The organism is Streptomyces sp. NPDC059255 (genome assembly GCF_042752355.1).
GTDB lineage: Bacteria > Actinomycetota > Actinomycetes > Streptomycetales > Streptomycetaceae > Streptomyces.
On the sequence record NZ_JBHYZP010000055.1, the window covers coordinates 1 to 45,320 of the forward strand.

44 protein-coding genes and 1 pseudogene are annotated in these 45,320 nt (G+C 72.8%); 20 read left to right on the top strand and 25 right to left on the bottom strand.

What is annotated here, in order from left to right; translation table 11 throughout:
- Nucleotides 1–78: 78 nt before the first annotated feature.
- From ACFXKG_RS38330 to ACFXKG_RS38380, 11 genes are all read right to left on the bottom strand, one after another.
- A complete protein-coding gene (locus tag ACFXKG_RS38330) occupies nucleotides 79–1,125 on the bottom strand; it encodes a phosphatidylinositol-specific phospholipase C domain-containing protein (protein WP_384849309.1) in 1,047 nt (348 codons plus the stop codon).
- A gap of 400 nt (nucleotides 1,126–1,525) precedes the next feature.
- A complete protein-coding gene (locus ACFXKG_RS38335) occupies nucleotides 1,526–1,738 on the bottom strand; it encodes a hypothetical protein (protein ID WP_365818849.1) in 213 nt (70 codons plus the stop codon).
- A gap of 83 nt (nucleotides 1,739–1,821) precedes the next feature.
- Nucleotides 1,822–3,774: an NAD-binding protein gene (locus ACFXKG_RS38340; protein ID WP_384849419.1), complete on the bottom strand. Its 1,953-nt coding sequence runs from the start codon at nucleotides 3,772–3,774 to the stop codon at nucleotides 1,822–1,824.
- A gap of 207 nt (nucleotides 3,775–3,981) precedes the next feature.
- Nucleotides 3,982–5,145 carry an NAD-dependent formate dehydrogenase gene (locus tag ACFXKG_RS38345; protein WP_384849312.1) on the bottom strand — a complete coding sequence of 388 codons (1,164 nt, stop codon included), beginning with the start codon at nucleotides 5,143–5,145 and terminating at the stop codon, nucleotides 3,982–3,984.
- 115 nt (nucleotides 5,146–5,260) lie between these two features.
- Entirely contained in the window at nucleotides 5,261–6,259 is a 999-nt protein-coding gene (locus ACFXKG_RS38350; RefSeq protein ID WP_384849315.1) for a LysR family transcriptional regulator, read from the bottom strand.
- A gap of 129 nt (nucleotides 6,260–6,388) precedes the next feature.
- Nucleotides 6,389–8,356: an ABC transporter permease gene (locus ACFXKG_RS38355; protein ID WP_384849318.1), complete on the bottom strand. Its 1,968-nt coding sequence runs from the start codon at nucleotides 8,354–8,356 to the stop codon at nucleotides 6,389–6,391.
- An 11-nt stretch (nucleotides 8,357–8,367) separates the two neighbouring features.
- Entirely contained in the window at nucleotides 8,368–9,180 is an 813-nt protein-coding gene (modA, locus tag ACFXKG_RS38360) for a molybdate ABC transporter substrate-binding protein (protein WP_384849321.1), read from the bottom strand.
- 54 nt (nucleotides 9,181–9,234) lie between these two features.
- The gene (locus ACFXKG_RS38365) at nucleotides 9,235–9,630 is read right to left on the bottom strand and encodes a molybdopterin-binding protein (RefSeq protein ID WP_384849324.1); all 396 of its coding nucleotides are present in this window, start codon (nucleotides 9,628–9,630) and stop codon (nucleotides 9,235–9,237) included.
- 154 nt (nucleotides 9,631–9,784) lie between these two features.
- A complete protein-coding gene (locus tag ACFXKG_RS38370) occupies nucleotides 9,785–10,951 on the bottom strand; it encodes a methyltransferase (protein ID WP_384849327.1) in 1,167 nt (388 codons plus the stop codon).
- 77 nt (nucleotides 10,952–11,028) lie between these two features.
- Nucleotides 11,029–11,283 carry a hypothetical protein gene (locus tag ACFXKG_RS38375; protein ID WP_384849330.1) on the bottom strand — a complete coding sequence of 85 codons (255 nt, stop codon included), beginning with the start codon at nucleotides 11,281–11,283 and terminating at the stop codon, nucleotides 11,029–11,031.
- Between the two features lie 4 nt (nucleotides 11,284–11,287).
- The gene (locus ACFXKG_RS38380; protein ID WP_384849333.1) at nucleotides 11,288–12,112 is read right to left on the bottom strand and encodes a TetR family transcriptional regulator; all 825 of its coding nucleotides are present in this window, start codon (nucleotides 12,110–12,112) and stop codon (nucleotides 11,288–11,290) included.
- 387 nt (nucleotides 12,113–12,499) lie between these two features.
- On the opposite strand from ACFXKG_RS38380, the gene ACFXKG_RS38385 reads away from it, so the two are divergent.
- Nucleotides 12,500–13,846, top strand: a complete 1,347-nt coding sequence (locus ACFXKG_RS38385) for a DUF2252 domain-containing protein (protein WP_384849336.1) — start codon at nucleotides 12,500–12,502, stop codon at nucleotides 13,844–13,846.
- A 5-nt stretch (nucleotides 13,847–13,851) separates the two neighbouring features.
- On the opposite strand, the gene ACFXKG_RS38390 is transcribed toward ACFXKG_RS38385, so the two are convergent.
- Entirely contained in the window at nucleotides 13,852–14,598 is a 747-nt protein-coding gene (locus ACFXKG_RS38390) for a DUF4118 domain-containing protein (RefSeq protein WP_384849339.1), read from the bottom strand.
- Between the two features lie 307 nt (nucleotides 14,599–14,905).
- Here ACFXKG_RS38390 and ACFXKG_RS38395 point away from each other — a divergent pair, with 307 nt between their 5' ends.
- The 4 genes from ACFXKG_RS38395 to ACFXKG_RS38410 all read left to right on the top strand — a co-directional run bounded on the left by ACFXKG_RS38395 (nucleotide 14,906) and on the right by ACFXKG_RS38410 (nucleotide 19,376).
- Nucleotides 14,906–15,454, top strand: coding sequence for a GNAT family N-acetyltransferase (locus ACFXKG_RS38395; RefSeq protein WP_384849342.1), 549 nt, complete (start codon nucleotides 14,906–14,908; stop codon nucleotides 15,452–15,454).
- Nucleotides 15,455–15,518: 64 nt separating this feature from the next.
- Entirely contained in the window at nucleotides 15,519–16,748 is a 1,230-nt protein-coding gene (locus ACFXKG_RS38400; RefSeq protein WP_384849345.1) for an aromatic acid exporter family protein, read from the top strand.
- A gap of 439 nt (nucleotides 16,749–17,187) precedes the next feature.
- A complete protein-coding gene (locus tag ACFXKG_RS38405) occupies nucleotides 17,188–17,853 on the top strand; it encodes an LAETG motif-containing sortase-dependent surface protein (protein ID WP_384849422.1) in 666 nt (221 codons plus the stop codon).
- A 467-nt stretch (nucleotides 17,854–18,320) separates the two neighbouring features.
- Nucleotides 18,321–19,376 carry a PHP domain-containing protein gene (locus tag ACFXKG_RS38410; protein WP_384849348.1) on the top strand — a complete coding sequence of 352 codons (1,056 nt, stop codon included), beginning with the start codon at nucleotides 18,321–18,323 and terminating at the stop codon, nucleotides 19,374–19,376.
- A 36-nt stretch (nucleotides 19,377–19,412) separates the two neighbouring features.
- Here ACFXKG_RS38410 and ACFXKG_RS38415 read toward each other — a convergent pair whose 3' ends face one another.
- The 4 genes from ACFXKG_RS38415 to ACFXKG_RS38430 form a co-directional block, all read right to left on the bottom strand.
- Nucleotides 19,413–20,141 (bottom strand): SRPBCC domain-containing protein, encoded by a 729-nt coding sequence (locus ACFXKG_RS38415; RefSeq protein WP_384849424.1) that lies wholly within the window; start codon nucleotides 20,139–20,141, stop codon nucleotides 19,413–19,415.
- Nucleotides 20,142–20,161: 20 nt separating this feature from the next.
- On the bottom strand, nucleotides 20,162–20,836 hold the full coding sequence (locus ACFXKG_RS38420) for an ArsR/SmtB family transcription factor (protein ID WP_384849350.1): 675 nt from the start codon (nucleotides 20,834–20,836) through the stop codon (nucleotides 20,162–20,164).
- Between the two features lie 96 nt (nucleotides 20,837–20,932).
- Nucleotides 20,933–21,187, bottom strand: coding sequence for a DUF4190 domain-containing protein (locus tag ACFXKG_RS38425; RefSeq protein WP_384849353.1), 255 nt, complete (start codon nucleotides 21,185–21,187; stop codon nucleotides 20,933–20,935).
- Entirely contained in the window at nucleotides 21,187–21,345 is a 159-nt protein-coding gene (locus ACFXKG_RS38430; RefSeq protein WP_384849356.1) for a hypothetical protein, read from the bottom strand. Before ACFXKG_RS38430 ends, ACFXKG_RS38425 begins: the two co-directional genes overlap by 1 nt.
- 134 nt (nucleotides 21,346–21,479) lie before the next feature.
- Between ACFXKG_RS38430 and ACFXKG_RS38435 the strand changes: the two genes are divergently transcribed.
- Entirely contained in the window at nucleotides 21,480–22,172 is a 693-nt protein-coding gene (locus ACFXKG_RS38435) for a TetR family transcriptional regulator (protein WP_384849359.1), read from the top strand.
- Between the two features lie 82 nt (nucleotides 22,173–22,254).
- On the opposite strand, the gene ACFXKG_RS38440 is transcribed toward ACFXKG_RS38435, so the two are convergent.
- Complete coding sequence (locus ACFXKG_RS38440) at nucleotides 22,255–23,331, bottom strand: NAD(+)/NADH kinase (RefSeq protein WP_384849362.1); 1,077 nt, start codon at nucleotides 23,329–23,331, stop codon at nucleotides 22,255–22,257.
- A 356-nt stretch (nucleotides 23,332–23,687) separates the two neighbouring features.
- On the opposite strand from ACFXKG_RS38440, the gene ACFXKG_RS38445 reads away from it, so the two are divergent.
- Complete coding sequence (locus ACFXKG_RS38445) at nucleotides 23,688–24,626, top strand: DUF2382 domain-containing protein (RefSeq protein WP_384849365.1); 939 nt, start codon at nucleotides 23,688–23,690, stop codon at nucleotides 24,624–24,626.
- Nucleotides 24,627–24,731: 105 nt separating this feature from the next.
- Here the strand turns inward: ACFXKG_RS38445 and ACFXKG_RS38450 are convergent, their stop codons facing one another.
- Both ACFXKG_RS38450 and ACFXKG_RS38455 read right to left on the bottom strand, forming a co-directional pair.
- Entirely contained in the window at nucleotides 24,732–25,139 is a 408-nt protein-coding gene (locus ACFXKG_RS38450; protein ID WP_384849368.1) for a cupredoxin domain-containing protein, read from the bottom strand.
- A gap of 59 nt (nucleotides 25,140–25,198) precedes the next feature.
- Complete coding sequence (locus ACFXKG_RS38455) at nucleotides 25,199–25,834, bottom strand: hypothetical protein (RefSeq protein ID WP_384849370.1); 636 nt, start codon at nucleotides 25,832–25,834, stop codon at nucleotides 25,199–25,201.
- Between the two features lie 474 nt (nucleotides 25,835–26,308).
- On the opposite strand from ACFXKG_RS38455, the gene ACFXKG_RS38460 reads away from it, so the two are divergent.
- The gene (locus tag ACFXKG_RS38460; RefSeq protein WP_365818893.1) at nucleotides 26,309–26,893 is read left to right on the top strand and encodes a TMEM165/GDT1 family protein; all 585 of its coding nucleotides are present in this window, start codon (nucleotides 26,309–26,311) and stop codon (nucleotides 26,891–26,893) included.
- 90 nt (nucleotides 26,894–26,983) lie between these two features.
- Here the strand turns inward: ACFXKG_RS38460 and ACFXKG_RS38465 are convergent, their stop codons facing one another.
- Nucleotides 26,984–28,027: an ABC transporter substrate-binding protein gene (locus ACFXKG_RS38465; RefSeq protein ID WP_384849374.1), complete on the bottom strand. Its 1,044-nt coding sequence runs from the start codon at nucleotides 28,025–28,027 to the stop codon at nucleotides 26,984–26,986.
- Between the two features lie 55 nt (nucleotides 28,028–28,082).
- Between ACFXKG_RS38465 and ACFXKG_RS38470 the strand changes: the two genes are divergently transcribed.
- The 3 genes from ACFXKG_RS38470 (at nucleotide 28,083) to ACFXKG_RS38480 (ending at nucleotide 31,063) form a co-directional block, all read left to right on the top strand.
- Nucleotides 28,083–29,189, top strand: a complete 1,107-nt coding sequence (locus ACFXKG_RS38470; RefSeq protein ID WP_384849377.1) for a FecCD family ABC transporter permease — start codon at nucleotides 28,083–28,085, stop codon at nucleotides 29,187–29,189.
- Nucleotides 29,186–30,235, top strand: coding sequence for a FecCD family ABC transporter permease (locus tag ACFXKG_RS38475; RefSeq protein ID WP_384849380.1), 1,050 nt, complete (start codon nucleotides 29,186–29,188; stop codon nucleotides 30,233–30,235). Before ACFXKG_RS38470 ends, ACFXKG_RS38475 begins: the two co-directional genes overlap by 4 nt.
- 180 nt (nucleotides 30,236–30,415) lie before the next feature.
- Complete coding sequence (locus ACFXKG_RS38480; RefSeq protein ID WP_384849383.1) at nucleotides 30,416–31,063, top strand: DUF305 domain-containing protein; 648 nt, start codon at nucleotides 30,416–30,418, stop codon at nucleotides 31,061–31,063.
- 9 nt (nucleotides 31,064–31,072) lie between these two features.
- Here the strand turns inward: ACFXKG_RS38480 and ACFXKG_RS38485 are convergent, their stop codons facing one another.
- From ACFXKG_RS38485 to ahcY, 3 genes are read right to left on the bottom strand one after another with little or no spacing between them, the layout of a single operon-like run.
- A complete protein-coding gene (locus tag ACFXKG_RS38485; protein ID WP_384849386.1) occupies nucleotides 31,073–31,864 on the bottom strand; it encodes an SDR family NAD(P)-dependent oxidoreductase in 792 nt (263 codons plus the stop codon).
- Complete coding sequence (locus ACFXKG_RS38490; RefSeq protein WP_384849389.1) at nucleotides 31,861–32,433, bottom strand: cupin domain-containing protein; 573 nt, start codon at nucleotides 32,431–32,433, stop codon at nucleotides 31,861–31,863. Before ACFXKG_RS38490 ends, ACFXKG_RS38485 begins: the two co-directional genes overlap by 4 nt.
- Before the next feature lie 12 nt (nucleotides 32,434–32,445).
- The gene (gene ahcY, locus ACFXKG_RS38495; protein ID WP_384849392.1) at nucleotides 32,446–33,882 is read right to left on the bottom strand and encodes an adenosylhomocysteinase; all 1,437 of its coding nucleotides are present in this window, start codon (nucleotides 33,880–33,882) and stop codon (nucleotides 32,446–32,448) included.
- A gap of 387 nt (nucleotides 33,883–34,269) precedes the next feature.
- On the opposite strand from ahcY, the gene queD reads away from it, so the two are divergent.
- The 8 genes from queD (at nucleotide 34,270) to ACFXKG_RS38535 (ending at nucleotide 40,874) form a co-directional block, all read left to right on the top strand.
- Nucleotides 34,270–34,635, top strand: coding sequence for a 6-carboxytetrahydropterin synthase QueD (queD, locus tag ACFXKG_RS38500; RefSeq protein ID WP_382888351.1), 366 nt, complete (start codon nucleotides 34,270–34,272; stop codon nucleotides 34,633–34,635).
- 97 nt (nucleotides 34,636–34,732) lie between these two features.
- On the top strand, nucleotides 34,733–35,404 hold the full coding sequence (locus ACFXKG_RS38505; RefSeq protein ID WP_384849427.1) for a 7-carboxy-7-deazaguanine synthase QueE: 672 nt from the start codon (nucleotides 34,733–34,735) through the stop codon (nucleotides 35,402–35,404).
- A gap of 5 nt (nucleotides 35,405–35,409) precedes the next feature.
- On the top strand, nucleotides 35,410–36,033 hold the full coding sequence (folE, locus tag ACFXKG_RS38510) for a GTP cyclohydrolase I (protein ID WP_384849395.1): 624 nt from the start codon (nucleotides 35,410–35,412) through the stop codon (nucleotides 36,031–36,033).
- 99 nt (nucleotides 36,034–36,132) lie between these two features.
- Nucleotides 36,133–37,278, top strand: coding sequence for an IMP dehydrogenase (locus ACFXKG_RS38515; RefSeq protein WP_384849398.1), 1,146 nt, complete (start codon nucleotides 36,133–36,135; stop codon nucleotides 37,276–37,278).
- Nucleotides 37,275–38,675, top strand: a complete 1,401-nt coding sequence (gene purB / locus ACFXKG_RS38520; protein WP_384849401.1) for an adenylosuccinate lyase — start codon at nucleotides 37,275–37,277, stop codon at nucleotides 38,673–38,675. Before ACFXKG_RS38515 ends, purB begins: the two co-directional genes overlap by 4 nt.
- Nucleotides 38,660–39,688, top strand: coding sequence for an adenylosuccinate synthetase (locus ACFXKG_RS38525; protein ID WP_384849404.1), 1,029 nt, complete (start codon nucleotides 38,660–38,662; stop codon nucleotides 39,686–39,688). Before purB ends, ACFXKG_RS38525 begins: the two co-directional genes overlap by 16 nt.
- Nucleotides 39,685–40,212, top strand: a complete 528-nt coding sequence (locus ACFXKG_RS38530) for a phosphoribosyltransferase (RefSeq protein ID WP_384849407.1) — start codon at nucleotides 39,685–39,687, stop codon at nucleotides 40,210–40,212. Before ACFXKG_RS38525 ends, ACFXKG_RS38530 begins: the two co-directional genes overlap by 4 nt.
- Nucleotides 40,209–40,874, top strand: a complete 666-nt coding sequence (locus tag ACFXKG_RS38535; protein ID WP_384849410.1) for an HAD family hydrolase — start codon at nucleotides 40,209–40,211, stop codon at nucleotides 40,872–40,874. Before ACFXKG_RS38530 ends, ACFXKG_RS38535 begins: the two co-directional genes overlap by 4 nt.
- Nucleotides 40,875–41,053: 179 nt before the next feature.
- Here the strand turns inward: ACFXKG_RS38535 and queC are convergent, their stop codons facing one another.
- Both queC and ACFXKG_RS38545 read right to left on the bottom strand, forming a co-directional pair.
- Nucleotides 41,054–41,791, bottom strand: a complete 738-nt coding sequence (gene queC / locus ACFXKG_RS38540; RefSeq protein ID WP_384849413.1) for a 7-cyano-7-deazaguanine synthase QueC — start codon at nucleotides 41,789–41,791, stop codon at nucleotides 41,054–41,056.
- Nucleotides 41,792–41,956: 165 nt separating this feature from the next.
- Nucleotides 41,957–44,908 (bottom strand): AAA family ATPase, encoded by a 2,952-nt coding sequence (locus tag ACFXKG_RS38545; RefSeq protein WP_384849416.1) that lies wholly within the window; start codon nucleotides 44,906–44,908, stop codon nucleotides 41,957–41,959.
- A gap of 258 nt (nucleotides 44,909–45,166) precedes the next feature.
- Between ACFXKG_RS38545 and ACFXKG_RS38550 the strand changes: the two are divergent.
- Nucleotides 45,167–45,320: pseudogene (locus ACFXKG_RS38550) on the top strand (lipoyl synthase); the annotation flags it as partial.

Sequence of the window (45,320 nt, forward strand, 5' to 3'; positions counted from 1 at the left end):
GGCCGGGCGGCCCGGTTCGCGCGGACGACCGCCCCGACGGCGTGCCTACCGAGCCGGACGACCGCCCCGACAGTGGGCCTACCGGTCCGCCGTGCCGCGCGGGACCACCGACGCGAGTACGGACGGCAGCGCGTGCCAGTCCGCCGAGATCAGGCTCGCGTCGCGCTGCGCCAGCAGCGCCAGCCGGTCGCGGGCCTGCTGCTCGGTGGGGTTGGTGCCGTCGATGGCGGGCGCCACGTTGTGCGCGTCCGTCATCAGCAGGAAGTAGTTGCGCCGGCTGTACCAGGAGGTGTCGATGGTGCCCGCCGCGTACGCGGCGGCGTCGCCGTCGAAGAAGACGAACCAGGGCCTGAGCGTCACGTCCGTGTACCGGGTACGGGGATCTCCCGCCGCGGCCTTGTGGACGGCGGGGAAGGCCGCGGCCTCGCCCAGCCGGCCGGCCGCCTTGAGGTCGCGCAGGTAGATCGCGTACTCCCGGTCGGTCCACAGGGTGTCCAGCGGGTTCTGCTCCTCCACGGTGCCCGGGATGAGCTCGACGATGAACTTCCCCGCGAGCTGTGCGCGCGTCGGCCAGGCACCGGCCTGGGCCGCCTGGTCGAGATCGGCGTGGCCGCCCGCCAGATCGCCGGGACGGTAGAGCGCGTCGCCGAGTTTGCTGGTCAGCAGCGCGTCGAGGGCGGCGGGGCCCCGGCCGCCCTGGCCCTGGAATCCGTCCTTCATCTCCAGCTTGAGCACGATGGGGCGGTGGCCCGGGTTGGCGTCGTGCCAGACCTTGATGTCGGCCAGGCAGCCCGGCAGGTCGCGGTTGCGTGTCTTGGTCCGCAGTTCGCCGGTGTCGGACGCGTTGACGCAGTTGTTGTCATTGCCGATCGGGTTGGAGTGCGACACGCGCCAGGAGGCGCCGTACACGTTGGTCCACACGTCGAGTTCGAGCATTCCGGCGCCGGAGTCCAGCGCGTCCGCGAAGTACGGGAACGTGGCCTTCTCGTAGGCGTTGTGGACACCGACCCCGGTGCCGGAGGGGTACGGCAGCTGGTCGGCGCCGGCGGCACCGGCCGGTGTGGCGACGAGGGCGAGCACGGCGGCGGCACCGGCCGCCAGGGTCGTACGGAGGAGCTTGGCCATATCCCTGGTTCCTCTCGGCATGCATGTCTTGGGCATGTCAACAGAGAGGGAGCGTAAGGGAGTTCGGTGACCAGCGGGAGGACATCGGGCCTACGGACACGATCGCCGGGACGACGGGCGGTGCGACGGGGGTGTGGCGGTGCTGCGACACGGGCCGCCGCCCCGGCGCGCGGCAGGGGTGAGCGCCGCCCTGTGCGGCTGCCGCACGGCACAGGGCCCCAGGGCCGGGGCCCACAGCTCAGCACTCAGAGCCCAGGGCTCAGGGCTCAGGGCTCAGGGCTCAGGGCTCAGGGCTCACCTGCGTACGGCCGGTCCGGGCGGTCCGGCCGGTCCCGTACGACCGCTCCTCGGCGGTCTGCGCACCGGAGCGGCCGGATGCGCGGGAGCGGCCGGCCCGTCGTTACGGAAGCTGCTCCTCGATGGCCGCACGTCCCCGCTCGGCGAGCTTGCGCCGGGCCCAGGCAAGGCTCTCCGGGGTGAGATCGCGGCCGGAGGCGAGCACGAGATCCTCGGCCGTCACCTCGTCACCGGCACCGGTGTGCAGCAGCCGGTCCGGGGTCGCGCTCTCGATCTCGAACGGGATCTCGGGCTGCGCAGCGGACTCTTCCTTCATGCCGCCTCCTCGTTCGTCCGGTGGGGCCATTGTCGTGCTCTCCGGGCCCGGTCGCATCCCCGGTCGCCCCCGGTCGCCCCCGGTCAGCCCGGCTGCCCGGGGTCCGGCTCGGGCCGGGCCTGTGCCGTGTGCCGGCGCCCGAGCAGTTCGGCGAGGCCGCGCCGGGTGGCGGCGAGGACCACCCGGTCCCTGGCGTGCAGCACGTAGCCGGGGTGCAGATCCCAGACGAGCCCGGGCGGCCGCCGCCCCTCGGGCCCCGGCCGGGTGGCCGCGAGGTCCGGCACCCGGTCGCCCGGGTCCGCCGTGTCGAGCGCGATGACCCGCCAGGCGCCGGGCCGGAACACCTCCGCGACCGTGCGCCCCTCCAGCCGGGGGTGGCCCGCGACATCGATGGCGGCCACCAGCAGCACCCGGCGCTCGACCGGGATCGCCCCGAGGATCTGGCGTCCCATCATCGCGATGGCGAAGGCCGGGGCGGCCAGGGTGGAGACGCTGCGGCTGCGGGTGAGCGCCCGGGGATGGGCCGCGCGCAGGGTGCGGTAGACGGCCGTGGCGAAGTCGTCGTCGTACAGCCGCAGGGCCACCCGCAGGTCGGGGGCGACGGAGCGGGCGTAGAGCGTGGCCTCCAGGTTGGTGGTGTCGACGCTGGTGAGGGCGAGCAGGGCGTGCGCGCGCTCGATCTTTGCGGCTTCCAGCACCCCTTCCTGGGTCACGTCGCCCAGGACGGTCGGGATCCGCAGACTGCGGGCGAGCGCGATGCCGCGCGCCTCGGGGTCCTCCTCCACACAGACCACGGGGATGCCCAGCTCGCGCAGGCCGACGAGGACACGGGTGCCGACCTTGCCGAGGCCGAGCAGGACGACATGGCCGGAGAGGCCGCGGGGCGGGCGGCGCAGCGACGACGCCGTACGGAACGTGCCGAGCGCCTCCAGGACCGCGGCGAGCACCACGGGCAGCAGCAGAATCCCGGTGACCATGGCGAGGAGCTGCATGACCTGCCGGTTCACCGGCTCGCCGACCGCGGGGTCACCGATGGCGAAGAGGTCGAGCAGCGTGAGGTAGAGGGCGCCCAGCGGGCGGACGCCGGTGGCGATCGACGAGGCGACGGCCAGCGCCAGCACGGCGGCGATGATCCCGGCGAACGACCAGCGCAGCCGGCGGGAGAAGAGCGAGGAGAGCGGGGCGCCCCGGCGGCCGAGCCGTCGGGACGGCAGATCGGGTCCGGCGTGGGACACCGCCTCCAGGACGACCGTTCCGCGCCCGGTGGCGGCGGCGGCACTCGCGTCGTCGGGCAGGAGCTGGGGCGCTTCCTGGCCGCTGTTCTCCGAGCCCTCCGTACCCGCCGGATCGTTGGTGGTGGCCGAGAGGAGGGCGAGGGTGCAGAGTCCGGGGTCGGCGACCTGGCCGGGACCCGGCGGGTTGCGCTCCACGGCACGCAGCAGCAGGCCGTCGGCGCGGATGACCTTGCTGGTGCCCGCGACCGCGGTGGCCGCCAGCGCGGGCGCGGCCGTGTCGGCGTCGGAGAGGACCGTGGTGGTCGCGTCGAGCGCCGCCTGGTCGAGGCCGGGGACCGCGACGGCGGCGGCCTGGTCGAGGAGTTCTTCGAGGTGCTGGCCGAGCTTGCGGTTGTAGAGCCGGATGACCAGGCGCAGTTGGGGGTTGAGACGGCGGGCGGCGAGTGCGGCCCGGATGTTGATCTCGTCGTCGTCATGGACCAGGGCGAGGGCCGCCGCGTCCGTCACCCCGGCCTCCTCCAGGGCGTCCTCGTCGAGTTCGGGGGTCTCCAGGACCCGCGGCCCGCTCGACGCCCGGCCGGGGCCGTCGTCCGCCGGGTCCGGCAGCGTCGCCGCCGTACGGGCCATGGCCGCCGACATCCGGCCGAAGAAGGCCGAGGCCCTGCCGAGCCCGGCGACCGGGGCGGGCGGCAGACGGGAGGCCCGTACGGGCGGCACGACCAGGGTGACCTGTTCGCCGTAGACATGGCGCAGCTCGCCCGCCAGCCGGTGGGCCAGTGTGTCGTCGCCGCAGACGATCATGTGGCCCGCCGCGGAGCCGTGGGGTACCTGGTGAGGAAGTGTGGGCACCGCACCAGTGTGCCGCGCCCGTGCCGCGCCCGTGTTCGGGAGAAGCACAGCCGTCCCGGCCGGGGGCGCGGCCGGGACGGCTGATTTCAGGTCAAAGCACTTCGTGCCGCGTATTGCTGAATGGGCGTCAGTTCAATTGGTCGTCAGGCTTCCCTGGCCTCAGGTTCCGGTGACGGAGTAGGAGTGTGCCCCCGTCCCGGCCAGCGCGCCCTGGTCGACGATCAGGTACTCGTCGCGCAGCGGTGTGCCCGCGAACCAGGACTCCAGGATCTCCCGGGTGCCCGCGGCGTAACGGGCCTGCGCCGAGAGCGAGGAGCCGGAGATGTGCGGGGTCATGCCGTGGTGCGGCATGGTCCGCCAGGGGTGGTCGGCGGGGGCGGGCTGCGGGTACCACACGTCTCCGGCGTACCCGGCGAGCTGTCCGCTGCGCAGCGCGCGGTCGACGGCGTCCCGGTCGGCGATCTTCGCGCGTGCGGTGTTGATGAGATAGGCGCCGCGCTTCATGGTGGCGATCATCTCGTCGCCGAACAGCCCCTTGGTCTCGGGGTGGAGGGGCGCGTTGATGGTGACGACGTCGCAGTGCGGGACCATGTCGGCCGCGCTCGCGTGCCAGGTGAGGCCCAGCTCCCGCTCGACGGACTCGGGCAGCCGGTGCCGGTCGGTGTAGTGGAGCCCCACGTCGAAGGGGGCGAGGCGGCGCAGGACGGCGAGTCCGATGCGGCCCGCGGCGACCGTGCCGACCTGCATGCCCTCCAGGTCGTACGAGCGGGCGACGCAGTCGGCGATGTTCCAGCCGCCGTCCAGGACCCACTGGTGGGAGGGGAGGTAGTTCCGTACGAGGGAGAGCGTCATCATCACCACGTGCTCGGCGACGCTGATGCTGTTGCAGTACGTGACCTCGGCGACGGTGATGCCCTTGGCGATGGCGGCGTCGAGGTCGACATGGTCGGAGCCGATGCCCGCGGTGACGGCGAGTTTCAGCTTCTCGGCCTTCGCGATGCGTTCGGCCGTCAGATAGGCGGGCCAGAAGGGCTGCGAGATGACCACGTCGGCGTCGACCAGTTCCCGGTCGAACACGGACCCGTCCCGGTCCTTGTCCGAGGTGACGACCAGGGTGTGGCCCTGGGACTCCAGATAGCCGCGCAGCCCCAGTTCGCCGGAGACGCTGCCGAGCAGTTCGCCCGGGGTGAAGTCGATGGACCGGGGGGTGGGGGTGGTCTGGCCGCCGGGGTAGTGGTCGATGCGGGGGAGGCCGTCCCGCGCGTAGGACTTCGGCGGGCCGTCCACCGGGTCGTCGTACAGCACACACAGCACCTTTGCCATGACTGCGGCTCCTCATCCGTTGCAGCGGGAAGGTGTCTTCACCTTCCCCGCCACGGTGAGCACGGTCAAAGCGAACTTTCCTATGCCCGGATAGCCGTGCCCTATCCCGGCACGGCTATCCGGGCGGGGTGTGGCGTGGGATCCGCGGCGAGGGGGTGTCCCCCGGTGACCGGGCCGGCCGGGCGGCCGGGTGCAGATGGGTGTCCAGCAGCCGGTCGAGCGCTTCCCGTACGCCCGCCTCCCTGGCGGTGTCCAGCAGGGCCCTGGCGAGGACGGGTTCGGGGGTGCGGTCGGCGATGACGAGGCCGACCCGGGGGCCGTGTGCCGGGTGCTCCAGCGGGATCACCCGCATCCCCTCGGGGACGCCGAACATGTGCAGCCAGGCGTGCGAGATGACGCTGGACCAGCGGCCGGCCGTGAGGTGCGCGTACAGCCCGGCGACGGAGTCGGTCTCGATGGCGGGCGCCACGGCGGGCACCCCGTCGGCGGCGAAGTACTCGTCCATGATGCGGCGGTTGCGCATCTGCGGGGAGAGCAGGCACAGCGGCTGTTCCGCGATGCTCGCCCAGCTGGCGAGCGGGTGGCCGGACAGGGGGCCGTCGTGCGGGGTGAGCAGCAGATAGCGCTCCTCGTACAGCGGGGTCCTGCGGACCTGTCCGAGGCTGTCGTCGTCCAGATAGGTGAGGGCGATGTCGAGTTCGAACGCGGCCAGTTTCCGGGCGATGTCACGCGAGGAGAGCGAGTCGAGCGAGACCCGGGCGCGCGGGTGGCGTTCGACGAAGGGGGTGGTGAGCAGGGAGGCGGCGGTGAGCGCGGTGGGGATGGCGCCCAGGCGCAGGGTGCCGGCGAGGCCGCCGCGCATCGCGGAGAGTTCATGGCGCAGGGCGTCGCGCTCGGCGAGGATGCGGTGCGCCCAGAGCAGTACCCGTTCGCCCTCGGGGGTGAGCCCTTCGAAGCGGCGGCCCCGGCGGACGATGGGCACGTCCAGCTCGTGTTCGAGCTTGCGGATGGCGGCGGAGAGCGAGGGCTGGGAGACGTAGCAGGCCGCCGCCGCGCGCGCGAAGTGGCGTTCCCTGGCGAGGGCGACCAGATACTCCAGTTGACGCAGCAACACCGCTCGCTCCCCTGCTCGTACGGCCCGTCCTCACCCTGCCAGGCCCCGGGCGCCGGAGGAACGGCGCGACGGACGCCGCGGGCCCGGCGCCGTACGGGGCACAGCGCGGCGACGGGCCCCGGCGCCGGGTCACAGCGGTACGAGGGTGACTTCCGTGGCCTTGACGCCGGTCCAGACGGAGGCACCGTCGGCCAGGCCGAGTTCGGCCGCCGCCTCGGGGGTGATCTCGGCGACCAGGTCGGGGGCCTCGTCCGAGGAGATCAGGACGCGCAGTCTGCTGCCGAGCGCGGTGATCTCCCGGACCGTGCCGGGCCAGACGTTGCGCGGGCTGCCGCCGGGCCGCTGCCGGTGCACGGAGACGGCCTCCGGGGCGATGATCGCCAGGGCCCGCGAGCCGGCCGGCGACGGCTCGGCGACCACCAGCCGGCCTCCCGCGTCGAGGGTGAGGCCGTCGGGCCCGAAGGCGCCGGGCCAGGCGTTGCGGCCGAGCATCCGGGCCACCCAGGGCGACCGGGGGTGCCGGGTCACCTCGGCGGGCGGGGCGTCCTGGAGGACCCGCCCCTCGTCGAGTACGAGGACCCGGTCGGCGAGGGAGACCGCCTCGACCGGATCGTGCGTGACGATCAGACAGACCCCGCCGAAGCCGTCGAGATGGCCGCGCAGGGTGTGCCGTACCTGCGCCCGGGTGGTCTGGTCGAGCGCGGCCAGCGGTTCGTCCAGGAGCAGCAGCCGGGGCCGGGCGGCCAGCGCGCGGGCGAGTGCGACGCGCTGCGCCTGGCCGCCGGAGACCTGGTGGGGCTTGCGGCCGGCGAGGTGTCCGACGCCGAGGCGGTCGAGCCAGTGCTGTGCGGTACGGCGGGCCTCCGCGCGGGGTATGCCGTGGGCGCGCAGCCCGTACGCGGTGTTGGCGAGGGCGCTGAGGTGCGGGAAGAGCGCGCCGTCCTGGGGGACCCAGGCGACACCCCGGCGGTGCGGCGGCAGGGCGGTGACGTCCAGTTCGCCGAGGCGCAGCTCCGCGTGGGCGCGGTGGGTGAGGCCGAGGAGTGCGCGCAGCAGGGTGGTCTTGCCGGCGCCGTTGGGTCCGACGACGGCGATGGTGGTGCCGGGTTCGGCGTCCAGTGCGAGCTGGTTGAAGCCGCTCACCTCGGCGCGCAGCCGCCACCGCTCCGGGGGCTCGCCGGGCGCGGCGGCCTTGTCGCCGGCCGGGGCCGCCGGGGCCGCGGAGGCCGCCGGGGCCGCCAGTGGCTCTCCCGTACCGTCGCCGTCCGGCAGTGCTCCGCGTCCCCGCGAGCGGTCCGGCGCCTGGCCCGTCCAGCGGCCCCGCAGCGCGACCAGCACGGCCATGGCGATGGCGAGCAGCAGCAGGGAGACGGAGGTGGCGGCCTCCGGCGAGTCCTGGAGCAGCAGATAGACCTGGAGCGGCAGGGTCTGGGTGGTGCCGGGCAGGTTCCCGGCGAAGGTGATCGTGGCGCCGAACTCGCCGAGCGCGCGCGCCCAGGTCAGCGCGGCGCCCGCGGCGAGCCCGGGCGCGACCATCGGCAGGGTGACGGTGAGGAAGACACGTACGGGCGAGGCGCCCAGCGACGCGGCCGTCTCCTCGTACGCGGGCCGCAGCCCGGCGAGGGTGCCTTCGAGACTGATGACGAGGAACGGCATGGCGACGAAGGTCGCGGCGACCACGGCGCCCGAGGTGTGGAACGGCAGGGTGATGCCGAAGGTGTCCTCCAGCCAGGGCCCGAGCAGCCCGCGCCGGCCGAAGCCGAGCAGCAGCGCCACACCGCCGACGGTCGGGGGCAGCACCATCGGCAGCAGGACGAGGGCGCGGACGAGGGCCTTGCCCGGGAAGTCCACCCGGGCCAGCAGCCAGGCCAGCGGCACGCCGAGCAGCAGCGAGAGCGCGAGCGCCCAGAACGACACGAGCAGGGAGAGCTTCAGCGCCTCGACCACGCCGGGGCTGGTGAGGTGGGTGCCCAGCTCACCCCAGGTGGTCCGGGCGAGAATGCCGATCAGGGGCAGCAGCAGGAACGCGACGGCGAGCAGCGCGGGCAGTGCCAGCGCGACGGGGGCGCGGAGCCCCCGGGCGCGGGAGTGGCTCATCGGGGCCCCGGTTACGGCTGCTGGAAACCGGCCGCCTGGAGGATCTTCTGGGCCTCCGGGCCGCTGAGCCAGCTGACGAACGCCGCAGCGGCGTCGGCGTTCTTGGACGTCTTGAGCGTGGCGGCCGGGTACTGGGCGATCGCGTTCTGCGTGTCGGGGATCTCGACGGCGTCGACCTTGTCCGTCGCGGTGGCGGCGTCGGTCTTGTAGACGATGCCGGCGTCGGCCTCGCCCAGCTCGACCTTGCTCAGCACGGCGCGGACGTTCGGCTCCTGCGAGACCGGCTTCACGGTGATCTTCTGCGCGTCCAGCACCTGCTTGCTGTAGCGGCCCACGGGCACCTCGGGGGCGGCCAGGACGACCTTCAGCTTCGGGTCGGCGAGACCCTTCAGGTTCTCGATCTTGTCCGGGTTGCCCTCGCCGACGGCGATGACCAGGCGGTTCTTGGCGATGACCGTCGGGGTGCCGGTGTCGCCCCGCAACCCGTCCATGGTCTTGGTGTCGGCGGTGACCAGCGCGTCGGCCGGTGCTCCCTGGTCGACCTGCGCGGCCAGTTCCTGCGAACCGGCGAAGGAGAACGTGAGCCGGGTGCCCGGGTTGGCCTTCTCGTACGCGGCGCCCGCCGTCTTGAAGACGTCGGTGAGCGAGGCGGCGGCGAGCACGGTGAGCTGGGCCTTGGGGGCGCCGCCCGGCGAGGCGCCGTCCTTGGCACCGGTGCCGGTGTCCTTCGCGTCGTCCTTTCCTCCGCAGGCCGCCAGCGGCAGGAGAAGGGCGGCGGTCACCAGCGCGGTGGCGGCGCGGCGGCGGGTGAGGGCGAGGGACATGAGGAGGCTCCTTGGCGGTGGGACGGCGGCGGGGAGTGACGCGGCCGGGAGGGTTCAGACGCGGTCGATGTGCACGCTGGTGGCCTTCACGCGGGCCGTGGCCTCCACGCCGACCTCGAGTCCCAGCTCCTCGACCGCTTCCCGGGTGAGCAGCGAGACCAGCCGGTGCGGCCCCGCCTGGATCTCCACCTGGGCCGCGACATCGCCGAGGGTGACGGCTGTGACGATGCCGGGGAACGCGTTGCGGGCCGAGGTGTACGAGACGTCCTCCCCGTCCGGGCCGCTCTGGGCGACCTCGACGGAGAACGCGGCCAGCGCGCGGCCGTCGATGAGACGGCGTCCGCCCTCGTCGCGATGGGTGGCGACCCGGCCCGCGTCGGCCCAGCGGCGGGCCGTGTCGGGACTCACCCCGAGGAGCCGGGCCGCTTGGCCGATGGTGTACGACTGCATGTGCGACAAGATAGGCCGGAGCGTCTCGCATTTACAATTCTTCAGATGATATTCCCTGGCAGGTGCGTGGATACACCGATCGCGGACGCGTGGATACGTCGATACCCCGATACGCCGAACGCAGTTGAACGGCCGTCTCAGCTGAACGGCCGTCTCAGCGCTTGACGGCCCGCAGGATCACGAACTTCGGATCGCTCGTCACCGTCTCGCAGTTGCCGAAGAGCCGGCGCAGCTTGGTGTGGTAGCCGAGGTGGCGATTGCCGATGACCCACAGCTCTCCCCCGGTCCGCAGCACCGCGCGCGCCCCGGTGAACATCCGCCACGCCGTCGCGTCGGTGGTCGACTGGTGCGTGTGGAACGGCGGATTGGTCAGGACGAGGTCGGCCGACTCCCCCGGTACGCCGGTCAGGCTGTCGCCGAGGACGAACTCCGCCGCCGCCGTGTCGTCGGCGTTCTTGCGGAAGGTCGCCTCGGCCGAGGCGACGGCCGCGTACGACTCGTCGACGAAGGTCACGGTGGCGTCCGGGTTGCCCAGCGCCACGGCGGTGCCGATGACGCCGTTGCCGCAGCCCAGGTCGATGACCCGCTCGGGCCCGTGGCGCCGCGGGAGGTGCCGCAGCAGGAACCGGGTGCCGATGTCGAGCCGTTCCGCGCAGAAGATCCCGGCGTGGTTGACGACCGTACGGCCCGACACGGAGCCGAGTCCTTCGGGCAGCGCGTAGCTGTGCGGCCAGGGGCTGGTGGTCCTGGTCCGCCCCGCCGTGGGCGTACAGAAGATGAGCCGCGCCTTCTTGACGGCGAGGGAGGTCTTCGTGGGGCCGAGGATCTGGTCGAACAGCTTCAGGGTGGACGTATGGATCTCCGTCACCCGGCCCGTGCCGATGACGACGGTCCCGGGGTGCACGGAGGGCGCCAGCCGGTGGAGCTGGTCCTCCAGCATGGCGAGGCTCTTGGGAACGCGGACCAGCAGGACGTCGATCCGCTCCGGTGGCGTGTCCAGGGTGGACAGCAGGCGCCCGGCGTCCGGACCGAGACCGGCGCGGCGCAGATTGGCGCGGGTGGCCTGCTGGGTGAGGTACGAGTCGCTGATCTGCACGAGATCGCCCGCGGCCCGCTCCTCGTGTCCGGCGAGCGCGGTGGTGAGCGCGCCCCACCGATCTCCGACGATCACGACGGTGCCGGAGAGCCCGGCCGCTCCGGCTTCCCCGAGGTGGCTCAGCAGGTACTCGTCGGCGGCGTCCCACGCGCGCAGCGTCTCGCGGGGATGCTCGGGGAATCGGGTGAGGCCGAACTCGCCCCAGGGTGTCGTCAAACGGTTCATCGTGCCCTCAGGCTATCCGCCCGGGAGCGGGCCGTGCGCCGCACGGCCCGCGCGACCGGCCGGGGTCCCGCCCCCGGTCAGGTGGCGGCCCGGTCGGCCCGGTCCTGGGAGGAGAGTCTGCGAGCCCGGTCCAGGGCCGCCTGGGCCTGGCCGATGCTGAGGACCGCGGCGAACTCCGTACGGGCGATCTCCAGGACCACTTCGGCGTCGGCCGGCGGACGCGGGTGATCCCGCAGGGCGATGTCCGCGGCGGCCTGGGCCAGGAGATCGTCGTCCGGGGACGCCCCGGGCTGGGACATGGTGTGGAGCACTTGGTGCCAGAGTCCGGTCATCGCGTCATTTCCCTTCGTCCGTGAGGGTGGCGTCGGTGGGGGTGGCATCAGGGGGCGTGCCGTCGGCGGGAACGCCGTCAGCGGATGCGCTGTCGGCGGGTGTGCCGTCGGCGGGTGTGCCGTCGGCGGGTCTGTCGGTGACGGGTCTGTCGGTGACGGGGACGTCGGTGACGGGGACGTCTTCGGTGGGGATCCCGAGCGTGGCGAGGGCGTGGTGGACGAGTTCGTCGGCCAGCAGTTCCCGGGAGAACGCGGTGGCGTCGCGGGCCCAGTGGGCCACCAGTTCGTTGATGGCCCCGATGAGCGCCACGATGGCGAGGGAGTAGTCGCGGGGCGCGGACTCGCCCCGTTCGACGGCCCGCTCCGCCTCTCCGCTGAGGAAGTCGGACCACAGGCTCCGCCACAGCAGCCGGTGCTCCTCGACCGCGCGGCCGGCGCCGATCACCTCGACGAACGCGATCCGGGTGGCGGCGGGCTCCGCGGTGACGGCGTCCAGATAGGAGCGGGTCAGCGCCGTGATGCGGCTCCGGGCCCCGGCCGACTCCATCCCGGGGTCGCTGAGGACCGTCAGCGCGGCCTCCATGCCGGCGCGCGCGACGTCGTTGTGGAGCGCGATGAGCAGCGCCTCACGACCCTCGAACTCCTCGTAGAACGCGCGGATCGAGACGTGGGCGGTGGCACAGATCCGCTCGATGGAGGTGGCCGGATAGCCGCGGGTGGTGAACAGGTCGGTCGCGGTCGCCAGCAGCCGCTCGCGGCGAAGGGCCCTGCGCTCCTGTCCCGCCCGGTCCTGTCCCGCCCGGTCCGATCCCGAACGGTCCTGGTCCACCCGGTCCTGGTCCGCGCGAGTCTCCTTGGCTTTCGTACGGGCGTACGATGACGTCGCCGTCGTGTCCGCGGAATTCCGGCACGGATCCATCCGACCTCCCCGAATCGCCCTGGGAACACACGGTGTTGTCACCGGTAAGAGCGCTTGTCGAGCATGCCACGCGCCACAGGCCGACACGCCACGTTCCACGAATGCGCGCGAAACCGCAAAAATGTCCGACGCGACGGACCGTCCGCCCGTGCGCCTGGCCCGGGTTCGCCGTACGGGAGCGCTCGCACGCCGCCGGATCACTCGGATGGTCGGCGCACCGGGCTGCCGGGCCGTCGGAGCGGGATGCTCGTAGTGACCGGCCGTGCCACGGCACCGACCACGGCGAGAGGGACCGTCATGACCACTCCCGCCGAACGGGCGGAGCGCGGCAGGGCGGCCCGCAAGAAGGCGTCCCGGTCCTCGCACGGGTTGTGGATCCCGGGCGTCGACCGGCCCGACCCGCTCGCCGTCCTGGCCCGGCAGGCCGCACGCCGGGTACCCGAACTGGCGCCACTGCGCTACGAGCGGATGGCCGCGTCCCCGTTCGCCTATCTGCGCGGCGCCGCCGCCGTGATGGCCGCCGATCTGGCGACCCAGCCGGACACCGGGCTGACCGTTCAACTCTGCGGTGACGCCCACCTGCTGAACTTCGGCGTCTTCGCCTCGCCCGACCGCGCCCTGCTCTTCGATCTCAACAACTTCGACGAGACCCTTCCCGGCCCGTTCGAATGGGATGTGAAACGGCTCGCGACCAGCGTCGCGGTCGTCGTCCTCGACCAGGGCGGCTCGGCGGCGGACGCCCGGGACGGGGCGCGGGCCGCCGCCGGGGCGTACCGCCGGTCGATGCGCCGGCTGGCGCGCCTGCGCGAACTGGACGTCTGGTACGAGCGGATCGACACCGCCGGCCTGCTCGCCCTCGTGCGGTCGGCCCCGCGCGGTCGCGTCGGGGCGGACCTGTCGCGCGCCCGGCGGAGCACCGGCCCGCGGACGGTGGCGAAGCTGACCGACACGGCGGAGGGACGGCGCCGGATCATCCACGATCCGCCGCGGCTCGAACCGGTCGGTCCCCTCGACACGGCGATGCTCCGGCGGATCTTCATCGGTTACCGCAGCACACTCCCCGAGGAGCGGCGGATGCTCCTCGACCGGTTCAGGTTCGTCGACGTGGCCCGCAAGGTGGTGGGGGTCGGGAGCGTCGGCACCCGGTGCTTCGTCGTACTGCTGGAAGGGCGCGACGCCGGCGATCCGCTCCTCCTCCAGATCAAGGAGGCCGAGCCGTCCGTGCTCGAACCGCATCTCCGGCCCAGTGTCTACCCCCACCAGGGCCACCGGGTGGTCGCGGGGCAGCGGCTGCTCCAGGCGGCCGGTGACATCTTCCTCGGCTGGGTCACCGGTCCCGAGGGCCGCCACTTCTACTGGCGCGGGCTCCGGGACATGAGGGGCTCGGCCGTCATCGACGGTATGCCGCCGGCCCTGCTGCGCGAGTACGCGAAGCTGTGCGGCCGGGCGCTGGCCCGGGCGCACGCACGGTCCGGGGACCGGATCGCCATCGCGCACTACCTCGGCGGGGCGGACACCTTCGACCGCGCCGTGGCGGAGTTCGCCCTGCGCTACACCGGCCGGAACAGGGCCGACCACGCCGCGCTCAGGGCGTCGTCGGCCCTGTTCCGGCCGGTGGACCGGATCCCGGCGGCCATCCGCTGAGCACGTCAGTTCTCCGGCACCGGACCCGCCGTGTCGAGCGCCGCGCCGACGTCGTCGGCGAGGGTGACCGCGACCTCCCGGATCTGCCGGGAGGGGACGACCCCGGGCGTCGGCAGCAGCATGTAGCGGCCCTGGTAGTGCCCGCCCGCGGCGGCCCGGAGTTCGATCTCGCCGTCCGGCCAGCCCCGTCCCTCCAGGTCCCACGGTTCACGGTCCACGACGACCGTGCCGTCCTGCTCCAGCCGCGCCGGGTGCCCGAGCAGGCTCCCGTACTCGAACCGGCAGCTCCGCAGCCGCAGGATGTCGACCAGGTGACGGCCGACCTGGTCGACCACGGCGGCGGAGGAACCGTGCTGCTGGGCCAGCCGGGCGGTGTCGTGGATGCGGGCGAGGAGCCCCGCGTCGACCACGGTCATGACCCGCAGCCGCCGCGCCCGCGCGGCGAGTTGGGAGACCGCGAGCCCCACGGCCAGCAGCAGGACGGCCGTGGTGAGGTCGTTGGCGCCGGTCACGGCGAAGCGTTCGTACGGCCGGACGAGGAAGAAGTCGAACCAGACCGCGGCGGAGAGCGCGGCGACCGCGCCCGCGACACGGTTGCCGAGCGCGGCGACCGCCACGACGACCACGACGAAGATCAGCGCCAGGTTCGTACCCGCCACCCCCGTGCGCAGCGGCACCAGCGCCCCTGCGACCGCCAGGGGCGCGAGCGGCGCCGCGACCAGCGCGACCCGGTCACGCGGTGAGAAGCGCATGGTCCACCTCGCCGTGCCGGTGCGGAGGCCCGGCCCCGCCGGGGGCCGCCGGCCGGCGGCCCTCCACTCCAGCGTGCGCCCGCCGGATCCGGTGGGGCGGGGCCGGCCGGGGTCTTGACGGAGCCCTGCCGCGGACCCGGGGGAGCTTGACGCACCCTTGACGCACCCGTCACGCACCCGTCACACGCCCCTCACGCGCCCCCATGGCGGCCGGCCCGCCGAACCGGCGCGAAGCCCGCCCGGCCGGCGCATGCACATCGCGTGAAACGGCTGTGGGGCGTACGGGACCCGTGATACGCCTGCCGTTATGGACGATCTTGTGACGGAGCGGCTGGTGCTCCATCCGCTGAGCGTGCTCGAAGCCGAGCGGGTGGCGGCGGGCGAACCCGCGGCCGGCGATCTGTGGGCACCCGGGTACCCCGCGGACGGGGACATGGCGGGGGCCCGGCGCTTCCTGACGACGTGTTCGATCACCGGCGATCCGGGGCCCTTCGGCACGTACGAGATCCGCCGCCGTACGGACGGGCACGCGATCGGCGGTCTCGACTTCCACTCCGTCCCCGACGAGGATCTCGCCGTCACGATCGGCTACGGGCTGATCCCCTCCGTCCATGGACAGGGGTACGCGTCCGAGGCGCTGCGCGGACTGCTGCGGTACGCGCGGGCCCGCGGGGTCAGCCGGGTCCAGGGGGACACCGATCAGGACAACATCGCGTCGCAGCGGGTCATGACGGCGGTGGGCATGCGGCTGGTCGCGGAGGACGAGGCGCTGAAGTACTACCGGATCGTCTTCCCCGTCGACGGAAAGGCGGCCGACGCCCTGCGGTCGTGGACGGACGGCCGACGGGCGGGGTGACCCGACCGGCCCATCCGGGGGCCGGGCGGGGGTCCGAACGGGCCCGCGCGGGAAGGGAGTGATCGTGCGTGATGTCAGAGTCGTCCTGAGCGCGCCGGTGGCGGAGTTCGTGAAGCGGGGCCGGGAGCCCGTCGTCACCCAGACGCTGCGCTCGACCGCCGCCGCGACCATCTCGTACGTGGTCGCGGTGCGGCTGAGCAGCGAGCCCGCGCCGCTCACCGCGCCGCTGACCGCGCTGCTCGTCGTACAGGTGACGCTGTACTCCACCCTGACCACCGGTATCCGCAGGGTGAACGCCGTGGTGGCCGGGGTGCTCGTCGCCAGCGCCTTCAGTGTGCTGGTCGGGCTGACCTGGTGGAGCCTGGGGCTGATCATTCTCGCCTCGCTCGTCGTCGGACGGATCGTGCGGGTGAGCGAGTTCGTGCCCGAGGTCGCGATCAGCGCCATGCTCGTGCTCGGGGTGCCCCGGGTGGCGTCCACCGCGTGGGACCGGGTGCTGGAGACGCTGATCGGCGCGGTGGTGGGACTGCTGTTCAACTTCCTGCTGGCGCCACCGGTGTGGGTCGCCACGGCGGGTGAGTCCGTGGAAGGCCTCGCCCGCCGGATGCGCCAGCTCCTGCTGCGGATCGGGGAGGGGCTGACGGAGGCCATCCCGGTGGAGCACGCCGCCTCGCGGCTGCACGAGGCACGCCGGCTCGACCACGACATCAGCGAGGTGGACGCGGCACTGCGCCAGGCGGAGGACAGCGTCCGGCTCAACCCCCGGGTGAAGGAGGGGCTGTTGCACCGGGTGGTGCTGCGGACCGGCCTGGACACCCTGGAGATCTGCACCGTGGTGCTGCGGGTGCTGGCCAGAACCCTCACCGACCTCGCCAAGGAGCGCGAGCGGGAGGCGCTGTTCGCCCCGGAGGTCGGAGCGGCGCTGCAGGAATTGCTCGGCCTGGTCGCCGACGCGGTGGTGAGCTTCGCCGTCATGGTGACCACGGACGTCACCCGGAGCGCCGAGACGGCGGAGGCGCGGCTCGCCGAGGATCTGGACGCGGCGCGGGCGAGCCGGGAGCGGCTGGCGGGGCTGCTGCTCGCGGAGGTACGGCGCGACCCGGAGCAGTGGCAGCTCCACGGCGCGCTCCTGGCCGAGCTGGACCGGATCCTCGACGAGCTGGACCTGGAGCACCGTTCCCGGCGGCTGATGGAGGAACTGGACCGGGCCTCCCGGGAACAGCGGGAACGCCATCCCCGGCTGACGGCGGCCTGGCAATGGGCAGGCCGAAAGTTCACGCGGCGCGGACGCTAGAGAGCCGTACGGGAACGAGGGCGGGAATGCGCGGAGGCCGGCTTCAATCGGTCATCGGCACGGTGGGATTCGCCGGATTCCGGCGCAACGGAAAACTACCGGCCGATTATTGACGGAATATTTACCAGCGCTGTGGCAGTCCGTGGTGAATGGGGGGCGGGGAAGCGCTTGCACGCCGGTTCACACCCCCGTAATGACGGGCGAAAGCAGTGATGACGGCATGATCGGGCCATCCCTCCGGTTTGTGATCATGGTCGTCGCGGCCCCGTCCCCGGCTCGCCCCGGCGCGGGCTTCCCGGCCGCTCCTCGGCGTCTGCGCAGGTCCACGGGGCGTGCGGGGACGGCGAGTTGGACGGGGCGATTGTTGGCGGACACACCGATGGCGGTACTGTGCGCGCGCGCCGTCATCGTCGGCGGCGCGGTTATAGCGGAGGATTTTGTGACCCAATTCAGCAGATCGTGGCGGCGTGCCAGCGCCTCCATAGCGGTCGCGGCGACCGGCGCCCTCGGTGTCGGCCTGTCGGCGGCTCCCGCGTTCGCGCACACGCCGAACTGGTCGGTGACGTGCTCCGAGGTGAGCCTGAACCTGACCGCCTACGGCAACAGCGACAAGAACACCGTGACGGTCACCGTGGACGGCACGGACCTGCTGCCCACGGAGAATTTCCGTAACAACTTCAGCAAGAAGCTCGACCTGCCCGCGCACAAGAGCGAGGTGACGGTCCGTCTCGTCGTGAAGGCCGCCGACGGCGACCAGTTCAACAAGGACGAGACGAAGACCGCCCCGGTCTGCGAGGGCGAGGAGACGCCCCCGGAGCCCACCCCGCCGCAGGAGTCCGCGCCGGAGCCGAGCGCTCCGGAGGAGACCCCCGAGGCGACGCCCAGCGAGGACACGCCCGCCTCCGAGGCGCCGACCCCGGCCGGTGAGGCGAGCACCTCGGCCGCCGCGGTGCCGTCCTCGCAGCCGAGCCCCGCCGGTGACGATCTCGCCGAGACCGGTGCGTCCAGCTCCACCCCGCTGATCGCCGGTGCCGCGGGTGTCGTGCTGGTCGCCGGAGCGGGCATCATGTGGGCCTCGCGCAAGCGCCGTTCCGCACAGGGCTGACCCGAGGGTTCACCCGCGCACCACCGCACCACCCGCGTGACCGCACCACCCGCACCACCCGCACCACCGCATGACCGCACCATCCGCACCACCCGCCGTCCTGACCGGTCGGCCCGCCCCCGCCGCCCCTGCCGGGCGGCGTCCCGCACCGCCGCCACGCGGCGCGCCCGGACGCCGGACACCCGGCCGAAGGCATGGACCGAACGGCGGGGGCCGTGCGCCGCCGCACCGTTCCACGGTGCGCGCGGGGCTCCGGCCAGGACCGGCCCCGTGAGGCCCCGCGACACTCCCCGTGCGCGGGGCCTCACCTCTGTCCCCGTCCCGTGTCTCCGTCCCCGCAGGCGCGCGGCACGGCGCGCCGCCGGGCGGGATGCGCGGCGCGCCCGGCGCGCCGACAATGAAGGCGCGCGTACGGAGGGGATCCGGGCGCGGAACGGACGGACCACTGCCGACAGTCTGGGGCGCCCATGGATCCGGTGGAGGCGCTGGACAGGATCGCCTTCCTGCTGGAGCGCTCGCGGGCGGACACCTACCGGGTCAAGGCGTTCCGCACCGCCTCCGCGACCGTGGCCGCCATGGATCCGGACGATGTCGCCCGCCGCGCCGCGGCCGGCACGCTGGACCGGGTGCGCGGCATCGGTTCCAGAACCTCCCAGGTGGTCCGCGCCGTGGTGGCCGGCTCCGTACCCGAATATCTGGAGCGGCTGGAGCGGGAGGCCGAAGCGCCGCTCGCGGCGGGCGGGCACGCGCTGCGGAGCGCGCTGCGCGGCGACTGCCATCTGCACTCCGACTGGTCCGACGGCGGCAGTTCCGTCGAGGCGATGGGGCGTACGGCGGCGGCGCTCGGCCACGAGTGGGCCGTACTCACCGACCACTCCCCCGGGCTCACCGTGGCGAACGGCCTGTCGGCCGGACGGCTGCGCGAACAGCTCGACGTGATCGCGGAGCTGAACCGGGGGTGGGCGCCGTTCCGGCTGCTGACCGGCATCGAGTGCGACATCCTGCCCGACGGTTCGCTCGACCAGGACCCGGAACTCCTCGACCGGCTGGACGTGGTGGTGGCGTCCGTCCACTCGAAGCTGCGGATGGACGCCGCCTCGATGACCCGGCGGATGATCGCCGCCGTACGCGATCCGCGCACCGACGTGCTGGGCCACTGCACGGGGCGCCTGGTCATCGGCCGGAGCCGCCGGGACCGCGGTACGGGCGGCAGCCGGCCCGAGTCGGAGTTCGACGCGCGGGCGGTGTTCGACGCCTGCGCCGGGACCGGCACGGCGGTGGAGATCAACAGCCGGCCCGAGCGGCTGGACCCGCCCCGGCGGCTGCTGCGCGAGGCGGTCGCGGCCGGGGTCCTCTTCGCCGTCGACACCGACGCGCACGCGCCCGGGCAGCTCGACTGGCAGCTTCTGGGCTGCGCCCGGGCCGAGGAGTGCGGTGTCCCGGCGGAGCGGGTCGTCAACACCTGGACGGCCGAGGGGCTGCGGGAGTGGACCCGGACCCGTCGCGCACCCGCACGGGGGTGAGGCGTACGGGCGGCCGCCGCCCCGCCCCGTACGGGCCTACGCGTACACGCCGTCCAGCCAGGTCCGCCAGGCCTGTCCGGTCCGCTCGGCGTCGGCGCCGGGGGCGAAGTCGTGGACACTCACACCGACCGTCGCGCCGAAGTGGTTCCGGCCGAAGAACCGGTACATCGCGGTGTCGGTGCGCAGCCCGATGAAGTACGGGTCCCGGTAGTCGACGACGGCATCGACCGGGCCCACGCCCGGCAGGTCGACCCGTACGGCCGTGCCCGCCGGGGCGTCGTCCGCCAGTCCGAGCGCCCGGCCTGCCGTTTCGAGCGCGTCCGGCGCCCCGGCGGCCGCGGGTCCGTCGGCCGCCGAGAAGACGGCGCCGCGTCCGGTGAAGTGGCGCAGGTACTGGCCCAGGGTGTGGATGTAGAAGGTGTTGTGCTTGGCGGCGCCGTCGTACTGGTTGTCCCAGTCGTCGACGAAGATGCCGCTGTGCACGTAGCGCACCCAGGATCCGCCGCCCTCACGTGGCTCGATGAGATGGTCGAGCTGGTTGAGGGTCTGCTGCGAGATGCCGTCGACGTCCTCGACCCGGGCGGTCAGCCGCTTCCCCGGTTCCCAGACGGTGATCGTGCCGCCGAACGGAGCGGCGCCGCCCTCGCGCGGTTCGTACTCCATGGGCCACAGCCACGCCGCCGTACCGGTGGTGACGGCCTGCCAGACCTCTTCGGGACTCGCGTCGGTCTCGAACTCGCGGACGATCTCGAATTCCTTGGACATGGTGGCGTACTCCTTCTCGCTCATGAAGCCTCCCCGATCGCAGCGGGGCGTGCCGGGCCGGACCCGGCACCGGAGCCGGAATCGGAATCGGGTTGAGCCGACTCCGGCCCGGTGGCCTTGACGGTGGGGTGGAGCGCGATCACGATCCGGTGGTCACGGCCGCTCCCGTCCTGCTCCACGTGGTACTTGGCCATCAGCGCGGTCACGCCGCGGGTCAGCTCCTCGACGAACGCGGCCCGGTCGGCGGCGTCGGCGAAGCGCACCTCGCCGTCGAGCGCGTACGTCGCGAGGCGCTTGCGCGCCCGGGCGGCGCCGGTGATCAGGCTGCCGACGTCCCGGACGAGCCGGGCGGCGACCGCGAGCAGCCAGCGTGCGGAGAGCTGGTCGCGGAAGCGGGCCGGGTCCGGCTGGACCGCCGCCAGCGCGAGCGGCGAGATGACGTACGAGGCCGCCGTGGCCCGCATCATCCGCTCGGTGACATTGCCGCGTCTGCGTTCGTCGGCCAGCTCGACCAAGCCGTGCCGCTCCAGGGCCTTGAGATGGTAGTTCACCTTCTGCCGGGGCAGTCCGACCCGGCCGGCCAGCATCGTCGCCGACGCGGGCCCCGCGGCCAGCTCGGCGAGCAGCCGGGCTCTCATGGGGTCCAGCGAGGCGGCTGCCGCCGCCGGGTCCTCGATCACGGTCACGTCCCACATGACTCCACCATCTCACCGACAAATATTTTTGTCCATAGGGATTTATTTGTCGGCTGGATCCACGCGCGGAGGACACCCGCGCGGAAGGAAGGAGCGTCAGCCGGCGAGCCCCCAGGACAGCGTGCCGTCCGCGCCGGCCAGTACGGCGAGAACGACCAGGTCGGCAACGCCGAGGAAGAGCCCGAGGGCGGCCCTGCCCCGGCGCCCGGTACCGCGCATCAGAGCGAGGGCCGCCAGCACGATCGCCAGGGGACCGAGGACGAGGTTGAGCACGAGCAGACCGAGGAGCCCCAGGACGAACGAGGCGACGGCCATGCCGTCCGCGTCGCGCCCCTGCCGCACCGCGGACATCAGCGCCGCCCGCCGCGGGCATGGAACTCACGGGCGGCGAACACCAGAAGCCAGCAGCCGATGAACGCGGCGGCGACCAGGGTGACATGAAGGGGGATGTGCGCCACCGCACCGAGCACCACCCCCATCAGCAGGAGAGCCGCGACGAGGAAGATCATGGAATGCCTCCTTGCGAGGAGATCCGGACGGATGCGCGGGCACGCGTGCACGAACCAGCATTGCGAGAACACTTGTGCACCGACTGGCCAGTCTAGGTTCCCCTTCTCCGGCGAACAGTTGTTTACTGAATGGCATGAGTCACACCCAGGGCATCCGGCAGGTCCGGAAACAGAAGACCCGTCAGGCGCTGCTGGACGCGGCGCTGCTGCTCCTGGAGGAGCAGAGCCTCAGCGGCCTCGGGCTGCGGGAGGTGACCCGGGCGGCGGGCGTGGCCCCGACGGCCTTCTACCGGCACTTCCGGGACCCGGCTGACCTCGGGGTGGCCCTCGTCGAGCAGGCGCTGGACAGTCTGCACGGCACGATCGGCGCCATCCTCACCGCCACGGACGGCGACGAGGAACGGATCGACCGCACCGTCCGGGCGATGGCGGAGTACGTCCGCGCGTACCCCGCCCATGTCCGGTTCATCGCCCGCGAGCGGCACGGGGGCGTACGGCCGGTGCGGGAGGCCATCGCCGCCCAACTGCGCCGTTTCTCCGAGGAGGTGGCCTCCGCGCTCGCCGCCGAGCCGGTCTCGGCCGGATGGAGCCCGGACGATCTGCGGATGCTGGCCGATGTCTACGTCGACCAGACGGTGATGACGGCGTCCGCCTTCCTCGACGCGGCCGAGCACCGTCCGGAGACGGAGCGGCACCCGGAAACGGAGCACGCGCCGGAGGGGGAACACCCCCCGGAGACTGCGGCGGAGGCGGAGAGGCGAGTGGTCTCCGCGGCGCGCCACCGGCTCAGGCTGATCGCCCTCGGCCGCCGCCACTGGCTCAACTGACGCCCGCCCGGCCGGAGTCGGGCCCCTGCGACCTCGTACGGACCCCGCACCCCCGTACGGACCCGGTCCGGCCGCCCGGTCGTCAGCCCCCGTGTCCCGGCCCCTCCCCCGGTGGCGGCGGCAGACGGAGGTGGGCCAGGTCGTCCGGCACCGGGCTGTCCGGACGGAACAGCGGGGCCGCCAGACCGTCCGCCGCGGTGGCGGGCGCGTCGGTCAGGCGGAACCGCTCGCGCAGCCGGGTGTAGAAGTCGGTGGGCCCGAGCCGGACCAGCCGCAGCCGGTACGTGGCTCCGTAGACGCCGACCCAGTCACCCGGCTCCAGCGCACCGCGCAACTGGCCGTCGATGCTGATCGCCACCTCCCCGGAGTGCGGCTGGATCCGCAGCGCGACGGACTCGTCGGGAGCGGCGACGACCGTGCGGTCGAACGTCATGTGCGGCGCCACCGGGGTGAAGACCACGGCGTCCATGTGCGGGGAGAGCACGGGCCCGCCGGCCGCGAAGCTGTAGGCGGTGGAACCCGTCGGGGTGGCGACGATGACCGCGTCGGCGGAGTACGAGGCGAGCAGCCGGCCCGCGACGTAGACCCCCAGGGCGACCTGCCGGTCCCGGGCCAGTTTCTCCAGCACGACGTCGTTGAGCGCGATGACGTCCAGGGGTACGCCCCAGCCCTCCCCGGTGGCCCCGGGCCGTACATGGGGCGGCGGCAGCGTCGGCCCCCGGCCGTGGCGCAGGAGCGCCGTGATCTCCGAGGGCATCTCCAGCGCACGTGAAGCGCGCATGGTGAGCGTCATGCGCTCCTCGATGGCGGCCCGGCCCTCGTGGACGGCGTCCAGGGCACGGGTGATCCGGTCCGCGGGGACCTCGGTCAGGAAGCCGACGCGCCCGAGGTCGACGCCGAGGACGGCGGCGTCGCTCTTGGCCGCGATCCGCGCGCCGCGCAGGAAGGTCCCGTCGCCGCCCAGGGTCACCACGAGGTCGGGGTTGCCCGCGGCGGACGCCTCCTCCTGGCCGCCGTGGCGGGGTTCGTGCTCCCGCCACACGTCGATCTCCTTGCAGGGGACACCGTGCGCGTCGCACCAGGCGTGGACGGTACGGGCCGCCTCCACCGATGCAGGGCGGCCCTGGTGGACCACGAGACCGATACGTTCCACAGCCATGGGCCCGCTCTCCGTAGGTCCGGTCGGCACGGCCTCCGGTCGGCACGGCGGCCATCGGTTCCAGGATGACGGAGGGGGCGGGCGGAGCGCGCGCGGGCGGAGCGCGCGGCCGCTGCCTCCCGCCCGCACACCTCACGCACCCCACCTCACATTCACCCGAATGGCGGATAGTTCGGACCGGCCGCCGGCCCCTGGGAACGCTGTCCGCACTGGGCACCCGGTGGTGCCGCCACCGGCGGGCCGGCCTCCCCCGGTTGCCGAAGGACCCGTACGGATGCGCGATGGAGTCGTGCGCGCCTGGCCGTGAGGGGCCTCATCCCGCAGACGCGCTTCCCCCACGCGAGGAGTGATCGCAGATGTCAGCCGAAGGCGTGTTCAACAACCCGAGCAGTCTGAACGGCAGGAGCGTGTACGACAGGGACGGTGACAAGATCGGCAGCATCGGCCAGGTCTATGTCGGTGACCGCACGGGCCGCCCGGAGTGGGTCACCGTCAGGACCGGTCTGTTCGGGATGAAGGAGAGCCTCGTACCGCTGTCCGGCGCCCGGCGCGCCGGCGAGGACATCCACGTCCCGTACGCCAAGGACACGGTCAAGGAGGCGCCGCGCCTCGAAGCCGACGAGCACCTTGACCCCGGCCAGGAGAAGCAGCTCTACCACCACTACGGACTCACCGGTGCGGGTGGTATCGGCACCGCCGCGAGCATGGGCACGGCGGCCGGGGCGGGCGGGGCGGCCACCGGCGGCAGGTCCCGGGCCGGAGCCGGCATGTCCGCGGAGTCGGGGATGTCCACCGGCCGCGCCGCCACGCCGGAGGGGACGCGGGGACCGGCCATGGCCGGATCCGCGACACGCGGCGCCGACCTGGGCGACATGCGCACGGGCGAGAAGCACGGCGAGGAACTCATCCGCTCCGAGGAGGAGCTCCACGTCACCACCGAGGAACGCGAGGTCGGCCACGCGCGGCTGCGCAAGGTCGTCGTGACGGAGAACGTCACCACCTCCGTACCGCTCAGCCACGAGGAGGTGCGCGTGGTCCACGAGGCGATCTCGCCCGAGGACCGCGGCGCGGTCCGCGCCACACGGATCGGTGAGGCGCAGACCGAGGTCACGCTCCACGCCGACCAGCCGGTGATCAGCAAGGAGTCCGTCCCCGTCGAACGCGTCCGGCTGGACACGGAGCGGGTCACGGAGCAGCGGGAGGTCTCGGCGGAGGTCCGCAAGGAGCAGATCGAGTACGACACGGACCAGGACGAGAGGGGCATGCGCGGCGGCAGGCGCGGCCAGGGCCGCTGACCTGTCCCCCGCACCGTCCCGTCCCGGGCGGCACCCCCCGGCAGCACCGAGCCCCCGTTCACCGCTTGCGCGCGGTGGGCGGGGGCTGTCGTCGGCCGGTCGCGCTCAGCGGACCGTGAGCGTCCCCTTCATGAAGGGGTGGATGGTGCAGACGTACGGGTAGGCGCCGGCCTTGCCCGGTGCCCTGAAGGTGGCCGTCTTCCCCGGGCCGATGGTGCCGGTGTCGAACACCTTGCCCGTGGCGGCGGTCAGGGTGTGGGCCACCGAGTCCTTGTTGACCACGGTGACCTCGGTGCCCGGAGCGACCGTCAGGGCCGCGGGCGTGAAGGTGAAGTTGTCGATCGTCACCCGCGCCGCTCCGCCCGCCGAAGCGGGCGGCGACGGCGACGGCGACGGCGAGGGCGACGAGGATCCGCCACCGCCCCCGCCGGAACAGCCGGCGAGCATCGTCACGAGGACGACGGCGAGGAGGACGGCGCGGGGCGAGCGGCTGCGGGCGCCCGGGAACGGCATGGCTTCTCCGAGCTGTCCGACCCGACGGATCGGACGGGATCAGACGGGATCGGACAGGATCAGTAGCTGGCGCCGGGGCTGGGGGTGCCGCTCATGCCCGCGCTGGGGCTCATGCTCCCGCTGGGGCTGGCGCTCGGCGGCGGGGTGGTGACCTTGTTGCCGTTCGTGTCGACCACGTACCACTTGGCGCCGAACTCGGTCAGGTCCTGGCCGTGCGCCTCTCCCGGCGCGTGGTCGGCCTTGTAGGTGTAGAGCGGGTGGCCGTTGTAGGTGACCTGCTTGGTGTTGTCGGTACGGGTGATGGTCGACAGCAGGCTCTGCTTGACCCCGCCGGTGCCCGCCTTCGGCTCGACACCGTTGGTGACCAGCACGGGGCGCCAGACCTTCGCGCAGTCGCCCGTGCAGGTGGACTCCTTCGTCTTGTCCGCCGCGAAGAGGTAGAGCGTGTGCTCACGGCCGTTGACGAGGATCTTCCCGTACGGCGCCAGTTCCTTCGCGTTCACCTTGCCCTCAAGTTCGGAGGGCATCGCCGACGGCGACATGCTCATGGACATCGACGCCGAGGCGGCCGCCTCCGCGGGCGCCTCTTCCCGGGCAGACTCCGACGCGCTGTCGCTGCCGGAGCAACCTGCGAGGGCGACCGCGCAGAGTGCGGCCGCGGCCATCGCGGTGACTGCCCTGGTGTTGCTCTTCATTCGAAACTCCTCGGATCAGGCCGCCCGAAGGGCAGCACGGCGCCCGCCCGAACGCGACCGCAGCCCCCACTAGACGGCAGCCCCGGTACCGGCGCGAGCGGACAGGGCCGTCCGGGGGGCCGTGAGCCGCACGGTTCACACGTACGCCGCGCCGTTCGTGTGTATGCCGCGCGGCGCGGCGCCCGCCCGGCCCACCTCCCCCCGGGTCCCGCGCCGCGCCGCGGGTGGGGTACCGTGGAGGTCTGCGAAGGGGAGTAGCCCCGCGAACCGGTCGTCGACACACTGGAACCCCCGGGTTCCCGGTGGCCGGGCCCGCCGATGAGGCGGGTGGGCGAGACCTTCGGTCAGGCACTGACAGGCCCGCGTCCCATGGCGTGGGTGACAACACCGTCGTGCCGGGCCGAGTGGTCCTCCTGGCTCCGACAAGGTGCTTCGCGAAGATCCGGGCCCGGCCCCCAGAGAAAGCCACCCGGAATGTCTCTCGATCCCCTGGCGATCCTCACCGCCTTCGGACTGATCTTCCTCGCGGAGCTCCCCGACAAGACCATGTTCGCGTCCCTCGCCATGGGGACGCGGATGCGTCCGCTCTATGTGTGGTTCGGCACGTCGACCGCGTTCATCGTGCATGTCGCCATCGCCATCGGGGCGGGCAGCCTCATCGGGCTGCTGCCCGACTGGATCGTCAAGCTCGTCTCGGCCGCGCTCTTCGCCTTCGGCGCTTTCATGCTGCTGCGCGGCGGGGGCGACGACGGGGAGGAGGAGACGGAGACCAGGACCGTCACCGGGTTCTGGCCGGTCTACTCCACCGCCTTCATGGCCGTGTTCATCAGCGAGTGGGGCGATCTGACCCAGATCACCACGGCCAACCTCGCCGCGAGCAACGGCACCTGGTCCACCGCCATCGGGTCGGCCGCCGCGCTGATGTCCGTCTCCGCGCTCGCCCTGCTCGCGGGACGGTTCATCGCCACCCGCGTCCCGCTGAAGACCGTGCAGCGCATCGGCGGTCTGTGCATGCTCGGGCTGGCCATCTGGTCCGTGACCGAGATCTTCGTGGGCTGACGGCCGGCCGACAGCTAAGGGCCCGATCCCGTCGGTGCGTACCGACGGGACCGGGCCCTTCCTGCGAGGGTCCCGCGAGGTCCCGCGAGGTCAGGTCAGGCGCTCCTTGAGCACGGTGAGCACGTCACGAGCGGCCGTGGGGCCGGTGTTGAGATAGAAGACGTCGTCGTCGACCGGGACCGCCGTCTTGCCGGCGACGGCGGAGAGCGTCGGCCACAGTGGCGCTTCGGTCAGCTCGGCGGCCTTCGCCGCGTCGCCCTGGACCCCGTAGAAGAGCCAGTCGGCGTCGGCCCGGTCGAGCTGCTCGTTGCTGATGTTCTGCGAGGTCTTGTCGAACCGCTGGCTCTCGGGCCGGCCGAGCCCGGCGTCCTCCGCGATGCTGCCGGTGAACGACGGTACGCCGAAGACCCGCAGGCGGTCCCCGTTCAGCCGCAGGAACGAGACCGTCACCGGCTTGTCGAGCGAGGCGCCCAGCGCGGCGGCGTCGGTGTGGAAGCGGTCCAGGTACGTGCGCGCCTGATCGGCCTTGCCGAGGCCGTCGGCGACGAGCAGGAAGTCCTGCTTCCAGTAGAGCCCGGTGCCCTGGGTGGCGACGGTGGGCGCCACCGCGCTCAGCGCCTTGTAGAGATTCCCGGCGTTCTTGCCCGCGATGTTCATCAGGATCAGGTCGGGCTCGATGTTCGCGATGGTCTCCAGGTTCGGATCCACGCGCGAGCCCACGTCCACGACCTTCGCCAGCGCGGCGGCGTCCTCGGAGAAGTCGTCCTTCAGATACCGGGGTACGAGATCGGCGCCGTCACCCCGGGTCGAGCCGGCCGGGACCGTACCGAGCGTGAGCAGCGCGTCGGCCTGTCCGGTGGAGATGACCACGACCTTCTTCGGCGCGGCCGCGATGGTCGTCCTGCCCTCGAAGTGGCCGACCGTACGCGGGAATTCGCCGTCCGGTTTGCCGCTTCCCATGCCCTTGGGCACGGAGCGGGGAGCGGTGTGGGTGGCGGCGGCCGACGGTTCGGCGGCCGCACCACTCGCCGACGAGACGGTCGAGTCGGTGGAACAGCCGGTGAGCAGCAGGGCGCCCGACAGGGCAACGCCGCTGATCAGGCGGGTGAGAGGGAGATCACGGAAGCGGTACACGAGCGCTTAGCTTAGGCTCTCCTAAGTGTGGATGAGTAGGGACGGCAGTCATGCGATGGATCACATACCGGAGGGCGGGGAACGGACCGGTGCGGTACCGACCGGTGCGGTACGGACGGCTCCGGCGCCGGCCGGTGGGGCACGCCCCGCGCGGAGCGGGGGCGCCCGGCGCGGCCGGCGCCTCGTGGCGCTGGTGGTCTGTCTCGGCCTCGTCGTCCTGCTGCTCCTGGTGAGTCTGGGGGTCGGCGCGCGCGGCGTCCCGCTGGAGACCGTGTGGCGTGTGCTGCTGCACGACGACGGCAGCCCGGACGCCATCATCGTGCGGCAGTTGCGGCTCCCCCGTACCGTGCTGGCGGTCACCGTCGGCGCCGCGCTGGCGCTCGCCGGTGTCGTCATGCAGGCCATCACCCGTAATCCGCTGGCGGAACCGGGCATCGTGGGTGTCAACGCGGGTGCCTCGTTCGCCGTGGTGACCGCCATCGCCGCGTTCCATGTGACGAGCGTGTCCGGCTACGTCTGGTTCGCCTTCGCGGGCGCGGTGCTGGCCTCGCTGCTCGTCCACGCCCTGACCACGGGCGCCACCCGGAGCAACCACCACACCCGTCTCGTGCTGGCGGGGGCGGCGCTGTCGGCGAGCCTGGGGGCCTGTACCGGCATCCTCACCATGTTCGACTCCTCGGCGTTCGACTCGTACCGCTTCTGGGTGGTCGGGTCGCTGGAGAACCGCGGTACGGAGGCGCTGACCGCCGCCGTCCCCTTCGTGCTGGCGGGGACCGTCGTCGCGCTGGTGCTCGGCCCCTCCCTCAACGCCCTGGCGCTCGGGGACGAGGCGGGCGCGGCGCTCGGGCTGCGTGTGCCGTGGGTACGGGCCGCGGGCTTCGTCTCCGTCATGCTGCTGTGCGGCGCCGCGACCGCCGCGGCGGGGCCGATCGGCTTCGTCGGACTGGTCGTACCGCATGTGCTGCGGCTGCTCCTCGGACCCGATCTGCGCTGGCTGCTGGCCTTCGCGCTGCCCGGCGGCGCGATCCTGCTGCTGGTCAGTGACATCGCGGGACGGGTGATCGCGCCGCCCGGGGAGATGGAGGTGGGCATCGTCACCGCGTTCATCGGTGCTCCGGTGCTGCTGTGGCTGGTCGTACGGCGCCGGGAGGTCGGCGCGTGAGCGCGGCGACGCGGGTGGTGCGGCTGCCCCGTGGGATCGCCCTGCGCTACTCGGGGCGGGCCGCCGCCGTGACGGCCGTGCTGCTGGTGTGCTGCGCGGCGGTGTGGGCGGGGACCCTGTTCACCGGTACGTACCGGATCGGCGCCGCGGACGTCGCCGATGTGCTGTTCGCCGGGGGCGGCTCCGCGACCGACCGGTTCATCGTGGTCGGCCAGCGGCTGCCGCGGGTCTGCGCGGCGCTGCTCGTCGGGGCGGCGCTCGGGCTGTCCGGCGCGCTCTTCCAGAGCCTGTCGCGCAACCCGCTCGGCAGCCCGGACGTCATCGGGTTCACCACCGGCTCCACCAGCGGCGCGCTCGTCGTCATCCTGGCGGGCGGCGGCTCGGCCGGGGTGGGGGTCGGCGCGGGTTCCGTGCTCGGCGGGCTGTGCACGGCGGTGGTGGTGTACGCGTTCACCGCGTCGCGCGGGGTCTCCGGCAACCGGCTGGTGCTCGCCGGGATCGCCGTCGGCGCGATGCTCTCCTCGGTCAACGACTTCCTGCTCACCCGTGCCGATCTGGAGTCCGCGGAGAGCGCGAAGGCGTGGACGTTCGGCAGCCTCAACGCCGTCTCCTGGCCTCAGGTGACCCCCCTGGCGGTCGCGTTGCCGGTGCTCGCGGTGGCGACGCTGGTGCTGGGCCGGCCGCTGCGCCTCATGGAGATGGGCGACGACACGGCGGGCGCGCTGGGCGTCGACATCGCCCGGGTGCGGACCCTCTGCCTGCTGCTGGGGGTCGCCCTCGCCGGTACGGCCATCGCCGTCGCGGGCCCCATCGGCTTCCTCGCCCTGGCGGCCCCGCAGCTCGCCCGCAGGATCACCCGCTCCCCCGGTGCCCCGATCGGCTCGGCGATGCTGACGGGGGCGCTGATCCTGGCGACCGCCGATCTGCTGGCGCAGCGGGTGCTCTCCCCGTTCCAGATCCCGGTGGGACTGGTCACCGGGGCCCTCGGCGGCGTGTATCTCCTGTGGCTGCTGTCGCGGGAGAGGAAGACCGCCCGGTCCGCGTGACACGGCGGCGTGACACGGCGGCGGCGGGCGGCCGGACGCGGCGCGCCGCCGGGGGTGCGTCGTCGGACGGCGGCCGCCGGGCTGTGTCTACGATGGCCCCGTGACGCGCCTCCTGCACATATAGGCCTGCCCGAGCCCGGCACGCCTCTGTTCCCCTTCACGCGCAGGAGTCGTTTCAGCATGACCTCGAACCGTTACACGGCCCGCCGCCGGGCCGCCGCGGCCGCCGTCGTTCTCGGCGCCGTCCTGGTCCTCGCGGCCTGCGGCGGGCGGGACGCGTCCACCAGCGGGCACTCGGACCATGGCGCGGACTCGTCCGCCTCACCGGCCGCGGCTGCTTCGGCATCGGCGCACAACGGCGCCGATGTGTCCTTCGCCCAGGCCATGATCCCGCACCACCGGCAGGCGGTGGAGATGGCCGATCTGGCCGCGATCCGCGCCTCGTCCGCCGAGGTGAGAAGACTCGCCTCCGAGATCAAGAAGGCCCAGGACCCGGAGATCAGGACCCTGTCGGAGTGGCTCACGGCCTGGGGCGAGGACGTGCCCGCGCAGGACGCGTCCGCGGCCGACGGCGCGGAGCACTCCGGGCACTCCATGTCCGGGATGATGTCCGGCGACGCGATGGCGGAGCTGTCGCGGGCGTCCGGGAAGGCGTTCGACACCGCTTTCCTGAGGATGATGGTCAAGCACCATGAGGGTGCCGTCGAGATGGCCAGGTCCGAGCGGTCGCGGGGCACGCACCAGGGCGCCAGGAGGATGGCCGGAGCCATCGTCACGTCGCAGACCGCCGAGATCACCCGGATGACCACCCTGCTGGGGCGTCCGTAGCCGCCCGGCTCACCAGGCGGGGGCGCAGGACATTCCGCCGTCGACGACGAGATCGTGCCCGGTCACCCAGCCGGCCAGGGGCGAGGCCAGGAACACGCAGGCATTGCCGACGTCCTCCGCGTCGCCCTTCCGGGACAGCGGCGCGGCCCGCTCCCAGCGGCGTACGCCGTCCGGCCAGTCCTCCGCCAGCCCGGGCCGGTGCACCAGCCCGGGCGACACGGTGTTGACGCGGATGCCCAGCGGGCCGTACTCCAGCGCCGCCGCCCGGGCGTGCATGATCAGGGCGGCCTTGGAGGCGCTGTAGTGGGCGTGCAGCCGGGCCGGCCGGCTGCCTTCGACGGACGCGACATGTGTGACGGTCCCGCCCCCGGCGCGGCCCATGATCTCGGCGGCGGCCTGGGTGCAGGCGAAGGCCGTCGTGAGATTGGTGTCGACGACGTGCCGCCACTCGGTGACCGTCATGGTCTCCAGGGGCTGGACCGGCTGGATCCCCGCGTTGTTGACCAGTGCCGTGAGGCGCCCGGCCCACTCGGCCGAACGCTCGATCAGACTCCGGCACCCGGCCTCGTCGGAGAGGTGCGCGGCCAGGGCGAGGGCCCGGCCGCCCTCGGCCCGGATCGCCTCGGCGAGGGACTCGGCCCGGCCTTCCCCCGTACGGTAGTGGGCGATCACGGAGGCGCCGGCGCGGGCGAACTGCCGGGCGATGCCGTGCCCGACGGCCCCGCTCGCCCCGGTCACCAGGACCGCGTGGTCGCTCAGGTCGGGCAGTGTGCTTCCGGGGTGCGGCTTCTCGGTGCTCATGACCGGTCCTCCTCCGAGGCGGGGGGTGTGTCCGGCGCCGCGTCCCCGGCCATCCGGAGGGGGGCGCCGGGGCGGCAGAGCCGGCTGATCCGTTCGGCCGCCCGCGGGTACCGGGCGCGGAGTTGTTCCGCGTCCCCTCCCTCGTAGTCGGCGGGGACGAAGCCGGGCGCCATGGTGCACCCGAACAGGGACCACTCCCCGCCCTCGGCCACACTGCCGCCCATCCACGTCCCCGCGGGGACGACGAACTGCACGTGCTGCCCGGCGCGGACGTCGTGTCCCAGCAGGACCGTGCGGTCGTTGCCTTCCCCGTCCAGCAGCAGCAGTTCGACGGGGTCACCGAGATAGAAGTGCCAGACCTCGTCGGCCGGGAGCCGGTGCATCGCGGAGAACTGTTCGTCCCGCGCGGTGAGCAGCGCGATGATCGCGGTGCCCGCGGGACGGCTCCCGGCCTGGTCGGCGCTGTCCGGCGACGTCCAGGTGGCGTGGAAGTAGCCGCCCTCGGCGGGCAGGGGCCGCAGTCCGAAACGGTCGATCAGGGTGTCGACGGAGAGGTCGGGTCGGGACATGCAATCCGCTCCTCAGTAACGGTAGTTGTCCGGCTTGTACGGGCCGTCGACCGGTACACCGAGCTGGGCGGCCTGTTCCTCGGTGAGGGTGGTCAGTTCGGCGCCGAGGGTCGGCAGGTGCAGCCGCGCCACCTTCTCGTCGAGAATCTTCGGCAGTGCGTGCACACCGGAGGAATAGGAACCGGGTGCGGTGAACAACTCTATCTGAGCCAGCGCCTGATTGGAGAGCGAACTCGACATCACAAAGCTGGGATGGTCCGAGGCGTTGCCCAGGTTCATCATTCTCCCCTCGGACAGCACGATGACCGAACGGCCGTCCTCGAAAACCCATTCGTGAACCTGCGGCCTGGCCGGTACCCGGCGAATTCCCGGAATTCCGGCGAGCGCCTCCACATCGATTTCCGTGTCCAGATGCCCCATGTTCCCCACGATGGCGCGGTGTTTCATCCGGGACATGTGCTCCGCGGTGACCACTTTCTCGGCGCCGGTGGTCGTGATGACGATGTCCGCCTCACCGACCACCCGTTCGAAAGGCGTCACGAGAAATCCGTCCATGGCCGCCTGGAACGCGCAGATGGGATCGATCTCGGTGACGACGACCCGCGCGAGCTGGGCGCGCAGCGCGTCGGCACACCCCTTGCCGACGTCGCCGTATCCGCAGACGACGGCCAGTTTGCCGCCGATCTGGGTGGCCGTCGCCTGTTTGATCGCCTCGACCACCGACTGCCGGCACTGGTAGCGGTTGTCGAACTTCGACTTGGTCACCGAGTCGTTGACACTGATCGCGGGGAACAGCATCTCGCCGTCGGCCTCCAGCCGCCGCAGGGCGTGCGCCCCCGTGGTGGTCTGCTCGCTCGCCCCGCGCACGCCGGCCGCGAGGGTGGTCCAGTACGAGGAGTCCCCGGCCGTGGCCCGCCGCACCAGATCCATCATCGCCCGCAGGTTCGGGTCGGCGGCCCGGGTGTCCGGCGGGAGGCCCCCCGTCTTCTCGTACCCGACCCCGTGGTGCAGGAGGAGCGTGAGCCCCCCGCCGTCGTCGATCAGCAGGTTCGGCCCGGAGCCGTCGGGCCAGGAGAGCGCCTGCTCGGCACAGTGCCAGATGTCCTCCGTGCTCTGGCCCTTCCACGCGAACATCGGGACGCCCGCGCCGCCGTCAGGGCCGGCCGCCACGGCCGCCGCCGCGTGGTCCTCGGTGGAGAGACGGTTGGAACCCGCCCAGCGGACCTGCGCGCCGAGCGCCACCAGGGTCTCGATCAGCACCGCGGTCTGCACGGTCATGTGGAGGAAGCCGCTGATCCGCGCGCCGGTGAGCGGTGCCTCGGCCGCGTACGCGGAGCGCAGGGCCATCAGGCCGGGCATCTCGTGCTCGGCCAGGGTGATGTCCTGGCGCCCCGCCGCCGCCAGCCCGATGTCGGCGACCTCGAAGTCGCCACTCGCTGTCCTCGTCACTGGTTCTCCCCTCGGTGGCCGATCGGCCGTTTCCGGGGCCGTCCCTGGAACTACGGAACTCCTCCGGGGCCGATTCCCTCATTCCGGGTGCCGAGTCTGCGAGATTCCCGCGCCATGATCCAGCGCTTGTCCGGTGTCTCTTGGCACGGGCAATGGGCGACACCTGGAATTCCCTCGGGCCCCCACTCCGCGAAGAGGCGGGACACTCCCCGTCGCATCCGCACTCCGGCACGGCCCCCGTACTTCGGCACCGTATACCCCGGTTCTCGGTGTCCTCGCGGTCGGACGACGGTCGCGGCCGTGATGTGCCCCGAAGTACTCCGGCGCACCATCGGAATCGGCCCGGCACCCTCTGTCGGTCCGTGAAGTCCGAGCAGGAGGACGTACATGGCCTTTCGGATCAGCAAGGAATTCCATTTCTCCGCCAGTCACCGGCTGGACGACCTCCCGGACGGGCATCCGTGCGGCCGGATGCACGGCCACAACTACGTGGTCGAGGTGGAACTCGCGGCCCCGGACGACGGCCTGGACAAGACGGGCTTCGTACGGGACTACGGAGACCTCAAGCGGTTCGGCCACTGGCTGGACACGGAGGTCGACCACCGCCACCTGAACGATGTGCTGACGGACCGCAACCCGTCCGCCGAGAACCTGGCGCAGTGGCTCTACGAGCGGTGGCTGCCGGACTACCCGGAGCTGAGTTCGGTGCGGGTCTCCGAGACCGCCAAGACCTGGGCGGAGTACCGGCCATGACGGTCGGCCGCACGGCGCGCCCCGGCGGCCGGGGAGGTGATGCCCCGGTGGACCCGAAGCTCGTGGTGAACGAGATCTTCGGCCCCACTTGAGGGCCGTGCAGGGAGAGGGCCCGTCCGCGGGCCGGCGCTGCGCCTTCGTCCGGCTGGGCGGCTGCAACCTGTCCTGCCGCTGGTGCGACACGCCGTACACCTGGGACTGGACCGGTGTGGGTGACACCGGGGTGGCGCACGACCCCCGCCGGGAGCTGACCGCCCTCCCGGTCTCCGAGGTGCTGGAGCGGCTGCTCGGCTACGACGTGCCGCTGATCGTGGTGTCCGGCGGTGAACCACTGAGCCAGCAGAAGAGACTGATTCCCCTGCTGCGGGAACTGACCGCGCGGGGAAAGGCGGTGGAGATCGAGACGAACGGCACCGTGGTCCCGGGGCGGGAGGTGATCGACCTGGGGGTGCGGTTCAACGTCTCGCCCAAACTGGCGCACTCGGGCGATCCGGAGTCACGGCGGCTGGTGCCGCGGGCGCTGCGGGCCTTCGCGGAGGTGCCTGGAACCGCGTTCAAGTTCGTCTGCCGTACACCGGACGACCTGGAGGAGGTGGCCTCCGTCGTCGAACGGTTCGGGACGCGACCCGTGTGGATCATGCCCGAGGGGCAGGTGCCGGCAGATGTGGGGCGGCACCTGGCGGCTCTCGGGGACGCGGCCGTGTCCCGCGGCTGGAATCTGACGACCCGACTGCATGTCGCCGTCTGGGGCGACAGGAGAGGTGTGTGAACACCGTGAGCAGTGCGACGAATCTCAAGCTCGACCTGCCCGAGGAGAACCAGGACGGTTCTCCGGCGGCCTCCGAGGACGGGGTGGACCCGCTGGAGGACATCGCGCGCAGGCTGCTGGTCGAGATCGGCGAGGACCCGGACCGTGACGGGCTCAAGGAGACCCCGGCCCGGTTCGCCCGCTGGTGGCGGGAGTTCACGCTCTACGACGCGGGAGAGGTGGAGACCCTGTTCCCGCTGCGGACGGCGGGGCAGATCGTGCTGGTCTCGGACATCAAGGTGTGGTCGCTGTGCGAACACCACCTGCTCCCGTTCTCCTGCAAGGTCACCATCGCCTACCGGCCGCGCGGGGACGTCCTCGGGCTCTCGAAGTTCGCCCGTATCACCCACCGCCACGCCCACCGGCTCCAGGTGCAGGAGCGGCTGGTACGGGACATCGCGGACGAGATCACCAAGGTGGCGGGGTCGGAGGACGTCGCGGTCATCGCCACGGGCGAGCACCTGTGCATGAGCATGCGGGGCATCCGCACACCGGCGGCGATGACCTCCTCGGTCTTCTCGGGGATCTTCGAGGAGTACGGGCCGGCCCGTCAGGAACTGGTGGCGACGGTGTTCCAGACCCGCGGCTAGGCCCTGTCCGGCACATCCCGCCTGGCTCCATGTGCCGGACAGGCCCCGGCCCCGCGCCACGGCGCTCCCCTGACCACCCATGATCGGAGGAAGAGAACCATGACAGCGCGCGAGATCCGCACCGGACTGAGTCTGGAAGACGTCCTGCTGGTGCCCCGGCGCACTTCTGTGGTGAGCCGTTCCGCCGCCGACATCAGCACCGAATTGGTGCCCGGCATCCCTCTGGCGGTCCCCGTCCTCTCCGCCAACACCCCTTGGTGCACCGGCCGCCGGATGGCCACGGCGATGGCCGTGTGCGGCGGGCTCGGGATCGTGCACCGTATGCAACTGGCGGAGGACCAGGCCGCCGACGTGGCCGCGGTCAAGGCGGGCGCCGTACCGCCGGACGCGGCCGCCACCGTCGACGAGCGGGGGCGGCTGCGGGTCGGCGCCGCCGTCGGGGTGACGGACGACTACCTGGAGCGGGCCGCACTGCTGGTCGAAGCGGGTGCCGACGTCCTGGTCACCGATGTGGCGCACGGCCACGCGGACTACGTGCTCGGAGCCGTGGAGAAACTGAAGGCGCGCTTCCCCGGGACGGCCCTCGTCGCGGGGAACGTCGCCACGGCGCACGGCACCCGGGACCTGATCGACTCGGGGGCCGACGCCGTCAAGGTGGGCATCGGCCCCGGCGGGATCTGCACCACCCGGATCGTCGCCGGGAGCGGGGTGCCGCAGCTCACCGCCGTGCTCGACTGCGCGGAGGAGGCCGCGAGGACCGGCACGCCGGTGATCGCCGACGGCGGGATCAAGGCACCCGGCGACGTGGTCAAGGCGCTGGCGGCGGGCGGAAGTTCGGTGATGCTCGGCAGCGCCCTCGCGGGCGCGGAGGAGAGCGAGGCGCGCCCGGTGGAGCAGGGCGGCACCCGCGTCAAGGTCAGTACCGGGTTCGTCACCTTCGGGATGCGGCTGACCCTCAAGCGGGCCCGCGGGGAGAGCGTCAGCCGGGCGGAGCTCGACGACTACACCCCCGAGGGGGTCGAGGCGACCTGGGCGTACACCGGCGGGGTCGCCTCCACGCTCCGGCCGTTCCTCGGCGGCCTCAGGTCCGGGATGAGCTACTCCGGCGCCCACACGCTGCGGGAGCTGCGGGAGAACGCGGAGTTCATCCGCGTCACCCCGGCCGGCCTGGCGGAGAACCGTCCGCACGCGTTGGAACGTACCGGACAGGTGGACCTGGACTACTCCGTGGAGGCCGCCGGATGACGGACCACCGCAGGACACGCCTGTGGGGCGACGGACGGTACGGCAGCGAGGAGATGCGCTTCCTGCTCGGCGACCTCCACCGCTACCAGCTCTTCGTACGGGTGGAGGGGGCCCTGGCCACCGTGCAGGGCCGGCTCGGGGTGATCCCCGCCAAGGCCGCGGAGGTGATCGGCGAAAGGGCCGGGAGACACGAGTGCGACATGGACCGCGTCGCCGAGCTCGAAACGGTGAGCAGGCACGAACTCCACTCCGTGGTGAAGGAGTTCGCGGACAGCTGTGCCCCGTACGGCCGCTATGTGCACCACGGCGCGACCAGCAGTGACGTCATCGACACGGCCCTCGCCCTCCAGCTCGACGGGGCGATCGTGCTCCTCGCCGAGCGGCTGGGCTCCCTGATGGCGACGCTGCGCAAGCAGATCGAGAAGGAGGGGCGCCGGGTGATGATCGGCCGTACCCACGGCCAGCACGCCCAGCCCGTCACCCTCGGGTTCAAACTGGCCGTCGCACTCGACCAGTTGACGCGCTGCCTGGAGCGGCTCGGGGAGCTGCGCGGACGCGCCGTCATGGGCAAGATGGCCGGCGCGGTGGGCTCGATGGGCGGTCTGGGGGCGCAGGGGCCACGGGTCCAGAGCGAGGTGCTCGCCCTGCTGGGGCTGCCTGAGCCCCGGATCTGCGCCCAGGCGGTCGCGCGGGACCGCATCGCCGAGTTCGTCTGCTGGACCGCCCTCACCGCGGCCTGCCTGGAGAACCTGGCGACGGAGATCCGCAATCTCCAGCGGACCGAGATCGGCGAACTCGCCGAGTCCTTCGCCGAGGGCGACCAGATCGGCAGTTCGGCGATGCCGCACAAACGCAACCCGGTGCGCAGCGAACGGATATGCAGCCTGGCGCGGCTGGTGCGGTCGCTGGCGGGACCGGCGCTGGAGAACGTGGTGACCTGGCACGAACGGGACCTGGCGAACTCGGCCAACGAGCGGTACACCCTGCCGGAGGCGTGTGTGCTGCTGGACGAGATGCTCGTCACGGCCATCGCCGTACTGGACGATCTCCAGGTCTATCCGCGGCGGATGCGGGAGAACCTCGACCTGTCCCGCCGCAGCCACCTCAGCGAGGCGGTGCTGCTGGCGATGATCGACCGGGGGACGGACCGGCTCGACGCGTACCGGATCCTGCAGCGGGCCAGCGCGGTCGCCGCCCGCGAGGAGCGCGACCTGGTCGCGGTGCTGTCGGAGGACGAACAGGTGGCCGCCGCTCTCCCGCCCCACGAACTGGCCGGCCTCGCCGAGGCGGCCGTGGACGTCGGGTTCTGCGAGGAGCTGGCGGAGGACACCGTACGACGGTCGGTGGAGGCGCTCGACAAGGCGTCACGAGGAGGTCTGACATGCCTGGCACCGTGATCGTGGGCGGCCAGTGGGGCGACGAGGCGAAGGGGAAGATCTCCAGTTATCTGGCGGTGCGCGACGAGCCGGCGGTGGCGGTACGGGCGGGACTCGGGCCGGGCGCCGGCCATACGGTGGTACGGGACGGACGGACCCTGAAGCTGCGGCAGTTGCCGAGCGCGATCGTCCACCCGGGGGCCCGGCTGCTGCTGGGGGCCGGGGTGCTGGTCCGCCCCGAGGTGGTGCTGCGGGAGATCGAGGAACTCTCCGCCGGGGAGCGCGTGGGCATCGACTTCCGCGCCACGGTCATCGAACCGGGGCATGTGGACGCGGAGGCGGCCGACGCCGTGCTGCGCGAGCGGGTGCGCAGCACCGGCAGCGGACACGGGCCGGCGCTGGCCGCGCGTGCCATGCGCTCGGCGCGCCGGGCCGAGGACGTACCGGAGCTGAAGCCGTTCCTGACGGACGCGGTGCGGGAGGCGAACGACGCCGTCGACGCCGGGGAGCGGGTCCATGTCGAGGGCACCAACGGCTTCGGGCTGTCGGTCCTGTTCGGCACCTACCCGTACACGGTGGGGAAGGACAGCACCGCGAGCACCGCGGCCGCCGACGCGGGGCTGGGGCCGCTGGCGGTCGACGAGGTGGTGCTGGTCCTGCGCGCGTGTCCGACACGGGTGGGCGCGGGGCCCTTCCCCACGGAGATGGAGCCCGCGGAGGCGGAACGGCTGGGGATCGTGGAGTACGGCACGGTGACGGGACGGCGCCGGCGCTCCGGCACGTTCGACCTGGACCAGGCGAGGGAGGCCGTCCGGGTCAACCGTCCCTCGCGGATCGCGCTGACCTTCCTGGACCAGGTGGATCCGGAGGGGCGCGCGCTGCGCACCGACGCGTTGCCGCCGCGTGCGGCGGAGTTCGTGGCGGGCGTGGAGGCGGGGCTGGGGCTGCCGGTCGATCTGATCGGCACGGGACCCGACACCGCGGATGTGATCGACCGGTGGGGCGCGCGGCGTACGGGCGGAGGGCTCCGGTGAGCCCCGCGCCGGTGTGGCGGCGGGACCGGCTGCTGACCATCAGCTGGGACGCCATGGGCCGGATGCTCGGCGCGCTGGCGCGGGACATCACCGCGAGCGGTTACGCGCCGACGGTCGTCGCGGGCATCGCGCGGGGAGGGCTGCCACCCGCCATCGCCCTGTCGAACCTGCTGGCGGTGGCGGACTTCCGTATCCTCGCCATCCCGCGCAACACGTCCAACTCCCGGTACAGCGAACGGGGTGAGGCGGTGCTGGACTACGTGGTGCCGGACCGGGACATGAGGGGGGCGCGGGTCCTGCTGGTCGACGACATCATGGGGGACGGAGGGACCATGGCGCTGGCCGTGGACACCGTACGGAGGCTCGGTGCCGAGGAGGTGCGCACCGCCGTCGTGGTGCGCAATCTGGGGGCGGCGAGCTCCGCCGACTTCACGGCGGTGGAGGTGGACGACTGGACGGTGTTCCCGTGGGAGACCCCGCCGGGGCCGGGCGAGCTCTCCGTACCGCTGCCGGCGCCGGCGTGAGGGGCACCACCGTCGTCCTCGACCGGGACGGGACGCTGCTGGACTTCTACGAGATGTTCCACCGGTTCGTCCTCGACCTGCACGAGCGGCAGCGGGTGACGCCGCCGTCCCGCGAGGAGATCCTCGGTTTCGCCTACTGGACCGAGATCACCAGTGGGCGGCTGCGGATCGGCTCGGTACGGGTGCGGGACCGGGTGGACGAGGTCGCGCTCCGGTACATGGAGCACGGCAGGCTGTACGCGGGGGTGCCCGCGATGCTGACCGCGCTGTCCGGGGCCGGTGTACGGCTCGCGCTGGTCAGTTCCTGGGTCGGCACGGAGCCCACGGTGTCGCTCTTCGAGCGGTACGGGGTGCGGGCCTGCTTCGGGCCGGTGCTGACCCGGGACGATCTGGCCGGCCGCGGCACGGAGACGGTCGACGCCGACTGCAAGACGGAACTGGCACGGCGGGCGCTCGACGATCTCGGCCACCCGCCCGGCGACCGACTGTACGTGGTGGGCGACACCCCCTCGGACATGGTGCTGGGCCGGCGTCTGGACGCCGTGACCGTGGGCGTGCGGACGGGGAACGGCGGGACGCTGCCGGATCCGGGGGCGCCCGGCGGACCGGATGTGCTGCTCCCGTCGGCCGCGGGACTGGCCGAGCTGGTGCTCGGGAACTGAGCCGGGCCGGACGGGCTTCCGGGACGGGCACGGCGGGTGGGGGGCTCTCCTCGTACGGTACAAGGGGAGCCCCCCACCTGTGCCGCCGTGGCGGGGGCCGGCGGTACGGGCCCCCGGCCCCGCCGCCCCCCGGCCCCGCCGCCCCCCGGCCCCGCCGCCGCGCGGCGCCCGCGCCCGCGTCACGGCACGGCGAACTCGGTCACGTCGTCGAGGTAGTCGGTCGGGTCTGCCAGCCCCGCGCTTCTGAACGCCTCGCGGCGCTCGTAGCAGGTCCCGCAGGTCCCGCAGTGCCGGTCGCCGCCCTTGTAGCAGGACCAGCTGCGGGCCAGCGGGGCGTCGAGGCGCGCCCCGTGCGTGGCGATGTCGGCCTTGCTCCAGGTGAGGAAGGGTGCTTCCACCCGCGGGGTGGGGAAGCCCTCGTTGGCCACCGTGACCAGGTCCCGCAGCGCGGAGATGAACGGGGGCCGGCAGTCGGGATAGACGAAGTGGTCACCGGCGTGCATGCCGAGGGCGACGATCGCGGCGCGGTGGGCCACCCCCACCGAGACCGCGACGTTCGCCAGCACCGCGTTGCGGTTCGGTACGACGGTCACCCGCATGGAGCGCTCCGCGTAGTGCCCGTCCGGCACCTCGACCTGATCGTCCGTCAGCGCGGACCCTTGCAGCAGCGCGCCGAAGCCGCTGAGGTCGACGACGTGGTGCCGGGCGCCGTAGTGGGCCGCGACGGAGCGCGCCGCGTCGATCTCCCGGCGGTGGCGCTGCCCGTAGTCGACGGTGACGGCGATCAGCGTGTGGCGGAGGGCGGCGTAGTGCGCCATGAGGGTGGTGGAGTCCATGCCGCCGGAGAGCACCACCACGGCGGTGAAGGGGTCGGGCAGGGCGTCGTCCTGCTTGGTCGGGTTGTCGTCCTGGTCCATCGGAGCCTCCGGAATTCCGGAACGGGAACGGCCGCGTCCGGCCGTCGGCCGGACGCGTGGGTCCAGGGTGACCGGGAGGGGGGCCGCGGGGCATCACGGGCCGGGCCGTACCCCGGTTCCGGCCGGTACCGAGGTACGGCGCCCGGGGTCCGAAGGGCTCGGGGGTCAGGTGGACGAGCCCGCGTCGAGCAGCAGCGGCCACAGTCCCGTCGTACGGAACAGGTGGGGGAAGTCCTTGCGGCCGGTGATGCCGAGCTTGCGGTAGGCGCTGGACAGGTGGAGTTCGACCGTGCGCCGGGTGATGTGCAGGTTCGACGCGATGTGTTCGTTGGTCAGCCCGCGTACGGCGTCGATCAGGATCTGGTTCTCGCGCCGGGTCAGGGTGAGCACCCCGCCCAGGGGGGAGCGCCGCGCGGCGCGCTCCTCCGCGACGCCCAGCCGCTGCCGCAGCCTGGTCACCAGGGGCCGTGCCCCGCAGCGGTCGGCCAGTTCCAGCGCCCTGGTCAGTTCCCCGGACGCCTCGTCGTGGCGTCCTTCGTCGAAGAGGAGGCAGGCGAGATCGGCGCTGGCGTGGGCGAGGTCGAACGCGGCGCCGGTCTCCGCGAGCAGCCGTACCGCCTCGCGCAGCAGTGGTTCCGCCCGTCCGCGCTCCGGCTGGACGGATCCGAGTACGCGCAGGGCGACACCCCGCTCCCGCGGGGTGTTCACGGCTTCGGCCGCGCGCATCAACTCCGTTGCCACGGCGACGGCTTCGTCGTTCCGTCCGAGCTGGGTGAGTACTTCGGCGGTGTGTACGTACCGGTGGACGCCCGCGGTGGCTCCCCGCGGGGTGCCGGTTCCGGCGGGCCCCTCGGTGACACCCTCCTCCGCCGTGCCGAGGTCTCTGGCGGCTCCCGCCAGGTCCCCGCCGGCGGAGCGCAGCCGGGCCCGGGTGACCAGCAGGTCCCGGTGGAGCCAGCCGTGCGGCAGGCCGCCCAGGCAGCCGTGCTCGCGCAGCAGTGCCCGCGCCTCGGCGTCGAGCCCCAGACTGATCCGGACATCGGCCAGCATGCCCACGGCCCAGACCAGCAGGGGATGCATCGGCCGGGCCCCGTAACGGACCAGCGCGTCCACGCACTCGGCCAGCTCGTCGTGGGCGACGCGCAGCCGGCCGCGCATCAGCGCCATGCGCGCGGTGACCGGCAGCAGAAGGGCCCGGTGCAGGGGATGTTCCTGGCAGCGGACGCACTCCTGGTGGAGCCGCAGATACGCCATGGCCTCCTCGTCGCGGCCGTTCCACGCCAGTGTCATCAGTGCCGTCATCGCCAGCAGCGGATAGAGGCACAGCGCGTCGTCCGCCCGCAGGGCCTCCCGGGCGCGGCGTACCGTGGTGGCCACGTCGCCTCCGTCCAGATGGCCGCGGAGCGCGGCCACCGCGGCGGCCGCCGCCCGGCCCTGGTCCGGTCCGTGCAGGTCGAGAACGTGTGCCGGGTCCCCGTTGGATACGAGCAGATCCTCCCCGGGCCGGGCGGCGGGCAGCGGCGGGCGGTCCCGCAGGCAGTCGAACATCCGGTGGAGCTGCGGCCAGCCGGAGAGGCGGCGCCGGGCGAGGGCCGTGGCCGGGGCGACAGTCTCGCCGGACGGCGCCCTGAGACACAGCGCGGAGCTGATGCGCGCCAGGAACGGGGCGCCCGGGCCGTCCGCGACGGATCCGCGGGAGGTTCCGCTCCCGTTGCCGCGCCCCGGCTCGTCGGCCGCGGTGACCTCCTCCAGCGTCCGGATCGCCTCGTCCAGGCCGCCCGCCAGGTCGATCCGCATCCGCACATCGGTCAGCTCCAGCAGTGCGGAGCGGCGTTCGGCCCCCGAGGCCATCTTCACCGCGTGTTCCAGATAGCGTCCCGCCTTCTCCGGCTCCCGTGCCGCCAGCGCGCCGCGGGACGCCAGCAGCAGCACGGGGACGGGCCAGGCCTCGTCCAGCGCGACGGTCGAGGCGGTGAGGTGGTGGACGATCCGCTCCACCGGCGCGTGTTTGTCGTGCAGATAGGTGGCGGCGGCGAGATGGGCGGCGTTCCTGGCCATCAGCGTCGTCCGGCCGAGCAGGGCGTTGTGCACGACGCGATGGCGCAGCACGAGCCGGTCGTCGTCCTCCACCAGCCTGGTCCGCACCAGCAGGTCGGTGGCGGCGAGCGTCTGGTGCAGTGACAGCCGGCTGAGGTGGGCGACCAGCAGCGGGTCCGCCGCGGTGTCGCCGCCCGCGAGGGCGATCGCGGTGGCGACCTTCAGGGCGTTCGGATCGATCCGGGTGAGCCGGCTGCCGACGAGGCGCGCGACGGCGGCGGGCGCCGACGCCGCGACGCCGCCGCGGGCCTGTCCGAGGGAGGGCCGTTCCCGCAGCAGCCGGGCGATCTCGACGAGCATGAACGGATTGCCGGCGCTGACCCGATGGCACTCCTCGACGAGGTGGGGGCGGGGGGTGAGCCGCAGCTCGCGCTTGAGCAGTGCGGCGGTCTCGGTCCGGGTGAGTCCGGTCATCCGGCCGTGCCGGGCGCCGTCGAGCAGTGCGCCGAAGCGCGGGTCGTCGCCGGTCTCCCCCTCCCCCGCGGACAGCACCAGCAGCACCCGGGTGGCGGGCGGGCCCGCGAGCGCGCGGCGCAGGAAGTCCAGCGAGGCGGCGTCCGCCTGGTCCGCGTCGTCCAGGGTGATGACCAGGGGCGCCTCGGCGGTCAGGTCCGCCAGGGCGGTGCGGACGGCGGGCAGCGACGCCGACAGGGGGCCGGGAGCGGAGCCGGGCCGCAGGTGCGGGGGCGCGCCGGGATGGAGGGCGGATTCCAGACATGCGCGCCCCTGGTGGTCGGGGGGCAGCAGCACCGCGAGGTCCGCGAGGAACCGCTGCGCGAGGATCAGGGGACGGTCGTGGTCCTGGGGGTCGCACAGGAGGGCGACCGTACGGCAGCCCTGAGCCAGGGAGGCCGACGAGAACGCGCGGAGCAGGGTCGTCCGGCCGATTCCCGGTTCCCCGGTGACCAGACACCGGACGGATCCGCCGTGCGCGCAGTCCTCCAGAGCCCCGCTGAGCAGCCGTATCTCCGTCCGGCGCCCCGCCATGAACACATGACGTTCCTCTTCCTTACGGCCCATGAGACCCCTCCGCCACACTTCATTGATGTGCCCTCTGTAGCACCGACTTGTCTGCTCCCTGCCGCGCTTTTCTGAACGGATTCACCTGTGCCTGCCGCAAGAGGCACACAGACAACGCGCTTTGCCCTGGCGGAGAAGGGCGATGTATGCGCTCGCAGAACGACGGCGCTTAGGTGGCCGAAAGTGAATACCCGCCGAATGGCGGACGTAGCCTGGTGGCGCAGATATCGATCACCGCAATGGAGAGAGGTGCCGGACGTGTCCGCTGTCGCACCCGACGGACGCAAGATGCTGCGACTGGAGGTCCGGAACAGCCGGACCCCCATCGAGCGCAAGCCCGAGTGGATCAAGACCCGGGCGAAAATGGGCCCCGAGTACCAGCAGTTGCAGAAGCTCGTGAAGAGCGAGGGCC

Coding starts and splice junctions, on each gene's coding strand:
- ACFXKG_RS38390 (WP_384849339.1), bottom strand. CDS start 14,598: ATGCGCTTCTCACCGCGTGACCGGGTCGCGCTGGTCGCGGCGCCGCTC.
- queC (WP_384849413.1), bottom strand. CDS start 41,791: ATGGACCAGGACGACAACCCGACCAAGCAGGACGACGCCCTGCCCGAC.
- ACFXKG_RS38485 (WP_384849386.1), bottom strand. CDS start 31,864: ATGAGCACCGAGAAGCCGCACCCCGGAAGCACACTGCCCGACCTGAGC.
- ACFXKG_RS38330 (WP_384849309.1), bottom strand. CDS start 1,125: ATGGCCAAGCTCCTCCGTACGACCCTGGCGGCCGGTGCCGCCGCCGTG.
- ACFXKG_RS38375 (WP_384849330.1), bottom strand. CDS start 11,283: ATGACCGGACTCTGGCACCAAGTGCTCCACACCATGTCCCAGCCCGGG.
- purB (WP_384849401.1), top strand. CDS start 37,275: ATGACGGACCACCGCAGGACACGCCTGTGGGGCGACGGACGGTACGGC.
- ACFXKG_RS38340 (WP_384849419.1), bottom strand. CDS start 3,774: ATGATCGTCTGCGGCGACGACACACTGGCCCACCGGCTGGCGGGCGAG.
- ACFXKG_RS38515 (WP_384849398.1), top strand. CDS start 36,133: ATGACAGCGCGCGAGATCCGCACCGGACTGAGTCTGGAAGACGTCCTG.
- ACFXKG_RS38480 (WP_384849383.1), top strand. CDS start 30,416: ATGACCTCGAACCGTTACACGGCCCGCCGCCGGGCCGCCGCGGCCGCC.
- ACFXKG_RS38355 (WP_384849318.1), bottom strand. CDS start 8,356: ATGAGCCACTCCCGCGCCCGGGGGCTCCGCGCCCCCGTCGCGCTGGCA.
- ACFXKG_RS38460 (WP_365818893.1), top strand. CDS start 26,309: ATGTCTCTCGATCCCCTGGCGATCCTCACCGCCTTCGGACTGATCTTC.
- ACFXKG_RS38455 (WP_384849370.1), bottom strand. CDS start 25,834: ATGAAGAGCAACACCAGGGCAGTCACCGCGATGGCCGCGGCCGCACTC.
- ACFXKG_RS38545 (WP_384849416.1), bottom strand. CDS start 44,908: ATGGGCCGTAAGGAAGAGGAACGTCATGTGTTCATGGCGGGGCGCCGG.
- ACFXKG_RS38395 (WP_384849342.1), top strand. CDS start 14,906: ATGGACGATCTTGTGACGGAGCGGCTGGTGCTCCATCCGCTGAGCGTG.
- queD (WP_382888351.1), top strand. CDS start 34,270: ATGGCCTTTCGGATCAGCAAGGAATTCCATTTCTCCGCCAGTCACCGG.
- ACFXKG_RS38440 (WP_384849362.1), bottom strand. CDS start 23,331: ATGGCTGTGGAACGTATCGGTCTCGTGGTCCACCAGGGCCGCCCTGCA.
- ACFXKG_RS38525 (WP_384849404.1), top strand. CDS start 38,660: ATGCCTGGCACCGTGATCGTGGGCGGCCAGTGGGGCGACGAGGCGAAG.
- ACFXKG_RS38420 (WP_384849350.1), bottom strand. CDS start 20,836: ATGTGGGACGTGACCGTGATCGAGGACCCGGCGGCGGCAGCCGCCTCG.
- ACFXKG_RS38470 (WP_384849377.1), top strand. CDS start 28,083: ATGGATCACATACCGGAGGGCGGGGAACGGACCGGTGCGGTACCGACC.
- ACFXKG_RS38430 (WP_384849356.1), bottom strand. CDS start 21,345: ATGATCTTCCTCGTCGCGGCTCTCCTGCTGATGGGGGTGGTGCTCGGT.
- ACFXKG_RS38335 (WP_365818849.1), bottom strand. CDS start 1,738: ATGAAGGAAGAGTCCGCTGCGCAGCCCGAGATCCCGTTCGAGATCGAG.
- ACFXKG_RS38490 (WP_384849389.1), bottom strand. CDS start 32,433: ATGTCCCGACCCGACCTCTCCGTCGACACCCTGATCGACCGTTTCGGA.
- ACFXKG_RS38445 (WP_384849365.1), top strand. CDS start 23,688: ATGTCAGCCGAAGGCGTGTTCAACAACCCGAGCAGTCTGAACGGCAGG.
- ACFXKG_RS38435 (WP_384849359.1), top strand. CDS start 21,480: ATGAGTCACACCCAGGGCATCCGGCAGGTCCGGAAACAGAAGACCCGT.
- ACFXKG_RS38425 (WP_384849353.1), bottom strand. CDS start 21,187: ATGTCCGCGGTGCGGCAGGGGCGCGACGCGGACGGCATGGCCGTCGCC.
- ACFXKG_RS38410 (WP_384849348.1), top strand. CDS start 18,321: ATGGATCCGGTGGAGGCGCTGGACAGGATCGCCTTCCTGCTGGAGCGC.
- ACFXKG_RS38450 (WP_384849368.1), bottom strand. CDS start 25,139: ATGCCGTTCCCGGGCGCCCGCAGCCGCTCGCCCCGCGCCGTCCTCCTC.
- ACFXKG_RS38365 (WP_384849324.1), bottom strand. CDS start 9,630: ATGCAGTCGTACACCATCGGCCAAGCGGCCCGGCTCCTCGGGGTGAGT.
- ACFXKG_RS38345 (WP_384849312.1), bottom strand. CDS start 5,145: ATGGCAAAGGTGCTGTGTGTGCTGTACGACGACCCGGTGGACGGCCCG.
- ACFXKG_RS38385 (WP_384849336.1), top strand. CDS start 12,500: ATGACCACTCCCGCCGAACGGGCGGAGCGCGGCAGGGCGGCCCGCAAG.
- ACFXKG_RS38370 (WP_384849327.1), bottom strand. CDS start 10,951: ATGAACCGTTTGACGACACCCTGGGGCGAGTTCGGCCTCACCCGATTC.
- modA (WP_384849321.1), bottom strand. CDS start 9,180: ATGTCCCTCGCCCTCACCCGCCGCCGCGCCGCCACCGCGCTGGTGACC.
- ACFXKG_RS38415 (WP_384849424.1), bottom strand. CDS start 20,141: ATGTCCAAGGAATTCGAGATCGTCCGCGAGTTCGAGACCGACGCGAGT.